The sequence below is a fragment of the Kitasatospora sp. NPDC058965 genome (assembly GCF_042741245.1).
Lineage (GTDB): Bacteria > Actinomycetota > Actinomycetes > Streptomycetales > Streptomycetaceae > Kitasatospora.
The window spans coordinates 17,820-64,994 of sequence record NZ_JBHYKG010000010.1; the positions used below are offsets into that span (position 1 = coordinate 17,820).

Below are 47,175 nucleotides of genomic sequence, written 5' to 3' on the forward strand. Positions count from 1 at the left end.
TGGTGCTGCCCCGGATGTGGGGTCTGTTTTTGGGCCCTTATGGTCCCATGGGTCTTTTCGGCCGCCACCCCCGCCCTGGTGGCGGCGGGGCCCGCGCCCGGGGGGGTGTTCCGGGGCCCCGGACAGCTCCGTTGTCGGTCAGCCGACGACGGAGCTGCGTCGCTCCAGCAGCAGGACGTCCCGCCAGACGCCCTGCTGCTGGGCGACACGTTCGCGCGTGCCGATCACCCGGAAGCCCCGACCGGCGTGCAGCGCCAGGCTCGCGGCGTTCTCGGGGAAGATCCCCGACTGCACGGTCCAGATCCCGGCCGCCTCCGTCGAGGTGATCAGCGCGTCCAGCAGTGCCCCGCCGACCCCGCGACCACGAGCCTCGGGCGCGACGTAGACGGAGTGCTCGACGACACCGGCGTACACGCACCTGCTGGAGACCGCCGACGCGGCCACCCAGCCGAGCACGCTCCGGTCGACCGGGTCGAGGGCGACCCGGCGGTGGTCGGCCAGCTTGCCCGCGTCGAAGGCCGACCAGTCCGGCGCAGTGGTCTCGAAGGTCGCGTTGCCCTCGTCGATCCCGGCCTGATAGATCCTCAGCACCTCGGCGGCGTGCTCCGCGGCCATCGCCACCACCAGCAGCGTGCTGGTCGACGTCGTCAGCTCCGAGGTCATGGGCGACCACCATCCGTACGAGGCGCTGAGCGCCGGCTGCCAGCATTCATCGACGATCAACGATAGAACATCGGCGCGGGACGGGCCGATCAGGCCGCGACGGCGGCGGCCTCGCGGTCGGCCGGCGCGGCGAGGTGCCGCTCGGCGTGGAGCGCGGCGGCGCACCCGCCAGGGCTCGAGCCGACACCGACGACCTCGCGCACGTCGGTGTCGGTCACCTCGTCAGGCCTCCCGCTTCGCGTCGATCTCGGCGATCAGGCCCTCGATCAGGCCCTTGATCTCGTCGCGGATCGGGCGCACGGCCTCGACGCCCTGGCCGGCCGGGTCGTCCAGCTTCCAGTCCAGGTAGGTCTTGCCCGGGAAGTACGGGCAGGCGTCGCCGCAGCCCATGGTGATCACGTAGTCGGAGGCCTCGACAGCCTCGGTGGTGAGGACCTTCGGGGTCTGGTCGGAGATGTCGATGCCCAGCTCGGCCATCGCTGCCACAGCTGCGGGGTTGACCTGGTCGCCGGGGATCGAGCCGGCGGAGCGGACCTCCACGCGGTCGCCCGCGAGGTGGCGCAGGAAGCCGGCCGCCATCTGGGAGCGTCCGGCGTTGTGGATGCAGACGAAGAGGACGGACGCGGTGGTGCTGGACATGGTTCTTCCTCCGGCGGAGCCACGGGGGCAGGGAACGGCGCGGTGTGGGCCGAACGGTCCACGGGCTTGGCTGCCTGAGGGTTTGGCAAGTCCCTCGACACCGGCTAACGTATCATTCCATGGTGATGTCAGTCGATAGTGATGTAATGAGGGTGCTGGGCGACCCGCTGCGCATGCGGATCATCACTCTCCTTGCCCGCGAGGCACTGTGCACGACGCACCTGGTCGAGGAGACCGGAGCCAAGCAGACCAACCTCTCCAACCACCTGAAGACCCTGCGGGACGCCGGTCTCGTGGAAACCGAGCCCTGCGGCCGCTTCACCTACTACAAGCTCCGCCCCGAGGCCCTGGAGGCCGTGGCGGCGGAGTTCGCCGGGCTGGCGGCCGCTGCCCGCGAGGCGGCGGAGCAGGACCGCAAACGGTCCTGCTGACCGGCTTCCCGTTCGTTCCACCCCTGCACCAGGAGCCACCCGTGAGCACCACCGAGACCGTACCCGCTTCCTCCGCCGGCTCCACCGCCATGAGTGCTGCCGGCGTTGCCGAGCCGCTGGCCGTAGAGGCGCCGCGGGTGCCGCTGCTCAACCGGGTGGGGGCCGAGTTCCTGGGTACCGCAGCGCTCGTCGCGGTCGTCGTCGGCTCCGGGATCCAGGCCACTGAACTGACCCATGATGTCGGCCTGCAGCTGTTGGCCAACTCGCTGGCCACCGTCTTCGGGCTCGGCGTGCTGATCCTGCTGCTCGGCCCCGTCTCCGGCGCGCACTTCAACCCCGTGGTCACCCTGGCCGAGTGGTGGACCGGGCGCCGCGACCCGAAGGGGCTGGGCGGGCGCGAGGTGGCCGCCTATGTGCCCGCGCAGATCGCCGGGGCGATCGGCGGCTCGGTGCTGGCGAACGCCATGTTCGGCGAGCGGCTGGTGGCTTGGTCCACCCACGACCGCTCGGCCGGGCACCTGCTGCTCGGCGAGGTGGTGGCCACGGCCGGGCTGGTGCTGCTGATCTTCGGGCTCGCGAAGACCGATCACCTGCGGTTCGCCCCGATCGCCGTCGCCTCCTACATCGGCGCCGCCTACTGGTTCACCTCCTCCACCTCCTTCGCCAACCCTGCGGTCACCATTGGCCGCGCGTTCACCGACACCTTCGCCGGGATCGCGCCCAGCTCGCTGGCCGGGTTCGTGGGCATGCAGCTGGTGGGCGGGGTGGTCGGGCTCGCCCTGGTCGCGCTGGTCTTCGGTCGTCGCCGGGCAGCCGCACGATGACTGCTGCGCGGCACGCCGACGTGCTCGTGGTTGGTGGGGGACAGGCAGGACTAGCGGCCGGGTTCTACCTGCGCCGTGCCGGGCTCGACTTCGCCATCCTGGATGCCGCGACGGCGCCTGGCGGCGCCTGGCAGGAGTACTGGGACACGCTGCGGCTCTTCTCGCCGGCCACCTTCTCCTCGCTGCCGGGGCGGCCGATGCCGCATCAGAGGGGGGAGGAGTACCCGGACGCCCCGCACGTCGCGGCGTACCTCACTGACTACGAGAAGCGGTACGAACTGGGTGTCCGACGATCGGTTCGTGTCGGGGCCGTCGAGTCCGAGGGGGAGGGCCTGGTGGCCCGCACCGACGACGGCGACTGGACCAGCCGCGCGCTCATCATGGCGACCGGATCCTGGAACCGCCCCTTCATCCCCGCCGTCCCCGGGCTGGCCGAGTTCACGGGTCGTCAGCTCCACACCCACGGCTACCGCGGCGCGGCGAAGTTCGTCGGCCAGCGGGTCGTGGTGGTCGGGGGCGGGAACTCGGGCGCGCAGATCGCGGCGGACCTGGTACCGCACGCCACCGTCCGCTGGGTCACCCAGCGCCCGCCGCGCTACCTGCCGGACGAGATCGACGGCCGGGCGCTGTTCGACCTCGCCACCCGGCGGGTGCAGGGCGACGGGGGTGGTCCCGGCTCGCTCGGCGACATCGTGGCGGTGGCCCCGGTCCGGGTAGCCCGCGACGCCGGACTCCTCATCGCGCACCCGATGTTCCGCCACCTCACCGCGGAAGGTCCGGCCTGGGAAGACGGCAGCACCTGGGACTGCGACGCCGTCATCTGGTGCACGGGCTTCCGCCCCGACCTCGCAGCCTTGGCGCCCCTGGGGTTGCGCCAGCCAGGCGGGCGCGTCCCGATGGAGGGCACCCGGGCGGTCGAGGACGAGCGGATTCACCTGCTCGGCTACGGCGACTGGACCGGTCCCGCATCCGCCACGCTGATCGGCGTCGGCCGTACCGCCCGTACTGCGGTCCAGGAGATCAAGCTTCGGCTGGTCTGAGCTCAGCTGGTGCCTCAGGTCCGACGCCTACCCTTGCCGCTTGTGCCGCTGCTCACGCTTCCTGGCGTCTTACGCCAGGATGAACTCCGGGGCAGTGGCAGGGGCCGAGGGAGCGCTGGTGGCCATGGTCGACGCAGAGCCCATGAACCGACAGATCGTCCACGGCGAGTTGGAACGGGCCCGCAGAACGTTCCATGATCTGCTCGCATCTGCCGACGAGGACGATTTGAGCAGGCCCACGCTCGGCACTCGCTGGACGAACGAACAGCTGCTGTTCCACATGCTCTTCGGCTACATGGTCGTCCGATCGTTGCTCGTCCTGGCGCGCGTCTTCGGGCGCCTCCCATCCGGCGTGAGCAGGGCGTATGCGCGGTTGTTGAACGCAGCGACCCGGCCGTTCGACGTCATCAACTATCTGGGACCGTGCGTGGCCGTGTACCTGTACGGACACCGGCGGATGGGGGCGAAGGCAGACCGTGTCATCGCGAGCCTGCACAAACAGCTGGAAGGCGAGAGCGAGGCGAACCTTGCGCTCGGCATGCACTATCCCGTCCGGTAGGACCCGTTCTTCACGGATTTCATGACTTTGGGCGACCTCTATCACTACCCGACCCAGCACTTCGACTTCCATCGCTGCCAGCTCACGCTCGACGACGAATGATGCGCCCGCCGCTCGTATCACGGTCAGCGGGCGAGTTCTTGAGGCGCTCTGGGGGCGGGTTTGCGATTGGGCGTACTCACCCCGTCGTGAGCAGTCGGGCCATCGCGGGGAGCGCTGCCGGTCCGACCCTGTAGTACACCCACGTGCCGCGCCGTTCCGAGGTCAGCAGGCCGGCGTCGCGTAGCTTCTTCAGGTGGTGGCTCACCGTCGGCTGGGACACCCCGACGTCCTGGATGTCGCAGACGCAGGCCTCGCCGGCCGGGTGGGAGGCGATCCGGGAGAAGAGACGGAGGCGCACCGGGTCGGCGAGCGCCTTGAACATCGTCGCCATCCGCACCGAGTCCGCTTCGGAGAGCGCGGCCGAGGTCACCGGCGGGCAGCACGGTGTGACGTCGCCCGCGATGAGCGGCAGCTCCAGGGTCTCCAGATTCGACATGCGTCTATGTTGACATCTGTCGATGCAAGCGGCAAGCTCGGCCATATCGACAAGCGTCGAATCAGCGGGCGGAGGGTTCCTTCCAGCCCGTTGGCCGGCGCACATCCCGACCAGAGGGAGACAGCCATGAGCGAGCCGACCACCCCCGTGACCGAGGAGCCCGCCGCCTGTTGCGGTCCGGCCGCCACCACCGAGAGCCCCACCGCCGGGATCACGCCGTGCTGCGGAACGGCCCAGGAAGCGGAGGACTCCCAGAGCTGCTGCGGGTCCGCCGCCAAGCGCGAAGCCGTGGCCGCCGGCTCCGCCTGCTGCTGACAGCCCACCCACCTCGCCCGAGTCCTATCAGCCACTGCACCGCCCGGAGAACCGTGATGAGTGAGAACACCCCCGCCGAGCCCCTGCCAGTCGTCGTGGTCGGAGCCGGACCGACCGGCCTGGCTGCCGCTGCTGAGCTGCTCGAACGCGGCCTCGAACCGCTGGTCCTGGAAGCCGGTCCGTCGGCAGCGACCTCGGTGCGGGCCTGGGGGCACGTCCGGCTGTTCTCCGCGTGGTCCGAGCTGGTCGACCCGGCTGCAGCCCGTCTGCTCGCGCCCACCGGTTGGCAGAGCCCCGATCCGCAGCGCTACCCGACCGGGGCCGAGTGGGTCGAGCTGTACCTGCAGCCGCTCGCCGACGCCCTCGGGCAGCGTGTCCAGTACCGCACCACAGTGATCGGCGCCGCTCGGCGCGGTCGCGACCGAGTCGTCGACTCAGGCCGTGCCGAGCAGCCCCTCACCGTGCACACCCGCGCAGCCGACGGCACCGAAGAGCGGCTGCTCGCTGCCGCGATCATCGACGCCTCCGGCACCTTCGCCACCCCCAACCCGCTCGGCAGTGACGGGCTGCCCGCCGTCCGTGAGCGCGCGCTGGCTGACCGCATCTCCTACGCCGTCCCCGACACCGCGGACCCCGTCACCCGTTCTCGGCACGCACACCGCCGCACCGCGGTCGTCGGCTCCGGTCACTCCGCGCTGACCGCACTCGTCACGCTCGCCGAACTCGCCAAGGCCGAGCCCGGCACCAGCGCGGTGTGGGTCCTGCGGCGCGGCAGCGTCGGCAACGCGTTCGGTGGTGGTTCCGCCGACCAGCTCCCTGCCCGCGGTGCCCTCGGCGAGCGGGCCAAGCAGGCCGTAGCCGCCGGCCACATCGAGGTCGTCCAGGGCTTTCGCACCGAGGCAGTCGAGCGCGACGGCGGCCGGTTGGTGCTCGTCGCCGCCGACGGCGCCCGGATCGGCAACCTGGACGAGATCATCGGCCTGACCGGTTTCCGGCCCGACCACTCCTGGTCCTCCGAGCTGCGGCTCACCCTCGACGAGCGTCTTCAGGCCCCGCTCAAACTCGCGCCCCTCATCGACCCCAACCAGCACTCCTGCGGCACCGTCTACCCTCACGGCGCGGCCGAACTGGCCCACCCCGCCGAGCCGGACGTCTACCTTGTCGGCATGAAGAGCTACGGCCGCGCCCCGACGTTCCTCGCCATGACCGGCTACGAGCAGGTCCGCTCGGTCGTCGCTGCACTCGCCGGCGACCACGAGGCTGCCGAGCGCGTCGAGCTCACTCTCCCCGAGACCGGGGTGTGCGGCGGCGCCGGTCTCTTCGACGAGCCGGAGGCCACCAAGTCCGGGAGCGGCGGTTGCTGCTCGGCTCCCGCGACCCAGCTCCTCACCATCGGCTCCGGAGCCTCCGTCCCCTCCGGCGGTTGCTGAGCCACAGGGTGACCACCTCTCAGACCAGCGGGGCCGCGACCGGAACGGGGGACCGGTCGCGGCCCCGCGCCGCGCTGCCCGCGCTGTGCGCGACTCAGATCACCGGGTGGGGCGTCCTCTATTACGCCTTCCCCGTCCTCGCCCCGCACATCACCGCCGCAACCGGTTGGTCGGCCGGCGCGACCACCGCCGCGTTCACGGTGGCGCTGCTCGTCTCCGCTCTCACGGGGATACCGGTCGGGCGTGTCCTGGATCGACACGGTCCCCGGCTCGTGATGACGGCGGGCTCGGCGCTCGGTGTGGTCGCGGTGGGCGGCGTCGCGCTCGCGCCGAGCCTCCCGGTCTTCTTCGTCGCCTGGTTCTTGGCCGGCGCCGCCATGGCCTCGACCTTCTACCAGCCCGCGTTCGCTGCCCTCACCCGCTGGTACGGGCCGGATCGCGTCCGAGCTCTCACGACACTGACGCTTGCCGGGGGACTCGCCAGCACGCTCTTCGCGCCCCTGACCGCGTACCTGGTCGAACACCTCAGCTGGCGTGGCACCTACCTCGCGCTCGCGGCGGTGCTGGCTGCAGTCACTATCCCGGCCCACGCGCTCGCCCTTCGCGGTCCGTGGTTGGCGGCACCTCCACCCATGGCGAAAACGGGGGCAGGAGGGCCGTCCATCGGCCGCTTCCGCCCCTTCCTCCTGCTCGCGACTGCGCTGACGCTGTCATCGTTCGCCCTCTACGGCGTGGTCTTCGGCCTCGTTCCCCTGCTCGTCGGGCGCGGCGCCAGCCCCGCCGCAGCCGCCTGGGCACTCGGGCTCGGAGGCTTGGGACAGACCATCGGGCGCACGCTCTACAGCAGTTGGGCCCGCCGTACCTCGGTCCGGATCCGCACCGCCGCACTCATCACCGCCGGCGGGGTCACCACGGGGCTTCTGGCCGTCACCCCCGGCCCGGTCCCGTTGCTGATCGCAATCGCCATTCTCGCAGGCACGGTCCGCGGCAACATCACCCTGCTGCAGGCCACCGCCGTCACCGACCGGTGGGGCCCCGCAGCGTACGGCAGGCTCAACGGACTGCTCGGCGCCCCTGTCACCATCGCGGGCGCGCTCGCACCGTGGGGTGGAGCGGCACTCGCTGGCCAACTGGGCGGCTATCCGAAGCTGTTCGCCGCCTTGGCGGTTCTCTCCTTCATGGCGGCAGCCATCTCGCCGGGGAGCGTTCGGCGGGAGCATGGGGAAGGTAGGAAATGCGCCAGCTGATGAGCTGACTTCCTGGTCAGAGTGTCAGCGGCCAGCTGCCGGAATCCGTTGCAATCACCTGTCAGGGAGTCATCCGGGCGTCGACGTAGCCAGGCTGCAGCCCTCGAAGGGCCGCCTCCGGATGGGTTGTGCTTGTGGAAAACTCGAAGCCTGGTAGAACATAAGCAGGTTGCACAGCAGTCTCGGCTACCGAAGTCCCGCCGAGTACGAGACCGTGCTCGGGCCTGACCACCACACCGATGGTGTCCGTCAAAGCGGAGCGAGCTCACGGTCAGCTGTCCTCTGCCTCCGCTTGCCACCGCTCAAGATTGTTCCGGGCCCGCACAGTATCGGGATGGTTCTCCCCGAGAACCCGCGCCCGGTCCGTCAGCAGGGCAGCGGTGATGTCCATCGCTTCCCGCCGGTGCCCGGCCTCTCGCAGCCACCACGCGAGGTTGCCACGGGTGGTCAGGGTGTCGGGGTGGTCGGGGCCCAGCACCCGCTTCCGGTCGGCCAGTACCGCCTCGTACGCGGCGACGGCCCCAGCCGCGTCCCCTGCCTTTCCCCGCCACTCGGCGAGTAGGAAGCGGGTGGTGAGGGTGTCGGGGTGGTCCTCGCCCAGCACCCGCTTCCGGTCGGCCAGTACCGCCTCGTACGCGGCGACGGCCCCGGCCGGATCCCCCGCCTGCCCCCGCCAGCCGGCCAGGTTGTGCCGGGTAGTGAGGGTGTGGGGGTGGTCTTCGCCCAGTACCCGCACCATGTCGGCCAGGGTCTGCTCGCACAAGGGGACGGCCCGGGCCAGGTCCCCCACCGACTCGTAGGCGTAGGCGAGGTTGTTGCGGGTGGTGAGGGTGTGGGGGTGGTCCTCGCCGAGCACTCGAACCCGGTCGGTCAGGGTCTGCTCGTACAGGGGGATGGCCCGGGCCAGGTCCCCCGCCGACTCGTAGGCGCTGGCGAGGTTGTTACGGGTGGTCAGGGTGGCCGGGTGGTCCTCGCCCAGCATCCGCACCATGTCGGCCAGGGTCTGCTCGTACAGGGGGATGGCCCGGGCCAGGTCCCCCACCGACTCGTGGGCGCCGGCGAGGTTGTTGCGCGCGGTGAGGGTGGCGAGGTGGTCCTCGCCCAGCACCCGCACCGCGCCGGCCACCGCCCGTTGGAGGTGTTCGAGGGCGCGGGTGTTCTGGCCTTGCTCGTCGAGGAAGCGACCGGCCACATTGAGGACTGCCGCGGTGGTGTCGGTGTCGGTAGCGGGGTCGGTGTGGCAGGCCAAGGCGTCGATGTGGGGAAGCAGAGTGCGCCAGACGGGCCAGGTGTCGGGGGTCTCCCAGGTCTGGGGAAGGGCGATGCACAGGGCGGTGGTGGCGTTCTGGCGGGCTTGGTCGATGAGGTCGGGGGTGCAGTGGGGGTCGGTGGGGTCGGGGGTGCGGGAGACGGCCTGGACCAGCCGGTGCACTCTCAGGGTGCCGCAACTGACGGTGATCATGCTGTAGGCGGCCAGTCGCATGACAGCCCGGTGGACGGCGGGTGGATTGTCGAGAGGGGCGAGGAGGGTGCGGGGGATGCCGTCGGGCGCGTACCAGGCAATGGTCCGCAGGACCTGTCCGGCCAACGGGGTGTCGGTGAGGCGCTCCAGGGTGATCCGCCAGATCCGCGCGATGGTCCGCCCGCCTTCGTCCAACTCGCCCGACCCCTCTTCCCGGTACATGTCGGCGGGGTAGTCGGCGAGCAGTTCCAGGTAGGCGCGTGGCGTGATGTCGGCCTCGGCGATATAGGCCCCGGCCTGGTTGACGGCCAGCGGCAGGTGTCCGAGTTCCTCGCACAGGTGCTCGGCCCGGTCCATGTCCCGCCCGGGGTCGGTGCGGGTGGCGGAGCGGGTGAGCAGGCCGATGGATTCGGCGGGGGTGAGGACGTCCAGGCGCACGACGGTGGTGCCGGCGGGCCAGACGGTGAGGCGGCTGGTGATCAGGACCCGCCCGGTGGAGGCACGGGCCAGCAGCGGGGCGATGTCGGCAAGGTTGTTGACGTTGTCGAGGATCAGCAGCCAGCCGGTGTGGGTGGCCAGCCACTGCAGTGCACGTTCGGCCAGCTGCTCCTGCGTCAGGACCTCGTCCAGGGCGGGCTGCAGGGTGGTGGCGAGCTTGGCCAGACCCCGCTGGACGGTGGCGGGGCTGTCGGCGGTGATCCACCGGACCGGAGTGAGGCCGTGGGAGCGGGTGGCGGCCCAGTGCGCGGCCAGGGTGCTCTTGCCGACCCCGCCCAGCCCGTCGACCACGAGCACGGCCCCCCGGCCCGGGGCCGTGAGGGCCGCGTCCAGGCGCTCCAGCTCACCGGCACGTCCGACGAACCGGCCGACGCGGAAGGGCAGGTTGTCGATACCCGGTGGGGCGTCCACCTGCGCGGGTGGACGCAACTCGCCGGGCGGCAGGTGCACGATCGTGGCGTAGTCCCCGGTGCTGGCGACCCCGAGGAACGGGGCACCTCCCGTATGGAAGGCGATCGACCGCTCGCCCGAGGCATCCACCGACCCCGGGGCGTGGGCGTGCTCGATGTGACCGGCTGCGATCGACTGCCCCCGCGCACTGATGTGAATACCGGCGGTGTCCGGCGCGGAGAAGGTGGTACCGGGCTCGGTCAGCTCTGGTCCGGGCCCGGCCGGGTAGGGTCGACCGCAGGAACCCCGAGACTCACGTCGCCCATCGTGAACGCGGCGGCCGAACCGCCCTCTGCCGTGATCGACACACTCCCGCCGACCGCCGTGCCGCCGGTGGACGCCGACACCCCGCCCACGCCGGCGGTCTTCTGGGCCGCCTGCAACTGCTCGACCAGGTCGGTCAAGGCCCGGGCGAAGCCGGGGTCGTGCTCGGCGGCGTCCTCCAGGGAGTCGATCAGGCGGCGCCGGGTGCGCTCGCTGGGATCGCCTTGCCCCGTCTCGGCCTCCTGCGCGGCGCGCTCCAGCGCCGGATCGCGGCCGAGCTTGGCGGTCACCAGGTCGTGGAGGCGGTCCATGCCCGCATCCAGGCCCCGTTCGACCTCCTGGTCCGCGCGTCCGCCCACCCGCTGGGCCTTGCGGACCAGGTAGGCGAACTCGTACCGCACCGCAATCTCGATCCCCGTCACCCCACACCCCCAACAATAGTGACTGTGCGTCAGACAGTACCGGTGCCAAGCTCGGCTCAAGAACCCCCGCCAGAGTGGCAACCCAGCTGTGAAACGCCTCACCGGGCAGCGAGACGGGCTCAGCCGGCAGCCGCCTGGGCAGTCCGGCGAGCGTGGAAGCGGCCATTGTTCGTGACACCGGACACGGCCCGATCACCGAGCCGTCGCCCCGGCCGCCTCCGCCCTACCGGGCCCAGCCGCCGGTGGCCGGGGTGCGCGGTCGTAGGCGCTCGCCCTGTGGGCCGAACATGATCAGGTATTCGACCGGTCCGCCGGGGCCGGCGTTCGCGAGTCCGTGGGCGGTGCGGGTGTCGAACTCGGCCACGTCCCCGGCGGTCAGCACGAGGTCCTGGTCGCCGAGTGCCAGCCACAGGCGCCCGTACAGGACGCACAGCCATTCGTATCCGTCGTGGGACACCTGACGCGGCCGCATCGGTGGTGCGTCGATGGCGGGCAGGACGTGCTTGTGGGCGTGCAGGCCCCCGACGTACCGGGTCAGCGGGAGTACCGCCTTGTCGTTGCCGGAACGCTGCGGCACCGGGGGGCGCGGTCCGGCCGGCGCGACGGGGGCGGTGCCGGCCAGTTCGTCCAGGGAGACGTCGTACGCCTTCGCGAGCTGCAGCAGTACCTCCAGGGTCGGCTTGCGCCGGCCCGTCTCGATCCGGGACAGCGTGCTGGGCGAGATGCCGGTCGCGCGGCTGACGGCGGTGAGCGTGGCGCCGTGCCGCTCGCGCGCGGTCCGCAGCCGGGGTCCCATGGCCGCCAGCGTGTCGGCCGTGCCGTCGTCCGTCACTGTTGTCCCGCTCCCTCCGACCGTGCCGCCTACACCGCCCTGTCCTGCCAGTTTGCCAGAATGGCAAGGGTCCTCGCGTCGCGCGGCCGCCGCGCCGCATGATCGGTGGGCAACCGGGGCCGCCCGCGAACCGAGGAGAAGCGATGCACCAGCCCGCGCTGTCCACCGACCTGCGCCACCGCACCATCGAGGCACCCGGTGGGCGTCTGCACCTGGTCGAGCAGGGGGTCGGACCGCTGGTCCTGCTCGTCCACGGCTTTCCCGAGTCCTGGTACTCCTGGCGCCGCCAACTCCCGGCCCTCGCGGCGGCGGGGTACCGGGCCGTGGCGCTCGACGTGCGCGGGTACGGCCGCTCCTCCAGGCCGGCCGCGACGGAGGCGTACCGGATGCTCGACCTGGTGGCGGACAACGTCGCCCTGGTGCGCGCCCTGGGTGAGGAGCGTGCGGTGGTCGTCGGGCACGACTGGGGTGCGAACATCGCGGCGGCCTCCGCCCTGCTCCATCCCGAAGTCTTCCGTGCCGTCGGACTGCTGAGCGTCCCTTACGCCCCGCCGGGCGGTCCCCGCCCCACCGACGTCTTCGCGCGGATGGGCGGTGACCAGGAGTTCTACGTCTCGTACTTCCAGGAGCCCGGCCGGGCCGAGGCAGAGATGGAGCCCGACCTGCGGGGCTGGCTCGCGGGCTTCTACGCGGCCATGTCCGCCGACACGATGCCCGCCCCGGGCGAGCCCGACCCGCACTTCGTGGCCCGAACCGGTGGCCGGCTGCGCGACCGCTTCCCCGCCGGCATGCTGCCCGCCTGGCTCACCGAGGACGACCTCGACGTGTACGCCGGGGAGTTCGAGCGCACCGGGATGACCGGGGCGCTCAACCGCTACCGCTGCATGGACCGCGACTGGGCGGACCTCGCCCAGTACCGCGGGGCCCCGATCGAGCAGCCGTCCCTGTTCATCGGCGGCGCCCTGGACGCTTCGACGACCTGGATGGCCGACGCGATCGACGCGTTCCCGACCACCCTCCCCGCCCTGGCCGCCACCCACATCCTGGACGGCTGCGGGCACTGGATCCAGCAGGAGCGCCCCGAGGAGGTCAACCGACTGCTGATCGCCTGGCTCGCCTCTCTCCAGGGTTGAACCGGCGGGTGTGCCGGCACCAGAGCGGATCTGCGGTTCCGCGGTGCCCTCGGCGCAGAAGCGATTCGCCACCTTGGTACCAGAGTTGACGCATCGTTCGTTCGGGTGAATACGTACACGAACCCTGGCCACGGTGGCCCCGCAATGGGATGGTGCTGGACAGGCAGAGCCGGGCCGGTGTCCGGCTGCCGCCGTACCGGGAGTCGGCCGCGCAGGCGGTCGTGCGCGACAGGGAGGCAGCGCCGTGCCCGTTCTGGTGATCAGGCTGCATCCGGACAAGCCCACGAGTGGTGCGAACTTCACCAGTTACCTGACCGGGTTGAAGATCGAGGTGAGCGAGCGCTCCTTCGGCGATCCGGACGGGCGGGCCGCCGGTTCGGTGCTCGGCTCGGCGCACTACGACCCGGCCGATCCGGCCGCGACCGTCGTGCAGCACCTGGACACGCTGCCGTTCGCCGGGCCTGCCCCGGCGGCGACGGCGGCGGTCGTGGTGGCGGCCCCGCCCGCCGTCCCCGAGTACCTCGGGCCCAACCTCGCGCTCACCGTCACCCGCACGGTCGGTGGCGTGCCCACCCCGATCGTGGTGAAGGACCTCAACTACGACGTGGACCTGGACGCCGGTCCGCTGCCCGTGCTCGCGGACCCGGTGCTCTACGCGGCGCTGGGCCCGACCGCGCTCTACCTCGCCCTGCCGCCCTCGCCGGCCGGCCTGCCCGTCGGCACCGCCGTGGTGGACCTGCCCACGGACGGATCCGCGCCGTCCTTCACGGCCGTCCAGAAGGCCGTCGAGGCGGTGCTGGCCAAGGACCCGGGCGCGGCCCACCCGGTCGACATCACCGCCCTGACGCCCGCGCAGTGCCGGCACATCGCCCGGGAGATCGTCTTCAACCGCACCCTGAACCCGCTGCCCCAACCGCCGCAGCCACTGGAGTCGCTCTACCGGGACGTCGGGTCGGACGACACCGCCCGCCGCCAGTTCGAGGGCGACCTGGTCAGCTACTACGCCGTGCACGGCACCGAGGCGGACACGCTGGCGAAGTACGTCCACGGGGTGTCGACCGCCCTCGCCTGTGCGGCGAAGAGCCACGCCGCGGCCCAGGTGGGCCTGGCCGTGCCGGTGTTCCCCGGTCTGTCGTCCTCCGCCGGTACGTCGGCGGCGATCCCTGTCGTGGTGAGCCAGTGAACCCGTCCTTCGACGTTCCCGCGCCGTACTTCTACGCGCTCGCCGCCAGCCTGCCGCTGGAGGTGTCGGCCGCCGTCCGCTACCGGCTCGCCACCCAGGCCGACGAGGCCACCACCATCGACGTGCTGCGCCGGGCCATCGACTCCGGTGCGATCGCGGAGGACCCGCTCGTCACGGTCGAGATGGCGGCCCGCCGGCTGCGCGCGCTCGGCAGCACGGACGGGGTGACCCCGGTCTGCGCGTCCGGTGTCGGCCTCGCGCTCACCACCGGCTACGCCGGGTACTACAGCGCCGTGCCCGATCCCGACCCCGCTGCGGACATCGAGCCGTTCTGGGCGTCGGTGCCGGGCACTCCGGCGCTGGCCCGCGCGCACCTCGAACTGGTGCTGTGCGCGATCACGCAGGAGGCGGACCCGCGGCCGCTGATCACCGCGGTGGTCGGCGAGGGCTTCGCCCTGGACAGCGTGGCGAACCTCGACGCCGCTCCGTGGCCGCTGCCGCACCAGCCCGAACTCACCTTCGCCGACTGGGCCAAGGTTTTCACCGACCACCCCGACCTGTTGCCCGCCGCGATCGGCCCGGGCACGTTGGAAGAGCGGATCGCCGCCTTCGTGCGGATGCTCCAGGCCTTCTTCAACGTCACCACCGGAGCGCTCGGGCCCGGCCCGACCACGCCCGAGGCCGTCCCGCTGCTGCCCCGCCCCGGGCAGGACTTGATCCAGGGCTTCTTCGACGCCTACCGCGCGGCCGGCCACGCCGGCTGGGAGTGGGGCCAGGGGCTCGACGACGGGGCCCGGGACACCGTGATCGGCGCGTCCGGCCTCGACCCGCAGGCCGCCGCCTGGCTCGGCACTGCCGTCACCGTGCTGGACGCCCTCTACGGGGTGACGGCGATCGCCGGGATCGACGACCGGCTGCACTTCTCGCTCGCCGAGGCGCTGTACGCGCGAGGTTTCACCGACCGCGGTTCGATCACGGCGCTCGGCGCGCCCGACTTCGCGCACGCCCTGATCGGTACCCCGGCCCACCCGTTCGCCACCGCCGTCCACCAGGCGGCCGGCGGCAGTTCGATCCCCGACCCGGGGCCCGACGGTCCCTTCGCGCCGGTCAACCCCGGCGACCTGGTCAACTGCACATCACCGTGCGAGCTGTCCGAACTCGGCGATGTCGCGTACCTCCAGGACGTGCTGACGGTCCGGGCGGGCACGGACACGCTGGGCACCCGACTCGCCGACCGGGCCGGGCCGTTGGGCGACCTGGCCGCGACGCGGGCCGACGCGACGATCCCGATCCCGCTGATCGACCTGGTGAACGAGTCGCTGGAGGCCATGACCGCCGGTGCACCGCACGGCGTGGTGCACGACACCGACCCGGCGGACGCCGGCGACCACGAGCCCGCCGACTGGTTCCGGGCCGTACCGTCGTACTCCTCGCCGGCCGTACCGGTGGCCGAGCCCACCGCGTACGACGCGCTGGCGCAGGACTTCTCCGCTCCGGAACTGCCCTACGACCAGCGGTTGGACGTCAACCGCCGGTACCTGGAGGTGCTCGGCACCACCCGGTTCGACGTGCTGCGCGGATTCCGCCACGACATCACCGAGTTCGTGCTGGACCGGGCCGGCGAACCGGTCGCCTTCCCCCGGCAGCTCTGGCGCTACCCGGTCCGGCTCGACCTCGCGCTGGAGTACCTGTGCCTGAGCCGGGCCGAGTACGAGACGCTGTTCGAGCAGACGCCCGCGGGCGCCACGCTCGCCCGGCTCTACGGCTTCGGTCCCGACACCGAGCGCTGGCAGTGGACCGCCGCCCGGCTGTCCGAGCTGCTGCCGCGACTGGGCCTGGACTACTGCGCCCTGGTCGAGCTGCTGGCCACCGGGTTCCTGCCCGCCCGGGTGCGCCTGACCGGCGCGGGCGAGGGCGGCCCCGTGGTGACGCTGCCGGACTGCGAGCCCTGCTGCCTGGCCGACTACGTCCTGGAGTTCGACGCTGGCGACACCAGCGGTGGTGAGCAGGTCGGGACCCGGGAGGCGGGCGACCCGTGGGCCGAGCTGGCGGTGTTCGTCCGGCTGTGGCGAGCCCTGCGCTGCACCGCTGCGCTCCCCGTCGCCGAGCTCGTCGAGGTGTGCGAGGTACTCGGGCTCTTCGACGCCGCCGGGCAGGTCGACCCCGACTTCGTCCCGCAGTTGGCCGCACTGCTGATGCTGCGCGCCGACTTCCGGCTGCCACACCTGCCGGTCCCCGTACTGCTGGACCTGTGGCGCGATCCGGCCGCCGTCCCGGCCGACCGGATCGAGCAGCTCCTCGACGCCGTCGCCGAGCGTGCGCAGCACCGGCACCACGGCAGGCCACGGCCACCGGAGTTCCGGAAGCTGCTGCGCGGCAACCTTGACGCCCTGTCGGCGCTCGGCGGGTTCGACCCCGCCGACGCCGCCCTGACCTGGCACGCCAAGCCCACCCACACGCTGCGGTTCGCCGAGCAGCTGACCAAGATCCACGCCTCCGCGTTCGGCATCGGCGAGCTCGTCCTGCTGTGCACCGCGGACGGCCACCTGGCCGGCGACGACCCGTACCCGCTGCAGTCCGCCACCGAGGCCGAGGTCGACCCGCTGCACGACCCCGACGACGTGCCCGAGCACTCGCTGTGGCGGCTGCGCCACGAGCTGCTCGCGGTCGAACCCGATACTCCCACCGTCGAGTCCTACACCTGGCAGCGGATCGGCGACGTGCTGCGCGACGAACTGGGCGGGGACCAGTCCGGCGCCGACCTGCAGGCCCTGGGCGGGCACCTGTTCCCCGGCGTCCTCGCGGCGGCCGGCCAGCCGGTCGCCCCCGCGCAGCAGCGCTACCAGGTGCACCTCGGCGGCAGCTCCGCCCAGATGTGGAACACCCCGGGCTCCCCGTTCCGCTACGACGACCCCGAACTCTCGGCCGCCGTGCCGCTGACCGAGGAGGCCGTGCTCACCAAGCTCAGCCGGATCCGCCCGCTGCGCAGCGAGGAGCAGCAGGCCGTCCGCGACCTGGTCGCCGCGCCGCGCCGCGAGCTGGTCGGATTCGGCTACCTGTTCCCCGACCTCGACGCGGCCTGGGAGCACCTGGTCGCCGAGCCGGACGAGAACGCCCGCTGGCGCTGGTTCCGGGAACGGTTCGCCCTGTTCCACGCCCGCTGCGGGGTCGTCGCCCGGCACCTGGCCGACCACGTGCTGTCCCTGGACGGCGGCGACGCCGACGACGACCCCGACGGCACGCCCGCCCGGCGTCCGGCGACCGAGGCGATGGCCCGCCGGCTGCTGCGCGTGCTGCCGGCCGACGAGAACTTCGCCGACCCCGGACCGTGGGAGCTCGACGACGGCCACCGGCCGCCCCTGGCCTGGGGCCCGAGCCCGGTCGGCAGCGCGTTCGCCGCGATCACCGGGCTGATCGGCACCGGCCTGCTCGCCGAGCACCGCCCGGTCGGCGCGGCCACCCCGCTCTGGCGTGCACTGCAGGCCACCACGGCCCTGTTCGACCCGGTCCGGGACGCGTGGAACGCGCCGGTGCCGACGATCGTCCCGGCGCTGGACAGTCAACTGTCCAGCACCCAGCGGCGCTGGGCCGAGGTCCGCAACGGCATCGGCGTCTCCGGCCACAACGCCCGGACACTCGGCGGCGTCCAGGCCTTCGCCAGCCGCTGGTCCGGGCTGCTCCTGGTGGAGCACGACGGCACGTACACCTTCTGGGGGAGCGGAGCCCGCTCCGGCACAGGGCAGGGCACCCCCGGCCCGGATGCGCCGGGCGGCGAGCACTGGCAGGTCCGGCTCGGCCGCGGGCAGAAGCAGTGGACGCTGCTCAGCCACGACTGGGGCGAGCACCCGGACTGCGCCGGCAGCGCCGGGCTGACGCTGCGCCGCGGCGTCTACGACCTCACCGTCGAACTCGTCAGGGACGCGCCCGGTGACGACGAGATCGAGGACGCCCGGCCGCTGACCTGCGGGCTGCGGATCGAGTACCAGGGGCCGGACACCGGGGGCGAGCGCACCCCCGTACCCACCGAGCGCCTCTACCTGGCCGACAAGGACGCCCGGTTGGACGACGGGATCGACCCGGAGGCCCTGGGCGGAGTGCCGCGCGACCTGCTGCGCCACCAGTACGTCAGCACCCTGCGGGACGTGCGCCGCAGCTACCAGCGTGCGTTCAAGGCCCTGCTGCTCGCCCACCGGTTCGACCTGTCCGCCGAGCTGTTCTCCGACTACGCCCAGTCCGAGCTCGGCTACCTGCTCGACCACGGCGCCCAGCTGGCCGGCACCGCCTTCTACCGCCAGGGCGGCTGGCAGCCGCACCACGTGGACTTCGACCCGGCCCTGCTGCCCCTGCTCGACACCTACCGGCCGTCGGCGGCCGACGACCGCGGCCACCCATCGGTGCGCCGCCGGCAGGCCTGGTTCGACGTCTGGGAGCGGCTGTTCGACCACACCGACCTGCGGGCCCGCGCCCGGACGGCACCGGAGGCCCCGGTCTGGCTGCTCTACGACGAGGCCGCCGAGAACCAGCCCGACAACCCCGCCCAGCTGCTGCGCCACCTGGGCATCGAGCTCGGCCACGCGCCGCTGGTGCTCGGCTACGACAGCGGCTACGCGGTCACCGCCGCCGACCTGACCGACGAGCGCTGGCCGGTGCGGGTGTGGCACGCCGACCAGTTGGTGCGGCGGATCGTGCGGCGGTTCCTGGTCGCCGACCTGGCGCAGGCCCGCCCCGACCTGTGGGCGGCCGCCGATCCGCTCGGCTCGGGCGGCAACGCCAACCTCACCGCGCTGGTCCGGGCCGGGTACCTGGACAACGGCGAGCCCGTGCGGTTCACGGACCTGCGCCGCCTGGACGACTGCCTGCGCGAGCACGCCCGCGACGCGCTGGTCGCGCACCTGACCCGGCTGGACCGGGTGCCGCTGCCCGGCGGCGGGTACGCGACGTCCGCGGACCAGCTGACCGACCTGCTGCTGATCGACGTGTCCACCGGGGTCCGGGCGCGCAGCACCCGGATCGCCGCCGCCGTCGCCGCCGTGCAGACCTTCGTCGGACGCGCCCGGCTCGGGCTCGAAGCGCAGTGGCAGCCGAGCGCGGAGTTCGTCGCGCAGTGGGACCGCCGGTACGACACCTGCGAGCGCTGGGCGCGCGAGCGGCGCGGCGAGCTCTACCGGGAGAACCGGACCGGGCGGATCGAACAGGACCGGGCCAGGCGCACCGAGGCCTTCCGGTTCCTGGAGCAGGAGCTCCGGCGGGCCACCCTGACCGTGCCGGTGCCCGGCGGCCTCGCACACTGGTCGGCGGTCCCGCCGCCCGCCCACCCCGGCCTGGAACTGCTGCAGCAGCGCGACGCCTCGGCCCTGACCGAGCTGTTGCCGGCCCGTCAGGGCCTCGACCTGCTGGGCACGCCCGAGCGCGGCGGTGCGCGGTCCTGGCTGTCCGCGCTGCCGCGTCCCGCGCGCGACGGCGGCGGCGGGTTCAGCGCGTCCGGCGGCGCTGCGCCGGAGGAGGGTCGGCAGGTCGGGTCCGCGTCCGCGGGCGCCCAGCAGGGCGCACCCGCGGACGGCGGGTCCGCACCTGCCGACGGCGGGGCCGCACCCGTGGACGGTCAGCACGCCCACGCCGCCGCGGTCACCGTTCCCCGGGGCCGGGCCGGCACCGTGCCGTTGTGGATCGAGGCCGCCATCCGACTGGGCGTCACGTTCCTTCGGGTGCCCGCTGCCGCCGTCCCACCGGCGAGTCGGCCGTTCGCCCCGCCGGCCGCCACCGAAGGCTGCAGCTGCGGTTGCGAGGGCCGGCACCGCACCGAGACGGACGAGTACTACTTCTGGCTGGTCGACTCCGCCCGGTTCGACCAGATCCAGCAGGTCGCGGACTGGCCGGGCTGGCACGAGGACGCCGCCGCGGCGGCCCTGCTCGAATGGCCGGCCAAGCCTTTGGTGCACCTGATGTGGTGTCAGCTGCACGACGGCGAACTCCGGCAGCCCCGGCGCTCGTTCGCCGGCCTCGCGATCCCCGACGGGGCCGGCCCGGGCAGCACCTCGCTGACCCTGGTCGGACGGGAGCGCGACTCCCTGCTGTTCGCGGTGGGAGGCGGGCAGCTGACCCCGGGTGCCGCGGCGCCGCCGGACCCCGGGTTCCGCTACGACCTCGCCTCGGACGAGGCCGTGGTGGTCCCGACGGTGACCCCGCCGAAGGCCGTCAAGCCGCAGGACTACCCGGGGCTCGGGGCGCTCCCCGCGTACCCGTACTTCGTCTACTTCGCCCCGGGCGCACCGCTGTTCCCCGGGGACCCGTTCGCCGAGACGATCACGGTCGGCTGCGCCCTGCGCGGCCGGTGCGCGCACGAGGCCGCGACCCACTGGTACGCGGTGACGCACAACCCGGCCACCGGTGACAACCGGTGGTGCCGCCACCAGGTTTCGGCCCTGGACCGGGGCGGCGACCGGACGGTCGGCGACGTCGGTCCACGGTTCGGCGGCTGCTGCGACGGCACCGGTGCCGACGAGGAGACGGCCCGCCGGCGCTACGTCACCCTGGAGTACCTGGAGACCCTGCTGGAGTGGGCCGACTGCGCGGTGCGGGAACACACCGCGGCCGGCCGCACCCGGGCCCGGCTCGTCCTCGACAGCGCGGCCCGGATCCTCGGGCCCACCCCGCTCTCGGTGCGCGACTGCGCCTGCGGCACCCGTCCGGTGACCACCGTCGCCGACGGGGACGGGCCGGGCCGGGCCGTGACGGTGTCGAGCTTCGAGCCGTGCGGGGTGCCGCTGAACCCGTGGCTGATGTCGCTCTTCGAACGGGTGGCCGACCGGCGGGCGGTGCTGCGCGCCGAGCCCGGGCCCGACTCGGACTGCTGCGGCACTTGCGGTGGTGAGCACTGCGGCTGCCGCAACCACGGGTCCCCGGCAGGCCGGGCGTGCGGCGGCGAGGCCGGGTGCTGCTGTCCGCCCAGCCCGTACCGGTTCAGCTACGTGCTCGGCCGGGCGGCCGACTTCGCCAACCAGGTGACGGCCTTCGGCGCGGAACTGCAGGCCGCACTGGAGAAGGGTGACGTGGAACTGCTCGCCGCGGTGCGCGCCCGCCACGAGCAGCAGGTGCTCAACCTCAACCGGGCGATCCGCAAGGAGCAGTGGCGGGACGCCGACTGGCAGCTCCAGGGCCTGCGGGTGGCCAAGCAGATCGCCCAGACCCACCACGACTACTACGACGGTCTGATCAACCGCGGCCTGATCGGTGGCGAGCGCGACTACCAGGCCCTGACCAACTCCTCGGCCGCGGCGGTCGGCGCCGCCACGGTGTCGGAGGCGATCGGCACCGTGATGGGCGTCATCCCGGACGTCTTCGTCGGCACCTCGGACTTCACCCAACTGCCGCTCGGCACCAAGCTGGAGCACGTCTTCGCGGGGATCGCCAGGATCTCCGGCCAGGTCGCGACGATCCTGGCCGGCACCGCGGGGCTGCGCAACACCGAGGGCGGCTGGGTGCGCCGACAGGCCGAGTGGCAGTACCAGCGGGAGCTGGCGGGGCTGGAGATCGCGCAGGCCGAGCGGCAGATCCTGGCGGCGGAACGGCGCCGGGCCGCCGCCCTCGGCGAACTCAACACCGTCCAGCGCCAGATCGAGAACGCCCGCGAGGTCGGCGAGCTGCTGCGTGACAAGGCCACCTCGCACGCGCACTTCCTCTGGCTGCAGAAGGAACTCGCGGTGCTCTACCGGCAGATGTACGAACTCGCCGGCTGCACCGTGCGGCAGGCCGAGCACGCCTTCAACGTCGAACGCGGTTTCACCGACCAGCGCTTCGTCCCCGACGGGAGTTGGCACGACCTGCACGACGGCCTGACGGCCGGTCAGCAGCTGACGTTGGCCGTCCGCCGGATGGACGCCGCCTACACCACCGACAACGTCCGCGAGTACGAGCTGACCAAGCACGTCTCGCTGCGCAAGTACTTCGGCGCCGCGTTCCTCGACCTCAAGGTCAACGGTGAGTGCGTCGTCGAGCTGCCGGAGTGGCTGTTCGACCTGGACTACCCGGGGCACTACCTGCGGCGGCTGAAGAGCGTCTCGCTGACCGTGCCGGCCGTGGTCGGGCCGTTCACCGGGCTGCACGCGCGCCTCACCCTGCTGGCCAACACCATCCGGGTGGTCCCGACGCTGGCGGGCCCGGAGGGCGAGTGCTGCACCGAGCGGCCCGCCGCGCGCTCCGGCGGCTGCGGGTGCGGCGACTGCGGCAGCACCACCGGCTGCGGCGGCGGCGACTGCGCGCGGTGCGCGGACGGCTGCTGCCCGGAGCCGGGCAGCGCCGCGGGCTACGCGCTGCGGCCGGGGGACTGCCGGGCGGTGCGGGACCACGGCAACCGGCAGGCCATCGCCACCTCCAGCGGCCAGAACGACGCCGGTCTGTTCGAGCTCTCCTTCCGTGACGAGCGGTACCTGCCGTTCGAGTACTCCGGCGCGGTGAGCACCTGGAAGCTGGAGATCCCGCCGGGCAACAACGACTTCGACCTCGACACGCTCAGCGACGCGATCCTGCACGTGAACTACACGGCGCGCGAGGGCGGACCGGTGCTCCGGCGGGCTGCCGAGGCGCACGCCCTGGACCACCTGCCGGACGCCGGTGAGCGGTTGATCGACGTCGCGCGCGAGATGCCGGAGGAGTGGGCGGCGTTCACCGGCGAGCGGCGCGGCCGCCGCCTGGACCTGCGGCTCTCCCGGGACTTCTTCGCCTGCGTCACCAGCGGCCGCGCCGTACGGGTGCGCAAGCTGGAGCTGTTCATGGAGTCGCGGCAGGCCCGGCCGAGCACCCACGTGGACGTCGAGTTCGAGGTCGCGGCGGGGGCCCGCTGCGAGCCGGACGCCGAGTACTCGTTCACCCTGGTGGGCGGCGCCGACCGGTGCGGGTTCCAGTACGGCGCAGTGGCCGTGACGGCCGGCCCGATCAGCGGCTACCAGCCGGAGCTGGTGGGCAGCTTCGAGTTCGAGGAGCCGGTTCCGGAGGTGACCAGGGTCTTCGTCCTGGTGCACTACGAGCTGACCGGCTGCGGGTCCGCCCGTCCGAGCGGACAGCGCCGGCACCAGGGGCACGACCGTGACCGCGGCTGACCCGCTCGCCGGCAGCGGAGCACCGGGCATCCGCTTCGACCCCGCCGACGCGGGCCCGGGCCCGGGCAGCCCGTCGCCGCCCGGAGCACCGGCGTTCGGCCCGGCAGCCTCCGGCCCGGCAACCGCTGACTCGGCGGGCTCCGGTCTCGCGGCCGCGCTGCCCACCGTGAACCTGCCCACCGGCGGCGGTGCGATCCGGGGCATCGGCGAGAAGTTCGGCACCGACGCGGTCACCGGCACCGGGACGTTCGTGGTCCCGGTCGACCTCACCAGTGGCCGTGGCGGGTTCGGGCCGCAGCTCGCGCTGAGCTACGACTCGGGCGCCGGCAACGGCCCGTTCGGTCTCGGCTGGAGCCTGTCCCTGCCCGCCGTCACCCGCCGCACGGACAAGGGCCTGCCCCGTTACGACGACGCGCACGAGTCCGACGTCTTCGTGCTCTCCGCCGCGGAGGACCTGGTGCCCACCGGCCCGCCGCGCCGGATCGGGGAGCACGAGGTGCGCCGCTACCGGCCCCGGATCGACGTCTCGTTCGCCCGCATCGAACGGTGGACCCGGATCGCCGATCCCGCGGACGTGCACTGGCGCTCGATCTCCCCAGACAACGTCCTCACGCTGTACGGCACCGACCCGGACTCCCGCATCGCCGACCCCCGCAACCCGCGGAACGTGTTCAGCTGGCTGATCAGCGAGACGCGCGACGACTGCGGCAACGTCGTCCGGTACGACTACCTCCCCGACGACGACCCCAGGGGTGCCGCACAGCGGTACCTCAAGCGCATCCGCTACGGCAACGCGACCCCGCTCCTCGGTGCGGACGGGACCCGGCCGCGGTTCGTGGCCCGGCAGGCCCTGCACGACCTGCACTGGTTCTTCGAGGCGGTGCTCGACTACGGCGACCACGGCAATCCCGGAGACCACGGTGACCCCGGCGGCGACAGCGACCGCACGGACGACGGCGGGGGAGCACCGACGCCCCGGCCGGAGCGCGCCTGGCCGATGCGTGACGATCCGTTCTCCAGCTACCGCCCCGGGTTCGAACTGCGCACCACCCGGCTGTGCCGTCGGATCCTGATGTTCCACCACTTCCCGGACGAGCCGGGAGTCGGCCGCGACTGCCTGGTCGCCGCCACCGAACTGACCCACTCCCCGCCCACCGACCCGGCGACGGTCGCGCGGCCGGCGTACTCGATGCTGCGCGCGGTCACCCAGGCCAAGTACCGCCGCACCAAGGACGGTTACCTGCGCCGGGCGCTGCCCCCGGTCGAGCTGGCGTACTCCGAGGCGGTGGTCGCGAAGGAGGTTCGCACCGTCGACCCGGCCCAGCTCGCCCAACTGCCGACCGGCCTGGACGGCCGCGGCTACCGCTGGGTGGACCTGCACGGCGAGGGCGTCCCCGGCCTGCTCACCGAGCAGGGCGGCTGCTGGTACTACCTGCCGAACCTCTCCGGCGCCGAACCGGGCACCGAACCCGCCCCCGAGGCGCACGACCCCGGTGAACCCGCCGAGCCCCGGCGGGTCCGGTTCGGGCCGCGGGAGACCGTCGGGGCGCGGCCGAACCAGACCCTCGCCGGCGGCGCGCGCCTGATGGACCTCAGCGGGGACGGCCGGCTGGACCTGGTGACCCTGGACGGGCCGGTCACCGGCCTGTACGAGCACGACGAGCAGGACGGCTGGCACCCGTTCCGGCCGTTCCCGGCCCGCCTCAACCGGGACACCCGCGATCCGGAACTCCGGCTGGTCGACCTCGACGGCGACGGCCTGCCCGACGTGCTGATCGCCGAGGGCGACGACCTGGTCTGGCACCCGGGCCTGGGATCGGACGGCTTCGGCCCGGCTCGCCGGGTACCGGTACCGGGCGACGAACGGTACGGGCCGCGGGTGGTCTTCACCGACCCGACCCAGGGACTGCTGCTGGCCGACATGACCGGGGACGGCCTCTCGGACCTGGTGCGGATCCGCAACGGCGACATCTGCTACTGGCCGAACCTCGGCCACGGCCGGTTCGGCGCCCGGGTGACGCTGCGCAACGTGCCGCGCTTCGACAGCGAGTTCGGATTCTCCCCGGACCGGGTGCGGCTCGCCGACATCGACGGCAGCGGCACCAGCGACGTGGTCTACCTGCACGCCGACGGTCCCCGGCTGTACTTCAACCAGTCCGGGGGCTGCCTGAGCCGACCGCACCGGGTGACCGGCTTCCCGATCACCGACGAGGTCGGCGCGGTGGACGTGATCGACCTGTTCGGCAACGGCACCGCCTGCCTGGTCTGGTCGACGCCGCTGCCCGCCGAACTCGGCCGCCAACTGCGCTACGTCGACCTGATGGGCGCCAAACCGCACCTGCTCGTCCGGTCGGTGAACAACCTCGGCGCCGAGACCCGGGTGCGGTACCGCTCCTCCACCTGGTTCTACCTGACCGACAAGGCGGCCGGCCGGCCCTGGATCACCCGCTCGCCCTTCCCGGTCCAGGTCGTCGAACGCGTCGAGTCGATCGACCACCTGAGCCGGCACCGGTTCAGCACCCGCTACGCCTACCACCACCAGTACTTCGACGCGGCCGAGCGCGAACCGCGCGGGTTCGGCATGGTCGAGCAGTGGGACACCGAGGAGTTCGCCGACCTGGCGGGGCGGGCGGACGAGGGCTGGTGCAACCTCGGCGCCGTCGGCTACGCACCGCCGCTGCACACCAAGACCTGGTTCCACACCGGGGTGTACCTGGGCCGGGAGCGGATCAGCGACTACTTCACCGGTCGGCACGGCCCGGGCGAGTACTACCGGGAGCCGCACCCGGACGGCCTCGGCACACCCTCCCCGTACCTGCCGGACACGGCACTCCCGCCGGGGCTCGGCTTCGAGGAGCAGCGCGAGGCCTGCCGCGCACTGAAGGGCCTGATGCTGCGCCAGGAGACCTACGGCCTGGACGGCACGGACCGCGCCCGCCACCCGTACACCGTCGTCGAGCAGAACTTCACCGTCCGGATGCTGCAGCCGCGCGGCAGCAACCGCCACGCGGTGTTCCTGACCCACCCGCGCGAGCGGCTGACCCACGCCTACGAGCGCAACCCGGCCGACCCGCGGACCGAGCACGCCGTCACGGTGACCGTCGACGACTACGGCCACGTGCTCGACGAACTGGCGGTCGCCTACCCGCGCCGCGCCGCGGACCGGGCCCTGCCGCTGGACGCCGACCGCGCGGAGCAGGCCCGGACCGTCGTCACCAGCGCCCACAACGTGCTCACCTCCGCGGTGGACACGGTCGACTCCTACCGGGTGCCGCTGCCCGCCGAGGCGTCGTCCTACGAGATCACCGGCGCGGTGCCCGAGGACGGGCACCGGTTCGGCTTCGCGGAGTGGTCCGGCGCCCGCCACCCGATGGCGGCCGTGAGCGGTCGGCGGCGCCGGCTGATCGACCGCGCCCGCACCCTGTACCGGCCGGACGACCTCGGCGCCGCCACCGGGGACCCGCTCGCCCTGCTGCCGCTCGGCGCCCTGCAGGCGAGGGCGCTCCCGGGACTGACCCTGCGGCTCGCCTTCGACGACGCGCTGCTGGACCGGGCGCTGCGGCGGGACGGCGCCGCCCTGCTGCCGGACCGCGCGCCGGTGCTGCGGGAGGGCGGCTACCGCAGCGGACACGAGCTGGCGGCAGCCGGCGTGTTCCCGCCGGACGACCCGGCCGGCCAGTGGTGGATCCCGACCGGCCGGTCCTTCCTGTCACCGCGCACCGAGACCGCCGCCGACCGGGAACTCGCCTTCGCCCGCGCACACTTCTTCCGCCCGCTGCGCCACCGCGACCCGTTCCAGGACGGCGTGTCCAGCCCGGACAGCGAGGTCGGCTACGACCGGTACGACCTGCTGGTGGTGGACAGCACCGACCCGCTCGGCAACCGCACCACGGTCGGCGAGCGACGCCCGGACGGCACCCGGGACCCGGACGCCCCGGGCGCCGACTACCGGCTGCTCAAGCCCGTCCTGGTGACCGACGCCAACGGCAACCGTGCCGCAGCGGCGCTGGACACCCTGGGCCTGCTCGCGGCCACCGCGGCGATGGGCAAGCGGGACGAACAGCTCGGCGACTCCCTCGACGGCCTCGATCCCGCGTTCCTGGACGCGCCGCCCCCCGACGGCGAGCCCGCCGACACGGCGGCCGTGCTGCTGCGTGGCGCCACCCGCAGACTGCTCTACGACGTCTCGGCCTTCGAGCGCACCCGCGACCTGCCGCGGCCGCTGGCCCCCTCCGTGCGGACCGTGGTCCGCGAGACCCACACCAGCGAGCTGCCGCCGGGCGCACAGTCCGTGCTGCACAACAGCTTCGCCTACTTCGACGGGTCCGGCCGGGAGGTCCAGCGCAAGACCGAGGCGGACGCCGACCCGGGTGAACCCGACCGGCGGCGCTGGATCGGCAGCGGGTGGACGGAGTTCAACAACAAGGGCGCCGCCGTCCGGGTCTTCGAGCCGTTCTTCAGCGACACGCACGGGTTCGAGTTCGGCGCCGCCCACGGGGTGAGCACCATCCGCTTCTACGACGCCGCCTCCCGCGTTGTCGCCACGCTGTTCGCCGACCACAGCTATGCCAAGACGGTGTTCGACCCCTGGCGGCGCAGCACCTGGGACCGCAACGACACCGTGCTGGCGGACCCGCGCACCGATCCGGACACCGCCGGGCCGATGGCCGGCTACTTCCGCACCGCGCCGCCCGACTGGCGCACCTGGTACGCCGAGCGGATCGACGGCGGGCTGGGCACCGCCGAGCAGGCCGCCGCGGTCGAGGCGGCCGCGCACGCCGACACCCCGGACGTGGTGCACCTGGACCCGCTCGGGCGGATCTTCCTGAGCCGTCGTCAGACCGGCTTCGGCGAGGACGGCGCCGGCGCCGGCGCACCGGTCCTCCTCGACACCCGGATCGAACGGGACGTCAGCGGCAACGTGCTGGCCGTGCGGGACCCGGTGCCGGTCGACGAGCGCGGTGGCCGGATCGTTGCGCGCACCGTGTTCGACCTGCTCGGCCGGGTCCTGCGGCGGGAGGCCATGGATGCCGGGACCCGCTGGACGCTGGCGGACGTGGAGGGTGCCCCACTGCGCCGCTGGGACAGCCGCGGCCACACCACCCGCAGCGTGCACGATCCGCTGCGGCGCCAGGTCCAGGTGCTCGTCACCGGCGCCGACCGGCGGCAGCCCGACCGCGAGGTGGTCGTCGAACGGACCGTCTACGGGGAACGGGTGCCCGGGGCCGCCGACCAGAACCTGCGCGGCCGGGTGCTCTACCAGCTGGACCAGTCGGGCTCCTCGCGTTGCCACGCCTACGACTTCAAGGGCAACCCGCTGCGCTCCACCCGCCGGATCGCCGCCGAGTACCGCGAAGTCGTCGACTGGTCGCTGCCAGGCACCGGGGACGCGGACCTGCCGGCCGCGGCCGAGCACGCACTGGAGCCGGCCGCGTTCGAGGCCGACAGCCGGTTCGACGCGCTGAACCGCCCCGTCCTGCTGACCACACCGAGCGAACCCGGCAGCGCACCCAGCACCATCCGCTACGGCTACGGACGGTCGGGCCTGCTGGACCGCCTCGACGTGCGGATCGAGGCCGACACCGATGCTGAGGGTGTCGGCGACCCGCAGTGGACGGCGGTGCTGCGCGAGATCCGCTACAACGCCAGGGGCCAACGGGTCCGCGTGGTCCGCGGCAACGACGCGGTGACCGAGGAGGAGTACGACCCGCTGACCTTCCGGCTCCGGCGCACGGTGTCCCGGCAGGCCGGTGGCGAGCGCGTGCAGGACCTCGGCTACACCTACGACGCGGCGGGCAACATCGTCCGCATCGACGACCGGGCGCACCAGCCGGTCTTCTTCCGCAACCGGCACGTGCCCGCGGGCTCCTCCTACCGCTACGACGGGACGTACCGGCTGGTCGAGGCGACCGGGCGGGAGCAGCTCGGCCAGGCCGGCCGGGCGCGCCCGTGGCCGCCGCAGCAGCGCGCGGGGGGCTCCCACCCGGGTGACGGCAACGCCCTCGCCCGCTACACCGAGCGCTACCAGTACGACGCCGCCGGCAACCTGCGCCGGGTGACGCACCGCGGGCAGGACCCGGCCCGGGCCGGCTGGACCCGGACGTACGAGTACACCGAGCTGCCGGCCGCCGCCCCCGTGCCGTCCGCGCACGCCGAGTCGGCCGCCGGACCGGACGCCGAGGCGTTCGCCGGACCGGCGTGGCGTGTCGGCAACCGCCTGAGCAGCACCATCACCGAGGGCGAGCGCCCCGCCGTCGAGCACTACGCCTACGACGCGCACGGCAACACCACGGCCCTGCCGCACCTGGCCGGCCTCGCGTGGAACTACCGCGACCAACTGGCCGCCTCACAGCGCCAGTCGGTGTCCGAGGAACGGGCGTCCGAGGAGTGGGCGTCCGACGAGGAGCGACCGGCCGGCGCCGAGCGCACCTGGTACGTCTACGACGCCGCGGGCAACCGCACCCGCAAGGTCACCGAGTTGGCCGGCGGCGCGGTCAAGGAGGACAACAGCTACCTGGGCGGGGTGGAGTTCACCCGGCTGAACACCGGCCCGCACCGCGGCCTGGTCCGGACCGGCCTGGACGTGTCGGACGGTCGCCAGACCCTGGCGCGGATCGTGACCCGCAACGAGGTCGACGACGGATCGTCCGCCCGGCTGGTGCGCCACCAGTTGGCCAACCACCTCAAGTCCACCACGGTGGAACTCGACGGCGCCGGCCGGGTGATCTCCTACGAGGAGTACTCGCCCTACGGCAGCAGCACCTACCAGGCGGTGCGGGCGGAGACCGGCGCGCCGAAGCGGGACCGGTTCATCGGCCGCGAGCGCGACGGGGAGACCGGCCTGTACTGCGTCGGCGCCCGGTACTACGCGCCGTGGCTGGGCCGGTGGATCTCCTGCGACCCCTCGGGACTGCGCGACTCGACCGACCTCTACGTCTACGCCGGCGACGATCCGGTCAACTCGCTCGACGAGAACGGCGCCTGGGAGATCAGTTGGCGGGACGTCGCGATCGGTGCGGGCGTCGCGGCGCTCACGGTGGCGGCCGTGGTCGTGGTGGTGGCCAGCGCCGGCACCGCCGCACCGGGGCTGGCCGCGGCGGCCGCCGGCGCGCTCGGGGTCAGTGAGACGACCCTGGTCACCGGCGTGGCCGTCGCGGGCACCTCGCTCGGCGTGGCGGGCACGATCAACACGGCGGGCGTGGTGGCGACCGGCCGGACGGCCAACGGCCGGGTGCTCAGCGACCAGGAGCGGTCCCGCCGCCTGGGTGCGCTGCCGGTCGAGGCGGTCGCGACGGTCTTCGGCATGCGGGGGATCTCGATCGGCGGCGGGGGCGGCGGAGCGGGCCCCGCGGCGGAGTTCGTGTCGGTCGGCAACGGCACGGCGGCGCTGCGCCCGCCCGCGATCTCCTTCAGCCTGCCCCAGATCGTGGCGAACTCGGAGGCCATCGCTCCGGCCCTGGCCTCCACCATCACCCCGGTGGTGACCGCACTGACGGGCGGCGGTGGCGGCGGTGGCGGCAGCAGTGGCGGCGGCGAGCAGGGCCCGCCGCCGGAGCAACCCGCGGCGCAGCAGAGCAGCTCCCAGCCGGCCGAGCCGAACAGCTCGCAGCAGCCCCCGGCCGACTCGACGGCCGGCCCGAGCTCGACCGAGCCGCTGGCCTCGCTGCCCGAGGTCGCCGCGAGCGAGGCCCCGCCGCCGGCCACCACGGGCCCGCGGGCGACGCTCGGCAGCTCGACAACCACCAACTACAAGAAGACCTTCTTCGCCGCGAACCCGGAGGCCGAGGGGCAGGTGGTGGTGCACCACGCCGTCGAGCAGCAGGCCGCGAACAAGCTGTACCCGGGCGAGGTGTCCGAGTCCCAGCTGCACTCGCTGGAGAACCTGCGCGGCATCCCCAAGGGCGAGGTCAACAACACCGTCCACCTGAGCCGGATCCGCAAGATCTGGAACGAGTTCTACCGCACGCACCCGAACGCGACGCAGGAGGAGTTGCTGGACCAGGCGACTAAGATCGACGACCAGTTCGGTGCCAGCTTCGTCCCGCCCGTCCGCCCGCCCGTCTCCTCCGGAGGTCAATGATGCAGTTCTACGTGGTGCGCCCGGAGGTCCCCGGCCAGCTCGGGGAGAACACCGTCCTGGACCGCACCGGCGAGCGGCTGCGGGTCTCGCACCTGCACTACGCCTTCGACGGCTGGCTCGGGGACGAACTGATCACCTCGCACCCGGCGTTCGCCGCGACCACGACGCTGGCGGAGAAGTTCCTGGCCGCCGGTCTGACGGGCGTTCAGCTGCGCGACATGGAGGTGACCCGCAGCGAGCAGTTCGAGGAGCTGTACCCCGACCGCACCCTCCCGGACTTCGTCGAACTGGTCGTCACCGGCGCGGCCGGGGTGCAGGACTTCGGCATCGACGACCAGAACGACCTGGTGCTCTCCCAGCCCGCCGTCGACATCCTCAACGCCACCGGCCCCCTCGACACGGAGATCATCCCGCGCTGAACCCCGACTGCGCCGCCTCACCCTGCGAGAGGGCGGGGCGGCGGCCGTGGTTCAGGGCGTTCCGGTGCCGTAGCTGTAGTCGGAAACCAGTGCGCCGTCGGTGTCGAGGAGGTGCGCGGTGTCGCCCTTGTCGTTCCAGATGGCGCGTCCGCTGCCGTAGGAGTATCCGCCCCACTCGGCGCGGACTTCGTTGGTGTAGACGCGGATCCGCTGACCGGCCTTGAGGGTGGTGCCGGGCGGGAAGGTGAAGTTCTGGCCGGGGTCGTCGGCGTGGAGCAGCCAGCCGGAGATGTCCGCGTGGGCCGTGCCCTGGTTGACGATCTCGACGTACTCGTCGGCCTGGGTGTACTTGACCTCGCCCTTGTGGCGGACGTTGGTGATGACCACGTCCGGGGCGCCCACGCGGGAGAGTACGGCGACGATGTCGGCGCTGTTGGAGCCGTTCTCGGGGCTGAGGAACTTGTTGACGATCTCTCCGTTCCGCTTGAACCCGGTGATCACGGCGGCGTGCTCCTCGCCGTCGATGGTCACGCTCTCCGGGGAGACCCGCGTGGGCAGATCGACCTCGTCGTCGGGCGTGGGGCCGTCGTTGGGCGTCTCGAAGTGGTGGAACCGGAAGCTGAAGTCGCGGTCCTTGTCGTCCTCTTCGAACCGGATGCGGACCACGAGATCGACGTCGAACTGGTTGATGCCGCCGCCCACGATGGGGAAGTTCTGGTGGGTGAAGGTGCCCAGGGTCAGCTCCGAACCGTCGGCCTTGGCCTCGATCGTGCCGCCGGAGAACGAGTAGCCGCTCTTGCCACCCGCGACCGGGACGCCCCAGGTGATGTTGCCGGTGTTGAGGCCCGACACGTTGGGCGGGGTCGGGGTGACGGCGGTCCAGGTTCCCGACGTCGTGACTGTGCTCATGCTCGGACAACTCCTCGATTCGGTGGACACGCCGCCCGCGATGCCGGGCACGTGAGCTTCGTCGGCAGTCGACGCTGCGGCCGCCCTCGGGACGGCCTTCGCCGACTGACGCCCCCACTCTCCCAAGTTCGTAGGCGAATCCTGTGCAAGGGTGCCCGGAACTCGCGTCACTCGTCCGGGTGATGGGCCCCTTCGCGACCGGGCGGCGCGGCAGCCCCGCCGTCGAAGCCGCCGGCCCAGTGGTGCGCGGAGCGACCGTCCGGCGTCGGGCCTCGCGGTGGACCTCATCGAATCCTCAGCTCCCCTCAGGGATCCTCTGCTGACGTGACGGCTGAACCGAACAGGAGGAGGCCGAACAGTGCGGCGGTCGGTCCGAGGGAAGCGTGAGTGCGGCGGTTTGCGGCGACGCGGGACACACGCCGCGACACAGCTCTGCCCAAGACCGACGGAGTACCCATGAAGCCCCCGACCATCAAGCACGCAAGCCTGATCCTGGCCACGGCCGTACTCGGCGCGACGGCACTCACAGGCTGCGACGACGCAGCAGATGCGGTCCACGCCCAGCCCGCCGCCGCGGCACCGACGGCCCACCCCACCGAGCAGAGCGCCCTGCAAGCCTTCTACCGGCAGAAGCCGACCTGGACCCGCTGCGGCGAGGTGCAGTGCGCCACGCTGACCGTCCCCATGGACTACGCGCGCCCCGAGAACGGCCGGACCTTCACCCTGCCGCTGGCCAAGGTGGCCGCGGCGGACCCCGCCCAGCGCATCGCTTCCCTGGTCTTCAACCCCGGCGGCCCGGGCGCCTCCGGGGCCGGCTACCTGAAGGACGGCGGCGTCTCCTCCTTCAGCGCACGCACCCGAGCCCGCTTCGACATCGTCGGCTTCGACCCGCGCGGCGTGGCCGGCAGCAAGCCTGCCGTCGACTGCGGCTCCTCCGACGCCACCGACCAGGACGAGCCGGCGTCCGGCGACACAGCGACGAGCGTGTACCCGAGGACCGATGCCGATCGCAACGCCGCGCTCGCGGACGCCGTCCGGCAGGTCGCCGCCTGCAAGGCCCACAGCGGGGACATCCTGCCGCACGTCGGAACGCTGGACGCCGCCCGCGACCTGGACGTGCTGCGTGCTGTCCTCGGCGACCAGAAGCTCAGCTACCTGGGCTGGTCCTACGGCACCTACCTCGGCACCGTCTACGGCGAGCTGTTCCCCGAGCGGGTGCGCGCGCTCGTCCTCGACGGAGCGATGGACCCCTCACTCACCTGGTCCGAAGAGGCTCTCCAACAAGGCAAAGCCTTCCAGAAGTCGGTCGACGACTACGCCCAGCAGTGCGCCACCGTCGTGCACGACGCCTGCCCCGCCACCACCCCGGACGGCATCCGCAAGGTGGTCACCGACCTGTCCGCACGGACATCGAAACACCCACTGCGGATCGAGGGCACCACCCAGCGGCTCGACGAGACCATGCTGCTGACTGCCATCACCATGTCGATGTACACGCCCGAAGCCCAGTGGCAGGACCTCTCCGAGGCACTCCGCGCCGCACGCAAAGGCGACGGGACGAAACTCGCGGAACTCGCCAGCCCCGGCATCTCCACCCAGGACAGCAGTCCCGAGAGCGAATCCGACCCGAGCGCCACCGCCGAGCAGGCTCCCGACAACTCCTCCGTCGCCATCACCGCCGTCAACTGCCTCGACCATCCGCACCCCGGCGACCCGCAGCCCTACTGGGACCTGGTGGAGCGCGCGCACAAGGAGGCCGGAGCCATCGGCGCCTCCACCGTGCTCGCCGAACTCACCTGCAAGGACTGGCCTGCCGGACAGCAGCAGCCGCACCGCGTCCACGCCGTAGGACTGCCCCCGGTGCTGGTCGTCGGCACCACCGGCGACCCGGCCACGCTCTACCCGTGGGCGCAGAGCCTCGCCGCCCAACTGCCCGGCGGGATGCTGCTCACCTACAAGGGCCTTGGCCACACCGCCTACGGCCGCAGCAACGCCTGCGTCACCGACGCCGTCGACGCGTACCTCACGGACCTCAGACCGGTCCCGAGCGGGACGACCTGCTGAACCGGCCATCGCCCGTCCGTCTCCCCCGTACCCGTCTCCCGCAGGACTGGAGTCTTCCGCAGGCCCGTGGACGCCCGGCTCGGGGAGGGGGACGGCTCGGGCAGGTCCGTCGCTGCGCTGCGGATCAGGTCGGCAGGGCTTCCTGTCCCGCTGCGGTGAGGATGGCGGCCATCCGTCGGAGCCCGGCCCGGCCGGTCAGCCCGAGGTGGTAGAGGTGCAGCTCGTCCATTCCGGCGTCGCGGTAGGCCGCCACCCGCTCCGCGGTGTCTCCCGCGTCCCAGCTCGCGTCGGCCAGCAGGTACCCGCCCACCCGGGTGCCTGGTCCGGCGGTCGCGCGCAGCCCGCGGAGGGAGGCGGTGCCGGTCGGGCCCGGTTGCCAGCAGGAGGCCACGAGTGCGTCGGCCGGCCCGGTGGTTCCTGCGGCGGCCGCGGCAACCGTGGCGAACGGGCCGGTCGCCCAGGGGTCGGGGGAGGCGTGCAGGACCAGGCGCAGGCCGGGGTCGACGGCCCGCGCCTGCGCGGCGGTGCGTGAGCGCAGCTCCTCGGTCGTGCGGGCCCGGATGCCGGCCAGTGCGGTGGCGACCTGCCGGCCCAGGGCATCCTCGACGCAGTCGGCCGATCCGGTGGGACCGAGCGCGTGCCGTACCGCGGCGGAGAGGTGTCCGGGGTCCAGCGCCGCCTCGCGGTAATTCCGCTCGCAGGCCGTGCAGAAGCACAGCGAGAGCAGCCGCTGTTGGGTGGCGGTCCAGCCGGCCAGATCGGCCTTGTCGTGGTGGCCGCCGTGGACGACGCCGAGCTGCCCGCAGGCCTCCAGGACCAGTCCGTCGGGTTGCCCGGTGCTGACGACCTCGCGCACGAGTGCGGCGCAGTAGTCGGCGACCTCCTCCGCGGCGGGGCAGAGCGCGTAGGGGTAGTGCTCGCCGAAGGCGTTGCGGACCGTCAGGTCGGGGTTGGCCCGGCCGAGGCGGCTGTTGTGGGTGAGGACCGTCCAGGCGTACACCTGCAGGCCGGCCGCGTGCAGGGCGCCTCGGGCCTCGCCGAAGGGGTCCGCGGAGTTCAGCCAGGTCGGCCGGGCCGGGCGCAGCCGCCGTCCGCGCCAGGCCTCTTCGCGGATCGGGACGTAGCAGGCCGCGTACGGTGCCTCGGTCAGTCGGCGGGCCGGGTGCAGGGGGCTGGCGGCCCGGACCGTGTGGTAGGCGGCGGCGACGGCGACTGCATCGAGCCCCAGCGCGCAGGCGCGGCCGGGCGCGGCCGGGTCGTCGAGGAAGTCCCAGGGATAGGCGTACCCCACCGCGCGCGGCGGGCGCAGCGCACGGGTGGGACGGTCGGCGGCCGGTTCCCGGTGGGTCACCAGCGGGGGGACTTGCGGACGTAGGTGGGGTCGACGCGCTGCATGTACCCGGTGTCGTCGCGGTCGCGCAGCCCGCAGGACAGGTACTGCTCGTGCAGCCGTGCGAGGGCGTCCCGGTCGAGCTCGACACCCAGGCCCGGGCCCCGGGGCAACCGGACCGCCCCGTTCTCGAAAGCGAGCGCGCCGGGCTGGACGACCTCCTCGGTCTTCCACGGCCAGTGGGTGTCGCAGGCGTAGGTGAGGTTCGGCGTGGCTGCTCCCAGATGGGTCATCGCGGCGAGGCTGATGCCGAGGTGGGAGTTGGAGTGCATGGACAGGCCCATGCCGAACGTGTCGCAGATGCCGGACAGCAGCTTGGAGCGGTTCAGGCCGCCCCAGTAGTGGTGGTCGGAGAGGACCACCTGGACGGAATCCAGCGCGACCGCCCGGGCGATCTGGTCGAAGGAGACGACGCACATGTTGGTCGCCAGCGGCATCGCCACCTCCCGGGCCACCTGGGCCATCCCGCTGGGACCGGGGGTGGGGTCCTCCAGGTACTCCAGCACCCCGTCGAGCTCCTGCCCGACCCTGATCGATGTCCGCACACTCCACGCGGCATTCGGATCGAGGCGAAGCGGATGGTTGGGGAACGCCTCGTACAGGGCCCGGATCGCCTCGATCTCCTGCTCCGGAGGGAACACGCCGCCCTTGAGCTTGATCGCGGAGAACCCGTAGTCGTCGATCATGCGCCGGGCCTGGGCGACGATCGCCTCGGGGGTCAGTGCCTCGCCCCAGGAGTCCGGCTCCGCGCCGGGGTGGGCCGCCCACTTGTAGAAGAGGTAGGCGCTGAACGGGACGGAGTCGCGCACCGCGCCGCCGAGCAGGTCCGACACCGGCCGCCCCGCCGCCTTGCCCTGGATGTCCAGACAGGCGACCTCGAAGGCGGAGAAGACCCGGTCGACGGTGCCGTCGGAGGTGAACGCCCCGGTGAGGCCGTGCCCGTCCGCGCCGACGTCCCCCTGCAGGACCCGGGCGACGCGGTCGCGCATCACGCCGAGCGCGTGGACGTCCAGCCCCGTGATCGCGTCGGCTGCCGAGCGCAGGCGCAGGAGGTGGGCCGAGTCGGCATAGGTCTCGCCGAGGCCGTGGATGCCCTGGTCGGTGGAGACCTCGACGATCGCGCGCAGCGCGTAGGGCTCGTGCACGCCCACCGCGTTGAGCAGGGCCGGGTCGCGGAAGGCCACCGGAGTGATCGTCACTCCGGTGATCCGGATCGCTTCGCTCATCGGCCCGCCACCTCCGCGCACAGGGCCAGCCCGGCGTCGGTGATCCGCCGAAGCCGTTCCAGGTGCTGCGGCTCGGGGTCCACCAGGGGCGCCCGCACTCCGCCGACGTCCAGGCCGCGCTGGCGGACGGCCGCCTTGACCAGGGAGACGGCGTAGCCCGGGACGAGGTCGCGCAGAGCGACGAGCGGGTGGAAGAACTCGGTCTGGAACCGCTCGACCAGGGCGCTGTCGCCCTTGGTCACCGCCTGGTAGAACGCCATGGAGATCTCCGGGGCGAAGCAGAACACTGCCGAGGAGTACAGCTCGACGCCGATCCCGCGGTACGCCGGCACGGTCGCCTCGGCCGTGGGCAGGCCGTTGAAGAACTGGAAGGCCTTGCCGGTGCCCTCCAGTGCGGAGCGTACTCCGGTCGCCATCCGGGAGAGCAGCTCCAGGTCGCCGTAGCCGTCCTTCAGGCCGACGACCTTCGGCAGCCGGGCGACCTCCACGGCGGAGGTGGCGTCGAAGCGGGCGTTGCCCCGGTGGTAGACGATCAGCGGCAGGTCGGAGGCCGCGGCCACCGCCTCGGTGTACGCCACCAGGCCGGCCGGCGGCGCCTGCACCAGGTAGGGCGGCAGGACGAGGAGACCGTCCGCGCCGGCCGCCTCGGCTGCCGCGGCGAAGCGGCGCGCGAGCGGCAGGGGCCCGCCGGTTCCGGCGTACACGGGCACGCGGCCGCCGGTGACCTCGACTGCGGTGCGGACCACCTGCTCGTACTCCTCGGGGGCCAGGGCGTGGAACTCGCCGGTCCCGCAGGCGGCGAACACACCACCCGCGCCGGCGTCCAGGCCGGCGCGGAGGTGTTCGGCGAAGACCTCCAGGTCGATCGTGTCGGACGGGGTGAACGGGGTCACCGGGAAGAAGAGAACGCCGTCGAGCATCGAGCACTAGCCTCTCGTGGGTGTCACATATGTGGATGGAATCCATGGTTGAAAGTAGGTGTCGAGAATGTAAGACTCATCCTCGTGATTGGTCAAGGGAGGCAAGAGGTGGAGCACCATGACTGAGCGTGTCGTGATGACGGGGGCCGCCGGCGGCATCGGCACCCTCATGCGGCCCAGGCTCGCCCGGCGGGGCCGTACCCTCCGACTCCTCGACATCGCTGCGCTGCCGCACCCCGAGCCCGGCGAGAACGTGGATGCCGTCCAGGCATCCGTCACCGACCTGGGCACCCTGCAGGACGCCTTCGAGGGCGCGGCCGCAGTGATCCACCTCGGCGGACTCAGCACCGAAGCACCGTGGGAGCGGATCCTGGACACCAACATCCACGGCACCTACACCGTCCTCGAGGCAGCCCGGCGCGCCCGCGTCCCCCGCGTGATCCTGGCCAGCAGCACCCACGCCGTCGGTTTCCACCCGCGCGACGGCGTCCAGGCACCCGACCGTCTCTTCCCCCGCCCCGACACCTACTACGGGATGAGCAAGGCGGCCGGCGAAGCGCTCGGGAGCCTCTACCACGACCGCTACGGCCTGGACGTGGTCTGCATCCGCCTCGGCGCCTGCTACGACAAGCCCCTCCTGCCGCGCCAACTCGCGACCTGGCTCTCGCCGGACGACTGTGCCCGTCTGCTGGAGGCGTCCCTCACCGCGCCGGCCCCCGGCTACCGCGTGGTGTGGGGCGTCTCCGCCAACACCCGGCGCTGGTTCTCCCTCGACGGAGCCCGCGCGCTCGGCTACGAGCCGCAGGACGACGCCGAACAGTACGCGGCGGACGTCCTGGCCGGCGCGGGCGGCGCCGACGACGTGCTGGACGACACCTACCTGGGCGGGGCGTTCTGCTCGCCCGAACTCGATGCGGAGGCGAACTCATGACCACAGCCATCCAGGGATTCGACCCGCGGACCGGCCGGCCCACGGGCAACCCCGTCCCGGCCGGCACCCCCCAGGAGGTACACCTCGCAGCCGCCGCGGCCGCCGACGCCTTCCCCGCCTGGTCCGGTCTCCCCGCCCAGGAACGCGCCAGGGCCCTCGACGCCGTTGCCGACGCCCTGGACGCCGCCGGAGACGACCTGGCGACCCTCGCAGACACCGAGACCGCCCTGGGCCGGGCCCGGCTGGCCGGCGAAGCGGCCCGCACCAGTGGCCAACTCCGGCTCTTCGGCCGGGTGCTGCGCGACGGTGCGCACACCCGGGCGATCCTGACCCCCGCCGACCCCGCAACCGGCCGGCCCGACGTGCGCCGGATGCTGCAACCCGTCGGCCCGGTCGCCGTCTTCAGTGCGAGCAACTTCCCGTTGGCCTTCTCGGTGGCCGGTGGTGACACCGCGTCGGCCCTGGCCGCAGGGTGCCCGGTCGTGGTCAAGGCGCACGAAGGCCACCCCGCCACCTCGATCGCCGTCGCCGACGTCGTGTCCACCGCGCTGTCCGGGGCCGGTGCCCCTGCCGGCGTCCTCTCGCTCGTCCACGGGTTCGACGCGGGAGTCGCACTGGTGCGCCACCCGCACATCCGCGCGGTCGGGTTCACCGGATCCCTGCGCGGCGGACGTGCCCTGTTCGACGTCGCGGTCGCCCGCCCCGACCCCATCCCCTTCTACGGCGAACTCGGCAGCGTCAACCCGGTCGTCGTCCTGCCCGGCGCGGCCCGCGAGCGCGCGGCGGACGTCGCCCGCGACTACGCCGCCTCCCTCACCCAGGGGACCGGCCAGTTCTGCACCAAACCGGGACTGCTCCTCGTCCCCGACAACGACGAGTTGCTCGCCGCGATCGCCGCGGCGGTCGGGCAGACCTGCGGTCACCCCCTGCTGACCGAGCGGATCCTCGACTCCTACCTGGCCCGGACCGGCGAACTCGACGCGGAGCAGACGCTCACGACGCTCGCGACGGGCGCCGCGGCCGAGGGGGCCTGGGCGGTGAAGCCCCGGGTGTGGCAGGCATCTCTGGAGGTCCTCGCCGAACGCCCCGACCTGCTCCGCGAGGAGTGCTTCGGCCCGGCCGGCCTGGTCGTCACCTACCGCGACATCGACGCCCTCTGCGACGTCCTCGCGCAGCTGGGCGGCAGCCTCACCGGCTCGGTCCACACCGCCGTCGACGACCACCCGGAGGCCGCCCGTGTCGCCGCGGTGTTCCGCCGCACCGTCGGCCGCCTCGTCCACAACGGTTGGCCGACCGGCGTCGCCGTCTGCTGGGCCATGCACCACGGCGGCCCCTGGCCCGCCTCCACCTACCCCCAGCACACCTCCGTCGGCGCCACCGCCATCGACCGCTGGCTCGCCCCCGTCGCCTACCAGAACTGGCCGGACTCACTCCTGCCCCCCGAGCTGCAGGACGCCAACCCGCTCGGAATCCCCCGCACAACCGCCTGAACACCCGCCACCGGGGCGACCAGGCGCACACGGTGCAGTCCGCAGGTCCCCACCCGGTCACCGGTACGGCACGGCCCTCGACAGGTACGGCCACCGTCGAACCCGACTCCTGCCCGCACCCCCGCGGCCGCACTGCGCGGGGATCCGCAAGGAACACCGACCGAACCGCGCGCCGCGCCGGAGACACAGCGGCGTCCCGCGCAGACTCCCGCGATCAAGCAGGTGGAAGCATGGTCACATCCGCCCCGGGCCGTGGGGCCCTCCAGGTACCGCGGCCCGCGATCTACCTCCGCTCCTACCCGGCGGACACGTTCCAGATGGAGTGTCACCGCAGGGCGCTGGAGGAGCTGGCGTGGGAAGCGGGACTCCCCGAGCCCGTGACCTATCTGGACAACGGCAGGCGCCCGGCGGACGGCCTGCCCGCGCGGGACTCCCTGCTGCAGGTCGCCCGCGCCGGCTTGGTGGCCACCGTGCTGGTGACCGGGCTGTTCGTCTTCAGCATGGACGATGCCGACGCCCGGGCGGTGGCGGAGGAACTGCTGCGCTGCGGCTGCCGGATCGTCCAGCTGCCCGCCCGTACGACCCGCACGACCCGTACGACCCGCGCGGCCCCGGACCACCGGACCGAGCCGGCCGCGGAGCGCGCTCTCCCGGTACCCGTCTGACCCTCGGTCCGTACCCGGCTCGGGGCAGCGACGCCACGACCGATCGTTCTCCTCCCGTCAGGCGGACGAGGTGCGAGCCGGCATCCGGTGCCGAAGGGGAGGGCGGCCGATCGATCGATCGATCAGCATCACGATCACGCCAAGCCGACACACGGCGGCGCCGGAAGGAGAGCGCAGCGAATGACGGTGCACACTTTTGCGGCAGGCGGCCCTTCGAGGCGGGTGGTACCGGCCTTCACCGGTCGCGAGCGCGAGTTGGGAGCGCTGCTCGGCGCCCTGCGGTCGCGGCCGTCGGTGGTCCTCGTCGAGGGTGAGGCAGGCATCGGCAAGTCGCGGCTGGTGGTCGAGGCGACCGCCGTCTTGGAGGGCGAGGGAGTTCGCACCGCCGTGGGCGAGTGCCGTCCCCTGCGCGAACCGCTGGCCTTCGGCCCGGTGGTGGAGGCGCTTCGCCGGTGCGGCCCGTGGCTCGTCGGGGACGCGCCGCTCGACGCATCCGTCGGGGTGCTGGCCGTGCTCCTCCCGGAGCTCACCGACAGTCTCCCGGCCGTTCCCCCGTGGCCGACCGGGAAGGGCCTCCCCAGGGACCTGGTGGCCTGCGGGGTGCGGGCGGTCCTGGCTGCTGTCGCTCCGGTCGTCCTGGTGGTCGAGGACGTGCACTGGGCCGACGAGGCCACCCGGGAACTGCTCCTGCTCCTGGGCCGGGACCTCCCCGCGGACTGCGCGCTGGTGCTGACCTACCGGTCTCGGGACGTCCCCGGGAACGGCCCGATTCTCGGAACGGCGTTCCGTCGTCCGGTGGGTACCGGGGGTACGGAGATCGCCCTCGACCGCTTGCCGGCAGACGACTTGAGGGCGATGGCCCGTTCCGTCCTGGCAGACGGCGCGACCCCCGCACTGCTGCACACCTTGGTCAGGAGGAGCGAGGGCCTTCCCCTCGTCGTCGAGGAGGACCTCATCACCCTCGCCGGTCAGGTCGGCACCGGTCGTCTGGGGGTGCCGCGCAGCCTGAGGGAGGTGTTCGCCGAGCGGACCGGGCGGCTCTCACCCGAGGCGGTGTCCCTGGTGGATGTCGTGTCCGTCCTCGCGGTGCCGGCCGGCGAGCAGGTGCTGGCCGACTGCGCCGGGCTTTCCCGGAAGACCGCGAGGGCCGCTCTCCTGGAGGCGCTGGAGGCATCAGTGCTGCGGGAGTTCGGCCCGGACACCTACGGCTTTGCGCACGCTCTGGGCCGACAGGCGCACTACGACAACCTCCTCGGGCCCACCCGCCATCAGCTGCACCGCAGCGTCCTGGGAGTTCTGGAGGCCCTCGCCGAACCGCCTCTGGTCCAGATCGCCCACCACACCCGTGTCGTGGGCGACACCGCCGCCTGGCTGAACCGCGCCATGGCAGCGGTCGACCAGGCGGTGGCGCTGGGGGACCGGGGCACGGCGGCCTCGCTGCTGCACCACGTCCTCGACGAGCCCCGCCTGCCGCCCGCGGTTCACGCGCGCGCCGCTCTCGCACTGGCCCGGACGGCCTGGGACGCCGTCGAGTACACCCGGACGATCACGACGCTGCGCCGAATCGTCGCAGCCCCCGGTCTCCCGATCGCGGCGCGGGGGGAGATTCGGCTCGATCTCGGGCTGATGCTGCTCAACCAGGCTGCCGACGCCTCGGGCGACGCCGAGATCGAGCGGGCCACAGAAGAGCTGGAAGGCTGCAGACCCGAGCAGGCCGCGCGCGCGATGTCCCTGCTCGCGATGTCGGAGACCAGCCGGTTCTCCGCCGCCGAGCAGCGTGCCTGGCTGGACCGAGCGGCGGCCGCGATCGCGGGCAGTGCCGATCGCACGATCCACGCCTCGGTGGCGGCCAACCGCATGACCGTCCTGGCCGCACAGGGGCGGCCCGAGGCGATGGACCTGCTGGCCGCCCTTCCGCGCGCCGACGACGAACCCGAGGTCGTCCGGCACACGGCCCGCGCCCTGGCGAACGCCGCCGAGATCGGCATCTGCCTGGGGCAGGACGCCCGCGCCGCCGAGCAGGTCGAGGAGTCCCTCGCCCTCGCCCGGCGGCACCACGCGCACATGCTGATCGTCCACTGCCACTCCTACCGACTGGTGCTGTCGTGGCTGGCAGGGCAATGGGCTGACTGGGACCGGCGCTTCGAAGAGTTCCGGGCGGAGTACGTTGACGAACCGCTTGCCGTGGACGACCTGCTCGCCACGGTCGAGGGCATCACGGCAGCCGCCCGCGGCCGGGTGTCGAGAGCGGTTGAGCGGTTCGGTCGCGTCCTGGCCCGCGACAGCGCCCGAACGAACGTCAACGCGCTCGGTGCCGCAGCCGGCCTGGCCCGGGTCCACCTGGTCCGCGGCGACGTGGAGGCAGCCTGGCGAACGGTCGGCGACTACCTTCCGCTGCTGCCGCACAAGGAGGAATGGGTCTACGCCATGGACCTGGTGCCGGTGGCGGTGGAGACGGCCCTGCGCCGGGACGAGGCCGGCGCCGCCGTGGCGCTGGCCGACAACCACCGGCTCGGCATCGCAGGCCTGGACGCACCGGGCGCAGTTGCGGAGCAGTACCTCTGCCGCGGCCTCCTCGCCCGCGACGACCCGGAGGAGGCAGCCGGGTACTACGAACGGGCACGACTGCAGTTCTCCGGCATCGGGCGCCCGTACCACGCCGCCCTGGCCGACGAACGGGCCGCCCGCGCCCTGGCCGGTGTCCGTCCGGCCGAGGCCGTTCGGCGGCTCACCGAGTCCGCGGCCGTCCACGACCGGCTCGAAGCCACGACCGATGCCGCCCGCTGCCGCCATCTGCTGGCCTCGCTCGGCCAGAGCGGGCCGCCGCCCCGCGGCCGGGCCGGTTACGGGGACGAGCTCTCCCCCCGCGAGCGGCAGGTGGCCGAACTCCTCGGCAGCGGTGCCACCAACAAGGACATCGCTGCCGCGCTCTTCCTGTCTCCCCGAACCATCGAGGCACACGTCTCCAAGGTGCTGCGCAAGCTCGGCGCCACCCGCGAAGGCCTCCACCGGGGCTCGGTGCAAGGGCCCTTCCGCGTGTGGTGATACTTCGTCAGCCCGCTGCGTCCGCCTCACCTGCCGCCAATGCCGACGGACTCGCCGGTCGTCGCGGCGACCCTCGTGGGGTACCGGTGCGAAGGCTTCCTTCGGGAAGCCTTCGCTGTTCTCGGGCTTGGCGTCCGTGGTCCGGACGGCGCGGGCTCCGACATCCCTGCGTGTGCCGCGCGCCACCCGCGGCACATCGAACAGTTTCTGACATCCGGGTCTCCCCTCCGGTGGTGAATGGGCCTGCAGGGCGGCCGACCCCGGCACCGACCCCATTAGTTCACAGCTCGGCGGGCCCGAACGAGGCTCGCTCCGCCACGGTTGCGCAACGGTGGGATGAATCAGCACGTGAATGCTGCGTATTGCCCAGGTACCTCGGGGCGCTGCTCTGACCTGCGATGATTCGGGCAGTCAGGCTTCAGCGGGATCACGGGCGGAGCGGCTCCGTCATCTTCGTGCAAGCTCTTGACACGCCCCCGAAACACGAGTGTCATTCAGCTACTCGCCAGGATTTGTTTGCTTCTGGTTGATTGCGGTGCAGTCGTGCGGGTGGCCGCCGCCGGGACAGCCCGCAGGGCCACGCGAAGCAGGGCGGGAATCCGGTGGGCGGGGCACCCGACGTTCGTTGGGGCCGACTCAACGCCCACCCGGGAGATCGGCACCCTCAAGGCCGGCCCGGCCCGGTTCTACGACAGGTCAGAACCGCACCGGAGACAGCGAGTTCTTCTTCGCCGACGAGGACCTCACCACCCCGTTCGGCGCCGATCGATTCGCCTCTTCGTACGACATTCACCACAGACCCCCACGGCTCGTCGAAAGCAGGTCCCGTCATGACTCCCTCACCCACGCGCAGACAGGTTCTGGGCGGCCTCGCCGCAGGGGCGGTCGCCGCGATCGCCGGTACGACCGTCGCGCGCGCCGCTGCCGGTGCCGTCACCTACACGGCGCCCGGACCGCGCCAGCGGATCGATCTCAACCCGGGGTGGCGCTTCGTGAAGAGCGACGTCAGCGGGGCCCAGGCGACGGGCTTCGACGACTCCGGCTGGCAGACGGTCAGCACCCCGCACACCTGGAACGCAGTCGACGGCGCCGACGGCGGCAACAACTACTACCGGGGCGTGGGCTGGTACCGCCGCCACGTCACCGTGCCGCAGAACCTGGCCGGCAAGATGCTCTACCTGCAGTTCGCCGGCGCCAACCAGGTCGCCGACGTCTGGGTCAACGGCACCCACGTCGGTCAGCACACGGGGGGCTACGCCCGCTTCCGTTTCGGCGTCACCGACGTCCTCGTCCCGGGCAAGGACAACGTCATCGCCGTCAAGGTCACCAACGCGGCCGACCCCGACATCGCCCCGCTGAGCGCGGACTACAGCTTCGACGGCGGCATCTACCGCAACGTCAGCCTGTGGGCGGTCGACAAGCTCCAGATCCAGATGCTCGACTACTCCGGTCCCGGCGTCTACCTGCGGCAGAACACGGTGTCCGCCTCCTCGGCGACGGTCACCGTGACAACGAAGCTCTACAACAACAACACCACCAGCCGCACGGTAGCCGTGCGCAGCATCATCACCGACGCTGGCGGAACCGTCGTCGCCGACGTCACGAGCCCCGCCGCCGCTGTCGCCGCGAACGCCGGCTACCGCACCGACCAGACCATCACCCTCTCCACGCCGCGTCTGTGGAACGGCCTGGCCGATCCGTACCTCTACACCGCGAACGTCGAGATCCACGACGTCACCGGGGGCGCCGACACCGTCACCGACGTGGTCGGCCAGCCGCTGGGCCTGCGCACCTTCGCCGTCGACCCCGCCGCCGGATTCTCCCTGAACGGCACCCCGCTGAGCCTGCACGGCGTCAACCTGCACCAGGACAGGGCGGGCGTGGGCTGGGCCATCACCGACGGCGACCACACCCAGGACTTCGATCTGATCCAGGAGATCGGGGCCACGGCCATCCGGATGGCGCACTACCAGCACGACCAGAAGGACTACGACCTCGCCGACCAGCGGGGCCTGGTCGTGTGGGCGGAGGTCCCGCTCGTCAACGCCGTCACCAACTCGGCCGCCTTCACCGCGGGCGCCGAACTCCAGCTGCGGGAGCTGATCCGGCAGAACTACAACCATCCCTCCATCGCCTTCTGGAGCATCGGCAACGAACAGAGACACGACGACACCGCCACCAACACGCTGCTCGGCGCCCTCGCGCAGATCGCTGCCGCCGAGGACCCGGACCGGCTGTCCACCTACGCCTCCAACAGCTCGGACAACGCCGGGGTTGGGCTGCACAGCCAGCTGTGCGGATTCAACAAGTACTTCGGCTGGTACGGCGGCTCCAAGGACGGCGACCTCGGCGCCTGGGCGGACGCTCTGCACTCCGCCTCCCCGAACCGCAGGCTCGCCCTGTCGGAGTACGGCGCGGGCGCCAACACCACCCAGCACGCCCTCAACCCCGCCGCCCCGTCCTCGGGCGGGAGTTGGCACCCGGAGGAGTACCAGTCCCTGTTCCACGAGGCGGCCTGGAAGCAGATCAAGGACCGGCCCTACCTGTGGGGCACCTTCGTGTGGAACATGTTCGACTTCGCCTCGGACGGACGCAACGAGGGCAGTCAGCCCGGCATCAACGACAAGGGCCTGGTCACCCGTGACCGTGCCGTCCGCAAGGACGCCTTCTACTGGTACAAGGCGAACTGGGCCACCACCCCCACCCTCTACATCACCAGCCGGCGCTGGACCCAACGCACCGACGCAGCAACCGAACTCAAGGTGTACTCCAACGCCGACCAGGTCACCGCCACGGTCAACGGAACCTCGCTGGGCACCCTCGCGAGCTCCGACCGGATCTTCACGTGGACCGGCGTCACGCTGCAGCCGGGGGCGAACCACGTGGTGGTGACGGCCACCATCGCCGGCGCCACCCAGACGGACACCGTGACCTGGAACCTCGGCTGAGCGGAGCGGCGGGGCCCCCCCCCCCCCGGGGGCGGGCGCGCCCCCGCCCGGGCCCCCCAGCCC

General features: G+C 72.7%; 29 protein-coding genes. 18 read left to right on the plus strand and 11 right to left on the minus strand.

The annotated features are described in order from the left end of the window. Positions 1 to 138: 138 nt before the first annotated feature. The 3 genes from ACFW1A_RS03380 to ACFW1A_RS03390 all read right to left on the minus strand — a co-directional run bounded on the left by ACFW1A_RS03380 (position 139) and on the right by ACFW1A_RS03390 (position 1,302). Positions 139 to 663 (minus strand): GNAT family N-acetyltransferase, encoded by a 525-nt coding sequence (locus ACFW1A_RS03380; protein ID WP_380403317.1) that lies wholly within the window; start codon positions 661 to 663, stop codon positions 139 to 141. Between the two features lie 89 nt (positions 664 to 752). Further along, positions 753 to 881 carry a hypothetical protein gene (locus ACFW1A_RS03385; protein WP_380403320.1) on the minus strand — a complete coding sequence of 43 codons (129 nt, stop codon included), beginning with the start codon at positions 879 to 881 and terminating at the stop codon, positions 753 to 755. A 4-nt stretch (positions 882 to 885) separates the two neighbouring features. Then, the gene (locus ACFW1A_RS03390; protein WP_380403323.1) at positions 886 to 1,302 is read right to left on the minus strand and encodes an arsenate reductase ArsC; all 417 of its coding nucleotides are present in this window, start codon (positions 1,300 to 1,302) and stop codon (positions 886 to 888) included. Positions 1,303 to 1,421: 119 nt separating this feature from the next. Between ACFW1A_RS03390 and ACFW1A_RS03395 the strand changes: the two genes are divergently transcribed. The 4 genes from ACFW1A_RS03395 to ACFW1A_RS03410 all read left to right on the plus strand — a co-directional run bounded on the left by ACFW1A_RS03395 (position 1,422) and on the right by ACFW1A_RS03410 (position 4,156). Then, on the plus strand, positions 1,422 to 1,733 hold the full coding sequence (locus ACFW1A_RS03395) for an ArsR/SmtB family transcription factor (RefSeq protein ID WP_380403329.1): 312 nt from the start codon (positions 1,422 to 1,424) through the stop codon (positions 1,731 to 1,733). 89 nt (positions 1,734 to 1,822) lie between these two features. Continuing rightward, a complete protein-coding gene (locus ACFW1A_RS03400; protein ID WP_380403405.1) occupies positions 1,823 to 2,557 on the plus strand; it encodes an aquaporin in 735 nt (244 codons plus the stop codon). Then, positions 2,554 to 3,597, plus strand: coding sequence for an ArsO family NAD(P)H-dependent flavin-containing monooxygenase (locus ACFW1A_RS03405; RefSeq protein ID WP_380403334.1), 1,044 nt, complete (start codon positions 2,554 to 2,556; stop codon positions 3,595 to 3,597). The genes ACFW1A_RS03400 and ACFW1A_RS03405 overlap by 4 nt, the downstream gene beginning before the upstream one ends. 118 nt (positions 3,598 to 3,715) lie before the next feature. Further along, entirely contained in the window at positions 3,716 to 4,156 is a 441-nt protein-coding gene (locus ACFW1A_RS03410; RefSeq protein WP_380403339.1) for a DinB family protein, read from the plus strand. Between the two features lie 178 nt (positions 4,157 to 4,334). Here ACFW1A_RS03410 and ACFW1A_RS03415 read toward each other — a convergent pair whose 3' ends face one another. Next, positions 4,335 to 4,694, minus strand: coding sequence for a metalloregulator ArsR/SmtB family transcription factor (locus tag ACFW1A_RS03415; protein WP_380403342.1), 360 nt, complete (start codon positions 4,692 to 4,694; stop codon positions 4,335 to 4,337). Positions 4,695 to 4,820: 126 nt separating this feature from the next. Here ACFW1A_RS03415 and ACFW1A_RS03420 point away from each other — a divergent pair, with 126 nt between their 5' ends. The 3 genes from ACFW1A_RS03420 to ACFW1A_RS03430 are packed head-to-tail and all read left to right on the plus strand — an operon-like array spanning position 4,821 to position 7,686. Beyond that, positions 4,821 to 5,009 carry a hypothetical protein gene (locus tag ACFW1A_RS03420; RefSeq protein WP_380403345.1) on the plus strand — a complete coding sequence of 63 codons (189 nt, stop codon included), beginning with the start codon at positions 4,821 to 4,823 and terminating at the stop codon, positions 5,007 to 5,009. 56 nt (positions 5,010 to 5,065) lie between these two features. Further along, entirely contained in the window at positions 5,066 to 6,439 is a 1,374-nt protein-coding gene (locus tag ACFW1A_RS03425) for an FAD-dependent oxidoreductase (protein WP_380403348.1), read from the plus strand. Between the two features lie 8 nt (positions 6,440 to 6,447). Further along, on the plus strand, positions 6,448 to 7,686 hold the full coding sequence (locus ACFW1A_RS03430) for an MFS transporter (protein WP_380403351.1): 1,239 nt from the start codon (positions 6,448 to 6,450) through the stop codon (positions 7,684 to 7,686). Positions 7,687 to 7,957: 271 nt separating this feature from the next. On the opposite strand, the gene ACFW1A_RS03435 is transcribed toward ACFW1A_RS03430, so the two are convergent. The 3 genes from ACFW1A_RS03435 to ACFW1A_RS03445 all read right to left on the minus strand — a co-directional run bounded on the left by ACFW1A_RS03435 (position 7,958) and on the right by ACFW1A_RS03445 (position 11,614). Beyond that, positions 7,958 to 10,186, minus strand: coding sequence for a tetratricopeptide repeat protein (locus ACFW1A_RS03435; RefSeq protein ID WP_380403354.1), 2,229 nt, complete (start codon positions 10,184 to 10,186; stop codon positions 7,958 to 7,960). A 110-nt stretch (positions 10,187 to 10,296) separates the two neighbouring features. After that, complete coding sequence (locus tag ACFW1A_RS03440) at positions 10,297 to 10,782, minus strand: hypothetical protein (RefSeq protein ID WP_380403356.1); 486 nt, start codon at positions 10,780 to 10,782, stop codon at positions 10,297 to 10,299. 223 nt (positions 10,783 to 11,005) lie between these two features. Next, positions 11,006 to 11,614, minus strand: coding sequence for a helix-turn-helix domain-containing protein (locus ACFW1A_RS03445; protein ID WP_380403359.1), 609 nt, complete (start codon positions 11,612 to 11,614; stop codon positions 11,006 to 11,008). 143 nt (positions 11,615 to 11,757) lie between these two features. On the opposite strand from ACFW1A_RS03445, the gene ACFW1A_RS03450 reads away from it, so the two are divergent. From ACFW1A_RS03450 to ACFW1A_RS03470, 5 genes are all read left to right on the plus strand, one after another. Then, positions 11,758 to 12,747: an alpha/beta fold hydrolase gene (locus ACFW1A_RS03450; RefSeq protein WP_380403362.1), complete on the plus strand. Its 990-nt coding sequence runs from the start codon at positions 11,758 to 11,760 to the stop codon at positions 12,745 to 12,747. 244 nt (positions 12,748 to 12,991) lie between these two features. Beyond that, positions 12,992 to 13,930: a hypothetical protein gene (locus ACFW1A_RS03455; RefSeq protein WP_380403365.1), complete on the plus strand. Its 939-nt coding sequence runs from the start codon at positions 12,992 to 12,994 to the stop codon at positions 13,928 to 13,930. Further along, the gene (locus tag ACFW1A_RS03460) at positions 13,927 to 23,025 is read left to right on the plus strand and encodes a neuraminidase-like domain-containing protein (RefSeq protein WP_380403368.1); all 9,099 of its coding nucleotides are present in this window, start codon (positions 13,927 to 13,929) and stop codon (positions 23,023 to 23,025) included. Before ACFW1A_RS03455 ends, ACFW1A_RS03460 begins: the two co-directional genes overlap by 4 nt. Then, positions 23,012 to 31,105 carry a SpvB/TcaC N-terminal domain-containing protein gene (locus ACFW1A_RS03465; protein WP_380403370.1) on the plus strand — a complete coding sequence of 2,698 codons (8,094 nt, stop codon included), beginning with the start codon at positions 23,012 to 23,014 and terminating at the stop codon, positions 31,103 to 31,105. The genes ACFW1A_RS03460 and ACFW1A_RS03465 overlap by 14 nt, the downstream gene beginning before the upstream one ends. Next, positions 31,102 to 31,524, plus strand: a complete 423-nt coding sequence (locus ACFW1A_RS03470) for a hypothetical protein (protein ID WP_380403373.1) — start codon at positions 31,102 to 31,104, stop codon at positions 31,522 to 31,524. The genes ACFW1A_RS03465 and ACFW1A_RS03470 overlap by 4 nt, the downstream gene beginning before the upstream one ends. A gap of 51 nt (positions 31,525 to 31,575) precedes the next feature. On the opposite strand, the gene ACFW1A_RS03475 is transcribed toward ACFW1A_RS03470, so the two are convergent. Next, positions 31,576 to 32,433 (minus strand): choice-of-anchor K domain-containing protein, encoded by an 858-nt coding sequence (locus tag ACFW1A_RS03475; protein ID WP_380403376.1) that lies wholly within the window; start codon positions 32,431 to 32,433, stop codon positions 31,576 to 31,578. A 456-nt stretch (positions 32,434 to 32,889) separates the two neighbouring features. On the opposite strand from ACFW1A_RS03475, the gene ACFW1A_RS03480 reads away from it, so the two are divergent. Beyond that, positions 32,890 to 34,497: an alpha/beta hydrolase gene (locus tag ACFW1A_RS03480; protein ID WP_380403379.1), complete on the plus strand. Its 1,608-nt coding sequence runs from the start codon at positions 32,890 to 32,892 to the stop codon at positions 34,495 to 34,497. A 124-nt stretch (positions 34,498 to 34,621) separates the two neighbouring features. On the opposite strand, the gene ACFW1A_RS03485 is transcribed toward ACFW1A_RS03480, so the two are convergent. From ACFW1A_RS03485 to ACFW1A_RS03495, 3 genes are read right to left on the minus strand one after another with little or no spacing between them, the layout of a single operon-like run. Continuing rightward, a complete protein-coding gene (locus ACFW1A_RS03485; RefSeq protein WP_380403381.1) occupies positions 34,622 to 35,848 on the minus strand; it encodes a hypothetical protein in 1,227 nt (408 codons plus the stop codon). Further along, entirely contained in the window at positions 35,845 to 37,113 is a 1,269-nt protein-coding gene (locus ACFW1A_RS03490) for a glucarate dehydratase family protein (protein WP_380403384.1), read from the minus strand. Before ACFW1A_RS03490 ends, ACFW1A_RS03485 begins: the two co-directional genes overlap by 4 nt. Beyond that, the gene (locus tag ACFW1A_RS03495) at positions 37,110 to 38,033 is read right to left on the minus strand and encodes a 5-dehydro-4-deoxyglucarate dehydratase (protein ID WP_380403387.1); all 924 of its coding nucleotides are present in this window, start codon (positions 38,031 to 38,033) and stop codon (positions 37,110 to 37,112) included. Before ACFW1A_RS03495 ends, ACFW1A_RS03490 begins: the two co-directional genes overlap by 4 nt. A gap of 118 nt (positions 38,034 to 38,151) precedes the next feature. On the opposite strand from ACFW1A_RS03495, the gene ACFW1A_RS03500 reads away from it, so the two are divergent. From ACFW1A_RS03500 to ACFW1A_RS03520, 5 genes are all read left to right on the plus strand, one after another. Further along, a complete protein-coding gene (locus ACFW1A_RS03500) occupies positions 38,152 to 38,964 on the plus strand; it encodes an NAD-dependent epimerase/dehydratase family protein (RefSeq protein WP_380403390.1) in 813 nt (270 codons plus the stop codon). After that, on the plus strand, positions 38,961 to 40,454 hold the full coding sequence (locus ACFW1A_RS03505) for an aldehyde dehydrogenase (NADP(+)) (protein ID WP_380403393.1): 1,494 nt from the start codon (positions 38,961 to 38,963) through the stop codon (positions 40,452 to 40,454). The genes ACFW1A_RS03500 and ACFW1A_RS03505 overlap by 4 nt, the downstream gene beginning before the upstream one ends. A 230-nt stretch (positions 40,455 to 40,684) precedes the next feature. Beyond that, a complete protein-coding gene (locus ACFW1A_RS03510; RefSeq protein WP_380403396.1) occupies positions 40,685 to 41,119 on the plus strand; it encodes a hypothetical protein in 435 nt (144 codons plus the stop codon). An 87-nt stretch (positions 41,120 to 41,206) separates the two neighbouring features. Then, positions 41,207 to 44,164, plus strand: a complete 2,958-nt coding sequence (locus ACFW1A_RS03515; protein ID WP_380403399.1) for an AAA family ATPase — start codon at positions 41,207 to 41,209, stop codon at positions 44,162 to 44,164. An 830-nt stretch (positions 44,165 to 44,994) separates the two neighbouring features. Then, positions 44,995 to 47,112 (plus strand): glycoside hydrolase family 2 TIM barrel-domain containing protein, encoded by a 2,118-nt coding sequence (locus ACFW1A_RS03520; protein ID WP_380403402.1) that lies wholly within the window; start codon positions 44,995 to 44,997, stop codon positions 47,110 to 47,112. The last annotated feature ends 63 nt before the right edge of the window (positions 47,113 to 47,175 follow it).

Excerpts from the sequence above, each read along its gene's own strand:
- ACFW1A_RS03380 (WP_380403317.1), bottom strand. The coding sequence starts at position 663 with ATGACCTCGGAGCTGACGACGTCGACCAGCACGCTGCTGGTGGTGGCG.
- ACFW1A_RS03390 (WP_380403323.1), bottom strand. The coding sequence starts at position 1,302 with ATGTCCAGCACCACCGCGTCCGTCCTCTTCGTCTGCATCCACAACGCC.
- ACFW1A_RS03395 (WP_380403329.1), top strand. The coding sequence starts at position 1,422 with ATGGTGATGTCAGTCGATAGTGATGTAATGAGGGTGCTGGGCGACCCG.
- ACFW1A_RS03400 (WP_380403405.1), top strand. The coding sequence starts at position 1,823 with ATGAGTGCTGCCGGCGTTGCCGAGCCGCTGGCCGTAGAGGCGCCGCGG.
- ACFW1A_RS03405 (WP_380403334.1), top strand. The coding sequence starts at position 2,554 with ATGACTGCTGCGCGGCACGCCGACGTGCTCGTGGTTGGTGGGGGACAG.
- ACFW1A_RS03415 (WP_380403342.1), bottom strand. The coding sequence starts at position 4,694 with ATGTCGAATCTGGAGACCCTGGAGCTGCCGCTCATCGCGGGCGACGTC.
- ACFW1A_RS03420 (WP_380403345.1), top strand. The coding sequence starts at position 4,821 with ATGAGCGAGCCGACCACCCCCGTGACCGAGGAGCCCGCCGCCTGTTGC.
- ACFW1A_RS03425 (WP_380403348.1), top strand. The coding sequence starts at position 5,066 with ATGAGTGAGAACACCCCCGCCGAGCCCCTGCCAGTCGTCGTGGTCGGA.
- ACFW1A_RS03450 (WP_380403362.1), top strand. The coding sequence starts at position 11,758 with ATGCACCAGCCCGCGCTGTCCACCGACCTGCGCCACCGCACCATCGAG.
- ACFW1A_RS03470 (WP_380403373.1), top strand. The coding sequence starts at position 31,102 with ATGATGCAGTTCTACGTGGTGCGCCCGGAGGTCCCCGGCCAGCTCGGG.
- ACFW1A_RS03475 (WP_380403376.1), bottom strand. The coding sequence starts at position 32,433 with ATGAGCACAGTCACGACGTCGGGAACCTGGACCGCCGTCACCCCGACC.
- ACFW1A_RS03480 (WP_380403379.1), top strand. The coding sequence starts at position 32,890 with ATGAAGCCCCCGACCATCAAGCACGCAAGCCTGATCCTGGCCACGGCC.
- ACFW1A_RS03490 (WP_380403384.1), bottom strand. The coding sequence starts at position 37,113 with ATGAGCGAAGCGATCCGGATCACCGGAGTGACGATCACTCCGGTGGCC.
- ACFW1A_RS03495 (WP_380403387.1), bottom strand. The coding sequence starts at position 38,033 with ATGCTCGACGGCGTTCTCTTCTTCCCGGTGACCCCGTTCACCCCGTCC.
- ACFW1A_RS03500 (WP_380403390.1), top strand. The coding sequence starts at position 38,152 with ATGACTGAGCGTGTCGTGATGACGGGGGCCGCCGGCGGCATCGGCACC.
- ACFW1A_RS03505 (WP_380403393.1), top strand. The coding sequence starts at position 38,961 with ATGACCACAGCCATCCAGGGATTCGACCCGCGGACCGGCCGGCCCACG.
- ACFW1A_RS03510 (WP_380403396.1), top strand. The coding sequence starts at position 40,685 with ATGGTCACATCCGCCCCGGGCCGTGGGGCCCTCCAGGTACCGCGGCCC.
- ACFW1A_RS03520 (WP_380403402.1), top strand. The coding sequence starts at position 44,995 with ATGACTCCCTCACCCACGCGCAGACAGGTTCTGGGCGGCCTCGCCGCA.